Origin of the sequence: Rhizobium sp. CECT 9324, assembly GCF_918741265.1 — a bacterium.
GTDB lineage: Bacteria > Pseudomonadota > Alphaproteobacteria > Rhizobiales > Rhizobiaceae > Allorhizobium.
The window spans coordinates 2,175,017-2,232,234 of sequence record NZ_CAKKMZ010000001.1 but is presented as its reverse complement, the minus strand read 5'-3'; the positions used below and the strand labels follow the sequence as shown (position 1 = coordinate 2,232,234).

Sequence of the window (57,218 nt, the reverse complement as noted above, 5' to 3'; positions counted from 1 at the left end):
ACCGACGGGCCGACCACTTCGACGCGGCGGAACTCATATTCACTCTCCAGTTCGCCACGCACCTTGCTCAGCGCGGACTGCTCCGCGTTCTCGCCGCCCTCTTGCGCCTGCAAGCGGATGAGCACACTCGACTCGTCGCCGAAGCCCTGGGCCTGGACCTCGCCAAGATTGAGCTGGCTGAGCCGGTCGCGGATATCGGATATGTCTGCCGGACCACTGCGGGCCTTCGCCTCGATGATCGAACCACCCTTGAAGTCGATGCCGAGGTTCATGCCAAGCGTGGCAAAGCCCGCCAGCGATATGAAGGCCAAGGCACCGGCAAGCGCAAACGTGTAGTTGCGAACCGCCATGAAGCGAATGTTCTGCGCATCGAACATGCCTGTGCGCACGCCCTTCGGGATATGCTTCGGACGCTTCCAGCGGAACCACATGGCCATCAGCCACTGGGTCATGGTGAAGGCGGTGAAGACGGTCGTCACGATACCGACAGCAAGTGTCACGGCAAAGCCGCGCACCGGACCGGATCCGAGGAAGAACAGAACCACGGCTGCGATCAGCGTCGTCAGGTTGGCGTCGACGATCGTGGCGAAGGCCTTGGTGAAGCCCGTATCGATCGCCTGATGCAAGGGCCGGCCGGCCTTGGCCTCTTCGCGAATACGCTCATAGACCAGAACGTTGGAATCGACCGCCATGCCCATGGTGAGCACGATACCGGCAATACCGGGCAGGGTCAGCGTCGAGCCGATCAGGCTGAGCACGGCCAGGATCATGGCAACGTTGGCAGCCAGGGCGATATTCGCCATGACGCCCCACGAGCCGTAGAAGGCGAGCATGAAGAAGACGACGAAGATCGCGCCGATGCCGCTGGCGACGACGCCGGCATTGATCGAGTCGGCGCCGAGGCCCGGACCGACGGTGCGTTCTTCGACGACCGTCAACGTGGCCGGCAATGCACCAGCGCGCAGCAAGACAGCGAGATCGTTTGCGCCTTCGACTGTGAAATTGCCGGAGATCTGGCCGGACCCGCCGAGGATCGGTTCGCGAATGACCGGGGCAGAAATCACCTGCTGGTCGAGCACGATGGCGAAGGGGCGGCCGACATTCTGCTGGGTTGCCTGGGCAAAACGCTGGGCACCGCGGCTGTCGAAGCGGAAGCTGACGACGGGTTCATTGCTGCGCTGATCGAAGGACGCCTGGGAATCGACGAGATTTTCGCCGGAGACCAGCGCTCGCTTCTCAATCAGATAGGGAACGGCCGGATCGTCGGTGGAGTAGAGAATTTCAGACGACGGTGGCGGGCGATTGTTCATCGCCTCGGTCACCGGCATGGAGGTATCGACCATATGGAAGGAAAGCTTGGCGGTCTGGTTGAGCAGCGACTTCAGGCGCTGCGGATCGGTCAGTCCCGGGACCTGGACGATGATGCGATCGGCACCCTGGCGCTGGATCAGCGGCTCGGTCGTGCCGAGTTCGTCGACGCGGCGGCGAACCACTTCCATCGACTGGGTCAGTGCCGACGATACACGGTAGTCGATGCCGGCATCCGTCAGGTTCAGCCGCAGAAGGCCGCCATCCTGTTGCTCAAGCGTGACTTCGGTAATCGATCCGCCCGTCAGGCCGCCGGCGCTCACCGGATCGGTCAGTGTCCGAAGCGCCTCGACGGCCGCCTCGACCTTGTCGGCATCCGTGATCCGCACCTGAACCTGCTGGCCGACGCCGGACAGACCGGTGTAGCGAATGCTCGCGTCGCGCAATTGCGCGCGGATATCGCCCACCACGGTTTCCAGACGTTCCTTGACGATGTCCGCACGCTCAAGCTTGAGCATGATGTGCGATCCGCCCTGAAGGTCGAGACCAAGCGTGACCTTGTTGGTCGGGAACCAGGACGGGAAGGCTGACAATTCTTCATCGCTGAAGGCGTTGGGCAAAGCCAACAAGACGCTGACCAGGACGGTCAGCCAGATAAACACTGTCTTCCAGCGAGAAACGTATAACATGGCACTCTCAGAAATGAGGCGTCGAACAAAACGCAAAGGCCGGCGCGAGGCCGGCCTGGCGACGATTAGGAGGCAGCGTCCGTCTTGACGGGTTCGCCCTTGACGCGGACTTCGGCAATGTAGGTGCGCATGGCACGAACCTTGACGCCGTCGGCGATTTCAACTTCGAGCTCGCTGTCGTCGATCACCTTGGTCACCTTGCCGACGAGGCCGCCGCCGAGAACAACCTGATCGCCACGACGAATGGCCGACAGGGATTCCTGGCGCTTCTTCAGCTGGGCGCGCTGCGGGCGGATGAGGAAGAAATACCAGACCACCATCAGCGGTGCGAACAGCAGCAGCATTTCGAACCCGGAACCCATCGCGCTCGGAGCTGCGGTCGTTCCCTGGGCAAAGGCCTGCGTGATAAACATGAAAAACTCCTATGAAGACAAGCGGCAGGCTTCACGGCCCCCGCGTTCAGGTCGCCGGAATATAGTGACCAAGCCTGCGAATGCAACAAAAACAGCGCGGCCGCGTACCATTTTCCCGGCTCTTACCCTTTCGGTGGAAAAATCCCCGTGATACCCGGCGGACAAGAGGCCTTCGAGGCAGGACGAATGCGGATTGCGAGGAGATTGCCATGAGCGATGACACGACGCTTGCTTTGCTGGGTGAAGTCAAACGGCTGGCCGACGCCATCGAGCGGCTGGCCGGACCACCGCCCGTGGTCAACGACTGGACTGCGGCCGACTGCTTTGTCTGGAACGCCGCGCGTCATCATCTCCAGCCTGTCGCGCGGCCGAACCGGGTCGAACTGCAACTGATCCGCGGCGTCGATCACGTGCGCGACATCCTGCAGGACAACACGTTGCGCTTTGCCGAAGGCTTTCCCGCCAACAATGTCCTGCTCTGGGGTGCCCGCGGCATGGGCAAATCATCGCTGGTCAAGGCGGTGCATGCCGATATCCGCAAGACGACCGGCGTTTCGCTGAAGCTGGTCGAGGTGCATCGCGAGGATATTTCCAGCCTGCCGGGCCTGCTCGACATCCTGAAAGTGGCCGATCACCGGATCATCGTTTTCTGTGACGACCTGTCCTTCGACCATGATGATACCGCGTACAAGTCGCTGAAGGCGGCGCTCGACGGCGGTATCGAGGGACGGCCGGACAATGTGCTGTTTTACGCAACCTCAAACCGTCGCCATCTCTTGCCGCGCCACATGATGGAAAACGAGCAGTCGACGGCGATCAACCCTTCGGAAGCGGTCGAGGAAAAGGTGTCGCTGTCGGACCGGTTCGGCCTTTGGCTCGGCTTCCATAAATGCAGCCAGGACGATTATCTGACGATGATCGATGGCTATGCCGAGCATTTCCAGCTACCGCTCGAACAGGTACAATTGCATCACGAAGCGCTGGAATGGGCGACCACGCGTGGCGGGCGCTCGGGTCGCGTTGCCTGGCAATATATCCAGGATCTCGCCGGCCGGCTGCGAATCTCGATCGATCGCCCACAAGCATGAACGCAAAAAGGCCCGGATTTCTCCGGGCCTTTCTCGCTACCTGGTACGCAATACCTATTCCAGGAAAGTCATTGGATTGACCGGCGACGCGTTCTTGCGCACTTCGAAATGCAGCATCGGCCGCTTGACGTTGCCGCTCATGCCGGACGTGGCGATCGTCTGGCCGCGCTGAACCTTCTGGCCACGCTGAACGCTCAGGGCATCGGCATGGCCGTAGACTGTGACCGTACCGTCATCGTGACGGACCAGGACCGTATTGCCGAGTTCCTTCAGACCATTGCCGGCATAGATGACAACGCCGTTCTCCGCAGCCTTGACCGGCGTGCCCGTCGGGACCGAGATCGAGATGCCATCGCTGCGTTTGCCATCGACATTGGCGCCGAAGCCGGCAACCACGGCACCGCGGGCGGGCCAGCGATACTTGCCGATGCCAGTTGCTTCCGGTGCTGCCGATTCGGTGTCCACGGAGGCGACTTCGCTGACCGATTTGGTGGCGGTCGGCGCCTTGTAGCCGGCCGGCTGATTGTTGGTGGCCGATGCCGCCGGAACGGAAGCCGTCTGCACCAGGTCGGCTGCGGGCGCCGCCTTTGCGACAGCACCATTCGCCGGGATCTTCAGGCTCTGGCCGATACGAATATTGGCCGTTGTCAGGCCATTGGCCTTTTTCAACTGGTCGACCGGCGTGCCGGTAGCCTTGGCAATGCGGGCAAGCGAATCGCCCGGCTTCACCACGTAGCTGCCGGGTGCATCACCTTCGCCGGCACCAGCGAGAGCCTTGGCATTGGCGCTGGCCGAGGCCTGCTGCTGCTTGTCCCGCGAATTCAGCGAGGTCGGCAGAACGGCGACGTTCTGCTGCTGATCGGGCAGGATCGGCTTCTTGCCATCGAGCGGCACTGCGGACGAATCCGAGGCTGCGCGGGCTGCATTCGTACCACCACCGAAGGTCGGGATGATAACCATCTGACCGCTCGCCGCGTCGCTGGACTTGGTCAGGCCGTTGACCCTGAGAATTTCCTTCTGCGGCACGCCATAACGATCCGAAAGCGTGGCGATGGTTTCGCCCGGCTTCAAGGTGACGCGTGCGCCGTTTGTCGCACTCCAGCCGCTTGCCTTTGGCGTGGTGCCTGTCGTCTGCGGCTCGGCGAGATTCCGTGCCGGAGCAGCCAGCGCGACGGTCTCGTTGCTGCTTTGTGTCGGCGTGCCCGGGAACGGCTGCGCCAGGGCTTCGGCTCGGGCGGTATTGCGATTGTTGCCGGCGGCCGATGCGGCGCCGGTTGGCGCGGCAAGTTCGGTACGCTGAACCGCAACCGGCGTGCTGGCGGCACGGGCGGAGGCCGGCTGATAGGTACCACCGGTCGGCATGGGCTGCGCCATCGCCTGCTGCTGATTGCTGTAATCATAGGTCGGCTGCGACGAGGCGACGGAACCAGAGCCGATATTCTCAGCGGGCATCGGCGCCTGTCCGTTCATCCCGGCCTGCTGGCGCGGGACGGAGGCCGTGGTGATGTTATCCGTCGGAAACAGCGAGCTGAAACGGGTCGCATCCGAACTGCACCCGGCCGCGGTACTGGCCAGAAGAATGGCGCCGCAGAGACGGGCAAAGGGCAATCCGGCTTTTGGCGATACACTTTTACGCATGACTCGACCCACATATGACGCAACGAACTATGGGTTTTATTAAAGCGCGTTAGTGTTACCGGCCGGTTAACCGCTCGGAATCGTTGTGAACTATTTCGACATAACGCATGGAACAGGGCAGCGTAACACACGCCCGGATTCACACTGCAATAGGTCGAAACACGCTGCCTGTCAGGCAATTTTGGAGGATTGTCCGGGTATCCAGGCGGCTAGATATGCAATGCGATTTTCGGCTGCATCGGCAGGAACGGCACTTCAAACAGGTCCTCGCGCTCGAAACGGCTGCCGGTCTTGGTCAGACGCACCATGGTGCAGCGTTCCTCATCGATCATGATCGGCGCCAGCAGCATGCCGCCGGACACCAGCTGTTCGGCAAAAAACCGGGGCATCGAGGGATAGGCGGCGGTTGCGAAGATGCGATCGAACGTGCCCTCGCCCGGCAGACCATTGCTGCCGTCGGCCTGCCGCAGGATCACGTTGCGCAAACCAAGAGTGTCCAGGCGACGCTGGGCGTTGCCGACCAATGTGCGATAGCGCTCGATCGAGATGACCCGTTCTGCCAGACGCGCCAGGACGGCTGTGACGAAGCCACTTCCCGTGCCGATTTCCAGCACCCGCTGGCCCGGCTTGACCTGCAGCAGAGCCAAGAGCCGCACGGAAAGATCGGCTCCTTCCATGAACTGTCCACATTCGATCGGGATCGAACGGCTGGAATACGCGTTGTCGGCGTAGTCGGGAGAGACGAACTGGGAGCGTGGGGTCTGTTCGACGGCGGTCAGCAGATCGATATTGCTCAAGCCCTCGGCCCGTAGACGCAGGACCAGCGCGGCAAATCCTTCCTTTTCGAGCAGGGCAGATTTCACGCGCCGCTCCCGAAGCCAAGGGCGGCGGCGACGCGGTCTTGAACCGCATAGTCGGTCATATCGAGCTTCAGCGGGGTCACGGAGATCTTCTTTTCCCGCATCGCCTGGAGATCCGTGCCGGCGCGGAAATCACCCTTGCGATCGCCGAACTGCAGCCAGAAATAGGGAACGCCACGATTGTCATGCCGTTCTTCGACGCTCAGGCCGAAATCGAGCTTGCCCTGCCCCGTCACCTCGACACCCTGAACCTCGCCCGGCTTGGCGCAGGGAAAATTCAGGTTGAGAAAGGTGCCCGGCGGCAGGTCGACGGTGGACAGCTTGCGGATCAGGTCCGGCGCATAGGTTTCTGCCACGTCCCACGGAACGGGTGTGCGGGCGACATAGTCATAGACCTGGGACAGCGCGAAGGAACGCACGCCGTGCACCGTGCCCTCGATCGCGCCGGCCACGGTGCCGGAATAGGTGACGTCATCGGCGATGTTGCCGCCGGCATTGACGCCCGACAACACGAGATCCGGCTTGCGGTCGAGCACCTTGCGGATCGCCATGATGACGCAATCGGTCGGCGTGCCGCGCAGGGCAAATCGCTTTTCGCCGACTTCGCGCAATCGGAGAGGCTCCGACAACGTCAAAGAATGGGCAAGGCCGCTCTGGTCGGTTTCGGGGGCGACAACCCAGACGTCATCGGAGAGCTTGCGGGCGATCCGCTCGAGAACGGCCAGACCCTCGGCATGGATCCCGTCGTCATTGGTCAGCAGAATGCGCATCGCCCGTTTCCTCTTGCGGCTCAATTGGCCTTTTCGATTTTCGTCAGACCGCCCATGTAGGGCAGCAGGACGTCAGGAATGGTGATCGAGCCATCTTCATTGAGATAGTTTTCCATGACTGCGATCAGGCAGCGACCGACCGCCGTGCCCGAGCCGTTCAGCGTGTGCACGAAGGTCGTGCCCTTGCCGTCCTTGCCGCGGTAGCGCGCATTCATGCGCCGCGCCTGGAAATCGCCGCAGACCGAGCAGGACGAAATTTCGCGGTAAGTGTTCTGGCCAGGCAGCCAGACTTCAAGGTCGTAGGTCTTGCGCGAACCAAAACCCATGTCGCCGGTGCACAGCGTCAGCGTGCGGAAATGCAGGCCGAGACGCTTCAGCACCTCTTCGGCGCAGGCCGTCATGCGCTCATGCTCGGCGATCGAACTTTCCGCGTCGGTGATCGAGACGAGTTCACATTTCCAGAACTGGTGCTGGCGCAGCATGCCACGGGTATCGCGACCGGCAGACCCTGCTTCCGACCGGAAAGACGGGGTCAGCGCGGTGAAACGCAGCGGCAGCTTTTCCTGATCGAGAATGTCACCGGCGACAAGGTTGGTCAGCGTCACTTCGGCGGTCGGGATCAGGTAGCGACCGTCGGTGGTCTTGAACAGATCTTCCTCGAACTTCGGCAGATTGCCTGTTCCATAGAGCGTTTCGGCGCGTACCATCAGCGGCGACGAGACTTCCGTGTAGCCATGCTCGCTGGTGTGCAGGTCGATCATGAACTGGCCAAGGGCCCGTTCCAGTCTTGCCAGCGGCCCGGTCAACACGGTGAAACGCGAGCCCGACAGCTTTGTCGCGCGTTCGAAATCCATGTAGCCGAGCGCTTCACCGATTTCGTAATGCTCCTTGGCCGGATGGTTCCAGCCGGGCTTCTGACCGGTGACGCGGGTCACGACATTGTCGTTTTCGTCCCGGCCGACCGGCACGTCATCATGGGGAATGTTGGGAATGCGCGACAGGGCGTCGGACAACTCGGCATTCAACCGGCGCTCGTCTTCTTCGGCGGCCGGCATCGTGTCCTTCAGATGCGCCACTTCGGCCTTCAGCTTGTCGGCCAGCGCCATGTCCTTCTGACCCATGGCCGCACCGATTTCCTTGGAGGCGGCATTGCGGCGCGACTGCATGTCCTGCAGCGCCTGGACCACCGAGCGGCGCTTTTCATCCAGGGCGATCAGGCTGGCGGACAGCGGTTCTGCGCCGCGCTTGGCCAGCGCAGCATCGAGAGCCTCGGGATTGTCGCGGATCCACTTGATATCGAGCATCGTCGTTCCAGGTCTTGATTTGGACCGGGATCGGATCTGGCCGGCGGCCTCGTCCGGCCCCATGTCGGCATGGGTTAAACCGGCGGCGGGAATGGCGAGTGAACCGCCTATTCCGTCTCGTTCAAGGCAGCCTCGACGGCTTTTGTCTTGGCCCGATTGCGCTCGACGATTCGCGCCGCATAGATGGAAATCTCGTAGAGAAGGATCGTCGGGAGTGCAAGACCGATCTGGGAGAGCGGATCCGGCGGCGTGAGCACTGCTGCCACGACAAAAGCGATGACGATGAAGTACTTGCGCTTCTCGGCCAGCCACTGGCTTTCGATGATGCCGACACGCGCCAGAAGCGTGGTCACCACCGGCAACTGGAACACCAGGCCGAAGGAAAAGACCAGCGTCATGATCAGGCTCAGATATTCCGAGACCTTGGGCATCAGCGAGATCGCCACCTCGCCCTCACCCGGCGCCTGCTGCATGGCAAGGAAGAACCACATCACCATCGGCGTGAAGAAGAAGTAGACCAACGAGGCGCCCAGCAGAAACAGCACAGGTGAAGCAACAAGGAAGGGCAGGAAAGCCTGACGCTCGTTCTTGTAGAGACCGGGCGCGACAAACTTGTAGACCTGGGAGGCGATCACCGGAAAGGCAATGACCATGGCGCCGAAGGCTGCGACCTTGACCTGGGTGAAGAAGAATTCCTGCGGTGCCGTATAGATCAGTTCCGCCTTGGACAGATCGAGGCCCGCCCAGAGCACAGCCCATTTGTACGGAATGACCAGCAGGTTGAAAAGCTGCTTGGCGAAGAAGAAGCAGACGATGAAGGCGAGAAAAAACGCGCCGATCGCCCAGATCAGCCGCGACCGCAACTCGATCAGGTGTTCGATCAGCGGCTGCGGCTTGTCATCGGTTTCGCCGCTCATGCCTTGTCCTCATTCGTGGTCTTGCGTGGCTTGCGCGGTGCGGCGGCGACTGCGGCCGCCTCGACTGTGGCAGCGACCGTTGCAGGTTTGGCCTTGCCCGGCGCAGCCACCTTGGAGGGCGCTTTCGGCTCAGCATCAGGCTTCTTTGACGCCGCCTTTGGCGTTGAAACGGCCTTGGCTGCCGGCTTCACCTTAGGGGACTTTGCTTCCGTTGCGCCAGCTTCGAGATCGGCCACCTTGGCCTTGCTGCGGCTCGCCGTCTTTGTGACCGGCTGATCGATGCCAGCGGGCGACGATGTGGCCGGAGCGGCTGCGGCCACAGCCGGCGCAGCCGACACGAGATCGGACGGCGGCGCGGTCGGTGCGACCAGATCGGGCAGAATGGAATTTTCGGCAACCGGCGCCGACACCACAGGGCTGCTGGCGACGACAGGCGACGACGTCGCAGGCGCATCCACCCGGCTTGCCTTCTGCAGGTCGGACTTGATGTCCTGGCCCATCTGGCGGAGCGGATTGATGGCTTCGCGCAACGAATTGGCCGGATTGAGCGAGCGGATATCGTCGACCGACTTCTTCAGGTCATCGAGTTCCGCTTCGCGCAGGGCTTCGTCGAACTGCGAGCGGAATTCACCCGCCGTCTGGCGGAGACGCTTGGTCATCTTGCCAAATGCGCGGATCATCGGCGGCAAATCCTTGGGACCGACCACCACGATCAGGACTACCGCGATCACAAGCAGCTCGGTCCAGCCAATATCCAGCATTCAACGGCTCCTGATGCCATAGTCCGGCGGCGCGACGATATAGCGCCATTCGATCCCGCATCCATGCACAAAGCTGTCCCGGCGGCATGGGCCGCCGGATACGGAAACGGGATCAGGGTTGTTACTTGGTCTCGTCGGCCTTGTGGTCGACAGTCTTCGCGGTGGTTGCACCCGGCGTGGTCGAGGTCGAGGATGCCGTATCCTGCTCGTCCTCGTCGCTGATGCCCTTCTTGAAGCTCTTGATGCCCTTGGCAACGTCGCCCATGAGTTCCGGAATCTTGCCACGACCGAACAGCAGAAGGACAATCGCCAGAACGATGATCCAGTGCCACAAGCTGAAAGAACCCATTACCTGCCACTCCTTAGATTTGCGTTTCCCCGATGTAGGGGTTTTCTATCGGTTTTTCAAACACCAAAATGTCACGCGGATCGACCGTGATGGTCACATCCCGGATAGCTGGGGATAACAGATCAGCGCGGATGCGGGCACGCACGGGACGTTCGGTACCCGGTATGGCAAGGTCAAGGAGTTCGACCACGCCGAGGAACCTCCGGGCAAGGATGCGCGCCGGGATGGCGCCGCCGCTTTCGCGGACGGAGAGCCCCGACAGCCGCACAGCGATTGAGATTTCGCACCCCTCGGCAAAGCCATTGGCCGGCGCTGTTCCAAGTGGCGTCTCGACCCTGCCACCCGTGACGGACCCTGAAAATTCGTTGATTTCCGAGAAAAAGGCGGCGGCAAACAGGTCGCGTGGTCGCCGATAGAGATCATCCGCCGTGCCGACCTGCACCAACTGGCCGTCGCGCAACAGCGCAATCCGGTCCGCCATGCGCATGGCCTCCTCGGCATCATGGGTCACAACCACGGCGGTAGCGCGGCTTTCCCGCAGAATATCCAGCGTGTCGGCGCGAATTGTGTCCTTCAGCCGCGAGTCGAGACCGGAAAAAGGTTCATCCATGAGGAGCACGCTCGGACGCGGAGCAAGCGCCCGGGCCAATGCCACACGCTGCTGCTCGCCGCCCGACAACGAATGCGGATATTTGTCGGCATAATGCGACAGCCCTACCCGCTCCAGTGCCAGCATCGCCTCCGCCACGGCGTTCTTCGACGGCATGGCGGTCAGGCCGAAGCGGACATTGTCCAGCACGCTCATATGGGGAAACAGGGCAAAGTCCTGAAACATCAGGCCAATGCCGCGCTTTTCCGGTGGCACGAAACCGGCAGGGCCAGCCACTTCGCTGTCGTTGATCAGTAGCCGTCCACTGGTCTGCACCTCAATCCCGGCCGCAATGCGCAGCAGCGTCGTCTTGCCCGAGCCCGAAGGCCCAAGCAGGCAGAGGACCTCACCCGGTTCGGCGGTCAGGCTGACGCCGCGGATCGTGTCCTTACCGTGATAGCGGTGGCGGATATCGTCGAAGGTCAGGCGCGCGGCAAAGGTCACGCCGGCGGTGCGCTGTCCGTCTCCATGCTGGCTTCTCGCTGGGTTCATTCCGTCGTCCGCGCGGCCTCTTGCCCGCAGGATGGCACCGCCGGGACTGAGTTCCCACCGGGCATCCGGGGGAACTGCCGGTTACCATTCAAAAGCTGACCCTATTCCTCTGCTTCACCGCCCGGAGTCAAGAGGCCGAGTTCCTCGAGATCAAGCTGGGTGATCGGATCTTCGTCTTCTGTCAGGTCATCGCTGCCGAAGGGAAGCGGAATATTGAAATTCGACGGGATACGCCCGGACAAAAGCCCGGCGCCCTTGAGTTCCTCCAGCCCCGGCAGGTCGCGCAACTCCTCCAGGCCGAAATGATCGAGAAAATCACGCGTCGTGCCGAGCGTCACCGGGCGCCCCGGCGAGCGGCGACGGCCGCGAAACCGCACCCAGCCGGCCTCCATCAGCACGTCGAGCGTGCCCCTGGATGTCTGGACGCCGCGGATATCCTCGATTTCTGCCCGTGTTACCGGCTGGTGATAGGCGATGATCGACAGCACTTCCAATGCCGCGCGCGACAGTTTCTTGACCTCTGTCTCTTCATTGCGAATGGCAAAGGAAAGGTCGGCCGCCGTGCGGAAGGCCCAATAGTCATCCACCTGAACCAGATTGACGCCGCGGCTGGCATATTCGTCCTTCAGGCGATGGAGGATCGTTGATGCGTCGATATCGCGCGGCAGGCGTTCTGCAATGAAATGCGTGGACACCGGCTCGGCAGAGGCAAACACCAGCGCTTCGGCAATCCGCAGCGCCTCGCGCTCGTCGAAAGCCAGCTGCGGATCGGTCATCGCCTTGCCGGTCTTCAAATCCTGGTCGTCGATGACGTCGTTTTGATCACTGCCGCTCATGCGCGCCTCACTCCACCGACTTCAGGGCTTGCGCCTTCGGACCGCTGCGCATGAAGATCGGCTGGAACGCCCCCTCCTGGCGGATCTCCAGCCGTCCCTCGCGCACCAGTTCCAGCGAGGCGGCAAACGAACTGGCGATCGCGGTCACCCGCTCTTCCTCGCTCGGCAGGTAACGCAACAGATAGTGTTCCAGGGCCGTCCAGTCGTCGATCTCGCCAATCATGCGGGTCAACATGCCGCGCGCATCGACCAGAGACCAGACCTTGCGGCGCTCGATGGTCACCTGGGTGACGGCCTGGCGCTGGCGCAGCGACGCATAGGCGGTCAGGAGGTCATAAAGCGTCGCCTCATAGGCGCTTTCGCTGCGACGCGGCACATGCTCCGGCGCGCCGCGCGCAAAGACGTCGCGACCAAGCCTGTTGCGGTTGATCAGGCGCGTGGCTGCATCGCGCATCGCCTCCAGTCGCTTCAGCCGGAAGGCGAGCGTCGCGGCCATCTCTTCGCCGGAGGGGCCGTCGTCCTTGGCCTGCTGCGGGATCAGCAGCCGCGACTTCAGATAGGCAAGCCAGGCGGCCATCACCAGATAGTCGGCCGCCAGTTCAAGACGGATGCGCCGCGCGCTTTCGACAAACTGCAGATATTGCTCGGCCAGCGCGAGCACGGAAATCCGCGACAGGTCGACCTTCTGATTGCGGGCGAGGAACAGCAGAAGATCGAGCGGCCCTTCGAAACCGGCGACATCGATCAAAAGCGCCGGATCGGTGACTGCGCGGTCCTCGGCATTGTCCTGCCACAGACTGTCCATCGGCATCGGCGCCGGGGTCTCGGCGTTCGACGGACGATTGACGATCGTCGGCTGGACCGGGCCGCGCACCATCAGGCAACGGCCAGAAGCGCAGCGAACTCGTCGCGCAAGGCCTGCTCGTCGCTGTCATCCGGCAGCCCGAAGGCCGCCTCGACGGCATCAGCCCTTGTCCGCGCGGCACCCGACAGTTCGGAGGCGGCGGCAGCAACCGCCTGCATTTCGTCCATATGACCATGGCAGTGCAGGATGATGTCGAGGACGCCGGCAATGCGCTCGGCCCGCTCGCCGATCGTACCCTTCAGGGCATTCATCGAAATATCGTCCGACATCAGCAGCCCTTCAAAACCGATAGACCCGCGAATGATCTCGTCGGTGACGATCCGCGACGTCGATGCCGGGTGGTCCGGATCGATATCGGAATATACCACATGGCAGCTCATAGCCATCAACTCGTTGCGCAGCGCCCTGAACGGCAGGAAATCATGCGCCTCGAGATCGGCGCGCGGCACTGTCACGACCGGCAGGTCGTGATGGCTGTCGGCCATGCCGCGGCCATGGCCCGGAATATGTTTCATCACCGGCAGCACGCCGCCGGCTTTCAAGCCATCGGCCGCCGCCTGACCGATGGCGGCAACGATCTGCGGGTCCGTCGCATAGGCGCGATCACCGATCACATTGCTGGCCCCCTCCACCGGCACGTCGAGAACCGGCAGGCAATCGACATTGATACCGAGCCGATAGAGATCGAAAGCATGGAGACGTGACAGCAGCCAGGCGGCCCGGAGCCCCTTCTCAGCATCAGCGCGATATAATTCGCCGATCATGGCGCCGGATGGATAACGCGGCGCGATCGGGTCTCGGATCCTCTGCACGCGTCCACCTTCCTGGTCGATCAGCACCGGGGCATTGCGCCCGCCAACCGTCTCGCGCATTTCGGCAACCAGATCCTGGATCTGCGCCGCTTCGCCGATATTGCGGCCGAACAGGATGAAGCCCCAGGGCTGCTCATCGCGATAGAAGGCCTTTTCATCCGCTGTCAGGCGCTGACCAAGACAACCGAGAATCATGGATTTTGAAGGGATGCTTTTCTGGTTCATGGCCTGAATCATAGTTCCGGAGGGACAAAAGCCGAAGCGGCGGGGCGTGGGAGGACATGCCTCATACACAGAAAAAAGGCGGAACCCATGGTCCCGCCTCCCAAATTATCCAATCCAAGGTCGCAAGTTCATCGCGAAACCAGGCAACTGCCACCAGCAGCGCGATATTTCTCGCACAGCGCCACGGCTTCAGCCTTGCTGCCGGCACCGACACGGACGCGGTAAAACGTGCCCTTGCCCGGGATGTCGGCCTTGCGGATCTCGTAAGGCTGACCGCCGAGAACGCCGGCAAACTTGCCCGACAGGTTGCGGTAGCTCTTCTGTGCGTCGGCTTCAGACGGCAGCGAGGCAATCTGGATGGCATAGCTACCAGACGCTGCCGGTGTCGAAGGTGCGGCTGGCGCGGTTGCGGCTGGTGAAACCGCTGCCGTTTCAGTCGGGGCAGCCTGTGGCGGCGCTGCGGCCGGAGCCGGACGCACGTTGCCCTGATCCGTCACGGTGCCGACGACATTGACAGGCTGCTGGGCCGGGCGGCTTGTCGGAATCGGCGCAGTCGGCGCCGGGGTACCGGTCATGTCCGTGGACGGCGTTTCGACAGGAGCGACCGCTGCCGTTTCAACCGGGGCAGACGCGGCCGGTGTCGCAGCCGGCGGGACAACGCTGGTTTCGATCGGCTTGACGACATCCGTCGCGTTGACCGGTTGGCTCGGCGCAGCAAGGACAGGGATTGCCGTGTCGGGCGCCGTCTGCGTTGCGGCGGCTGTCTGTGTCGTGGTCGCCACTTCCGGAACGTCCTGGGCGACCAGCGTGCCATCCGGACGAACGATCATCGTGCGGACCTTGCGCGGGGTGATGGTGCCGGGATCTTCGGCGGCTGCAGCGGTTTCCTGTGGCTGGCCATCCGGCAGCAGACGCGGGTCCTCCGTCTCGCCGACTGGGGTGGCAATCACGCCATCCTGGCTCTCGCCTTCCAGTGGCAGGCTTTCGGGAATGAGCGTGCGCTGGACAACATCCATCGGCTCTTCTTCAGACGAAATCAGGCTTGTCTGCTTGGGGTCTTCCACCCCGTTGCCGGCCACGCGATCATAGACCGCCTTGTCCTGGTTCGGCACGGACTTGCCACCCGGATTTTCCGGAACGATCTTCACCGGATCCTTGTCGGCGGCAATGACCTGCGGTTCGCCGCTGGAGATGGAGCCGACCGAACCGGTGCCGAGCCAGGCATAGAGACCGCCAGCGCCCAGCAACAGCACGACAGCAGCAGTTCCCGCCATCAGATAAGGCTTGATACGGCGGAAGCCACGCGCTTCGCCGGCAATGGTGATATGGCCGCGGGTCTCGCGTTCAAACGTCTGGGTCGAATTCAACGACGTGCGGAAGTCTTCCTCAAGCGCGCGTTCGAAGGCTTCGAACTCGTCCATCGGCGGCTTGGCTGCCGAAGGCTTGGGGGGCTCGACGGCAACGCGGCCCGTGGTGGTCAGTGGGGCTGCCGGCGGCGGCGTCGCTGCCGGCTCATTGAACAGCGAGGCCAGTTCGGCATCAATGTCGAGATCATAGTCGGCCTGCGGGGCTGGCTGCGGGCGCGCCTCGGCCACCGGCACTTCCGGCACGTCCATGCCCGAAAAACTCTCGATCTGCTCGTCCTGCTCAGCAATCTCCGATGGATCAAAGCCCAGATTGTCTTCGAAATCGGGCACGACCGGCGAAACGGGCTCCGGCGCACGCGCCTGCGGCTGAAATTGCGGTTGAACTGGCGCCTGAACTGGCGATTGCGCCGTTACAGTCGGCGCATAAGTGGCGATGGGCTGCGCTGCGACCGGAACCGGCTGCGTCGGTGCCGCGACAATCGCAGCCAACGGCTCGGCCTTGACCGAATTGACGCTCACCGCCGAGACGAATGCCTGAGTGGAGGCAATGGGCGCGACCGATGCCTGAACGGCCGGACGTTCGACAACCGGTTCGATGTCGGAGAGATCGAGATCGATCTCGTCCAGTTGAAGCTCGAAATCGTGGTCGACGAAGGGGTCGAAATCCTCATCCGCCGCCAAGGCGGGACGGGCCGATGCCAAAGGAGGCGCAACCTCAACCGGCTCGACAACAGGCGCCGGGCTTGCTGGATGGATATCGACGACTTCGCCGCGCGGCATAGTATTGGCAAAATCGAAGCCGAAATCGGGCTCGCTGCGCCCCACCTGGCGTGACGGCGCTGCCGATACCGGTTCGACATCGTCCGACTGCTCGGAGAAATCAAAGGAGAAGTCGCCAAGCTCCGGTACGGCAATCTCGTCAGGCTCGACCCGTTGCGCTTCAGGCTCGACAGAGACGGAAGGTTCGACAGAGATAGACGACCAGTCAAAAGCCGGCTTGTCAAAGGAGACCTGAACCGACGCCTGGCGCGTCGCGACAGGTGCGAGCTCGACGTCATCCAACGCAGCATCCGGCACGGCGACCGGCGATGGAGCCGCAACAGGCTGCAAGACAGGCTCGATCCGAGGCGTCGGAGCAAAATTGGCCAATGGCAAACGCAAACGTGGCGGCTCCTCGACACGCGTCGGCGCGCGCGGTGCCTCGATTTCGGCCACAGCCATTTCCAGCTCGTCGGCCAGATCCGCCGAAAAAGTCGGCTCGTACTGCACAGGAGCTTCCACTGGCGCGGCGGGCAGTTCGGGCTCGAAGCCAAAGGGCGCATCGTCGAAAGCGTTGAATTGCCGGAACTCTGGCTCGGCACGCGGCGCTTCATAGGCATGATGAGCCGGTTCATGATAGTGAACAACTGGCTCCGGCGCAGGCAGGCGCTGTTCGTCCGGGGACTGCCTCGATACAGGCGCCTCATAATCCGAGAACTCGCGAAGAAGCTCGTCCTCGAGATTGAAGTCCTGCTCAGACGTATCCCGCATCGCCGGCAGCTGGACAACAGGGTCCCGCTTCAACGGCTGATCGAAACCGACGATGCGGGCAAGCTCCGCCAACGGATCATCATCCGCGAAGCTATCGCCCTGCGATCGTATGCTGTTTGCGGCTTGCTTCTGTACCATTACCTAAATCCACTCACTCACGCGACAATACGCCTGCCAGAGCAATGCGGGGAAATGGTGACAGTACTATCGCATTTCTACCGGAGCTTCGGTGCCAGTAATGGCCAGTCCCGACTTCAACACGGAGGCGACAGCATGCACCAGCCCAAGCCTGGCGATGGTTAATTCTCTATGTTTATCGTTAACAAAGCGTAATTCGGGCGAATCCTTGCCCTTATTCCAGTGAGCATGGAAGGAGCTTGCCAGATCATAGAGATAAAAAGCAAGCCGATGCGGCTCCTGCGACTGTGCCGCAGCCTCCACAATTCTTGGGTATTCGGCCAGTTTTCCGATCAGCTGAAGCTCTGTCGGGTCGGAGATCTGCCCAGCCACGGCCTTTGACAGGTCGACACTGGCAATTTCCAGGTCCGGGAATGCTTCCTTCGCCTGACGGAAGACCGACATGCAGCGGGCATGGGCGTATTGCACGTAGAACACCGGATTGTCCTTCGACTGTTCGGTGACCTTGGCAAAGTCGAAGTCAAGCGGCTCGGAGCTCTTTCTGTAGAGCATCATGAAACGCACCGAATCGCGACCGACTTCCTCGACCACTTCGCGCAGTGTGACGAAATCGCCCGACCGCTTGGACATCTTGACCGGCTCGCCATCGCGAAATAGCTTGACGAGCTGGCACAGCAGCACCGTCAGCTTGCTCTTGCCTTCGGATACGGCACGATTGACCGCCTCCAGGCGCTTGACGTAGCCGCCGTGGTCGGCGCCGAGCACATAGATCATCTCGGAAAAACCGCGGTCGAACTTGTCCTTGAAATAGGCCACGTCGGCGGCAAAATAGGTGTAGGAGCCGTCGGACTTGACCAGGGGACGGTCGATGTCGTCGCCGACTTCCGTCGAGCGGAACAGCGTCTGCTCGCGGTCTTCCCAATCTTCCGGTACCTGGCCCTTCGGCGGCGGCAGCGCACCGCGATAGACATGGCCCTTGAAGGTCAGGTCGTTGATGGCGGTGCGGATGCGAGCGGCGCCATTGGCATGCAGCGAACGCTCGGAGAAGAAGACGTCATGATGGACGTTGAGCTGCGCGAGGTCCGCGCGGATCATCGCCATCATCGCCTCGATGGCACGCTCCTTGACGATCGCCATCCAGTCATCTTCCGGCATCTGGTGCAACTTGACGCCATACTCTTCGGCAAGCGCCTTGCCGACAGGCACGAGATAGTCGCCGGGATAAAGACCGGCAGGGATCTCGCCGATGTTTTCACCGAGCGCCTCGCGGTAACGCAGAAACACCGAACGGGCGAGCACATCGATCTGCGCACCGGCGTCGTTGATGTAGTATTCCTTGGTCACGTCATAGCCGGCAAAGCCGAGCAGGTTGGCCAGCGCGTCGCCGACCACGGCGCCGCGGCAATGGCCGACATGCATCGGACCGGTCGGATTGGCCGAAACATATTCAACATTGACCTTGCGGTCCCGGCCGAGCTTCGAGCGTCCGAAATCCGTTCCTTCGGTAATGATGGTCGCCAGCAGGCGCTGCCAATAGGCGGTCGAGAGCCGGATATTGATAAAGCCCGGACCGGCAACGCCAACCTCTGCGATATCCGGGTCCTGCTTCAGTTTTTCGCCGATAATGTCGGCCAGCGCGCGCGGATTGGTACCCAGCGCCTTCGCCAGCACCATGGCTGCATTGGTCGCGGCATCACCGTGGCTCGGATCACGCGGCGGCTCGACGACAATGCGGCTAAAATCCAGGCTTTCGCGCTTTTCACGAATGCTGTCAATCTGCTCCAGCGCGGCCTTAATTCTGGTTTCGAAATCGGCAAAAAGGTTCATGACTTGTACCTGCGCACAGGCTCTTGATGCCTGCGTCTCTTATTGAAATTTGAGCGCTGCCTATCGCAATTCGGGAGTCCGGTCAAACAGCTCGCGGTGGACACGCACTGCATAGGTGTCGGTCATGCCGGCCAGATAGTCGCCGACATGGCGGGCCTTTGCGCCATCGTTCAAGCCGGAAATGTGATTGACCCAGTAGTGGCTCTTCATCAGCGTCGGATCGGCCATGTAAGCGTTGAACAGATCGGTGACGATCTCGGCGGCGGCGGCGCGAATGCGCATGATATCCGGATGGCGATATATGCGACTGAACAGCAGCTTCTTGATCTGCTTGTCGGTCTCGGCCATGGCGTCGGAGAAGGTGGCGATGGTCATCGAGGCTGCCCGCACATCCTCGACGCTTTGCGGCTTGACCATATTCAACCGGTCCTGCGCCACGCCGATCACGTCCTCGACCATGCGGGTGATCTGGCGGCGCATGATTTCATGGGTAAAGCGGTCGTCGTCGAGGTGGGGATAACGATCGCGCACCTCCTTCATCAGGCCGGCGAGAAAGGGAACATCCTCCAGCATCTCGAATGTCAGATAGCCGGAGCGCAAGCCGTCGTCGATATCATGGGTATTATAGGCGATATCGTCGGCAATGGCTGCAACCTGGGCTTCGAGACCGGCGTAGCTTGCGAGCTCAAGATCGTGGATCTCGCAGTAGTCGAGGATCGGCTGCGGCACGGAACCGCGGGTGCCCTCGCCTGCCTTGGTCAACAGAGGGCCATTGTGCTTGACCAGGCCTTCCAGCATTTCCCAGGTCAGGTTCAAACCGTCGAAATCGGCATAGCGGCGCTCGAGCTTGGTGACGATGCGCAGCGACTGGGCATTGTGATCGAAGCCGCCGTAGGGCTCCAGGACCTCATGCAGGGCATCCTCGCCGGTATGGCCAAACGGCGTGTGGCCGAAATCGTGGACAAGTGCCACGCCTTCGGCAAGATCTTCGTCGAGCTTCAGTGCACGCGCCAGTGCCCGGCCGATCTGCGCCACCTCGATCGTATGGGTCAGGCGTGTCCGGTAATGGTCGCCGTCGGGGCCGATGAAGACCTGAGTCTTATGCTTCAGCCGGCGGAAAGCGGTGGTATGCACGATGCGGTCGCGGTCGCGCTGGAAATCCGAACGCGTCAGGCTGCCGTCTTCGGGAAAGAGGCGTCCACGGCTTTTCCACGGATTGGTGGCAAAAACCGCCCTGTCGCCAGACCCGAAACCCAGTGCAGATTTGTCAATCGTCATTCGCCTGCTGTCCGCTCCCCATTGACGCGCTACCTCAGCCTTCATACCTATAGCGAACGAAGCCGCAAGGCTGTTGGCCAATCAAGGCCTATCATGCAGGTATAGCAAACGCGAAGCTTGCGAGTTTTGGTACAATTCGTGACAAGGCGATGATCCTTGCCGATAAATCCGGTTTTCCACGGGCCTTGAACCCGTCAGGAGGCAACATGACGACGCAGAACGTGACACTTTCCCAGGCCGCAGCGAAACGAATCGCAGCGATTGTCGCAGCCGACACCGACAAGAACGCCCTGCGCGTCGCCGTCGAAGGCGGCGGCTGTTCCGGCTTTTCCTACAAATTCGACCTGGACAAGGAACAGATGGCCGACGACATCGTGATTACCCGCGATGGCGCGACGGTTCTGATCGATCCGGTCTCGCTGATCTACATGGCCGGCTCCGAGATCGACTTCGTCGACAATCTTCTCGGCCAGTCGTTCCAGATCAAGAATCCGAATGCGGTTGCCAGCTGCGGCTGCGGCACCAGCTTCTCCGTGTGAGTGCATGATGAAAATAGCCACCTGGAACATCAACGGCGTCAAGGCCCGCATCGAAAGCCTGTGCCAGTGGCTTCAAGATTCGCAACCGGACATCGTCTGCCTGCAGGAAATCAAGTCGGTCGACGAGGGCTTTCCGCGGCTTGAGATCGAAGCGCTCGGCTATCATGTCGAAACCCATGGCCAGAAGGGCTTCAATGGGGTGGCACTGCTGTCGAAGATGAAGCCGGATGAGGTCAATCGTGGCCTGCCGGGCGACGACACGGACGAACAGGCCCGTTTCATCGAAGGCGTGTTTTCGGTCGATGGCGGCGTACTGCGTGTCTGCTCGCTCTATCTGCCGAACGGCAACCCGTCCTATGACCCGGTCAAATATCCCTACAAGCTGCGCTGGATGGCGCGCCTCGAGGCGTTTGCCCGTGACCGCATGGCGCTTGAGGAGCCGCTAATTCTGGCCGGCGACTACAATGTCATCCCGGAACCGTTCGATAGCCGCGATCCGAAACAATGGGAGAATGACGCACTCTTCCTGCCGCAGACCCGCGCGGCGTTCCGACGTCTGGAAAATCTCGGTTTCATCGATGCGGTGCGTGCAACAACCGATGATGACAAGCTCTATTCCTTCTGGGACTATCAGGCCGGCGCCTGGCAGAAGAACAACGGGATCCGCATCGATCATCTGATGCTGTCGCCCGAAGCCTCCGACCGGCTGCGCTCGACGTCGATCGAAAAACACGTGCGCGCCTGGGAAAAGCCCTCCGACCACGTCCCGGTGGCCGGTATCTTCGGCTTTTAAGCCGGAGCTGCCGCTCACGCCAGCCGCACCCATCCGCCGCCATTCGCGCCAGCCCCGGACAAGGACGGCACGCTAGACCCATGTGCAGGCTTGTCAGGCAGGCATCGGGGGCCATTTTCGGCCGCGGTCTTTTGCGGAACCCCGCGCCAGCTTTGCAGGGCGATAGAACGGGAGCGCTATATTCAAAATGGTTTCATCGATCAATTCCGCAAGCCAGAGCATCACGCAGATCTTTCTGAAAGTGCAGAAGGAAAACCAGCAGGCCAGCGACAGCGAGGCCAGCAGCAACGACGACTATTACAATTCGTCGCTTGCCAACCTGATGCGGACCTACGGCCAGGAAGACGACGGCACTGACGATACCTACGGCACCGGCCTGTTGCAGGCGCTCAATGCCAGCGACAGCGCGGACGACAGCCTCTCCGCGCTCACGGAAACATCGGACGACATCCAGACCGGCACGTTCATGGACAGCCTGAAAACGAAGCTGACGGAACTGTCGCGTTCGGGAGACGGCGCCCTGAAAGCGAAGGAGATGCTGGCCGCGCTCGACGCCGGAACGCTGACGGTTACGGACGCGGAAAAAGGCAAGCAGATCACGGCCTGGGACAGCAGCACAGTCGACGGCGACAAAACCGCAACATCCGTCACAACACGCGACTGGTCGAGCTTTCTCCGGTCGGAGCTGAAACGGGAGTACGCAGGCGGCTACGCGCTTACCGAAAGCGGCGCCCATATCGACAAGTCGACAGGCAACAGCGCCAGCTTCGTGCTTGTCGAAGACACCTATGTCTATTTGACATGGAGCACGGCCACCAAGACCGCGTGATCATCACAGGCGAGGCACGCCGGCGTGGTTACTGTTCCTGATAGACTTCCGGGGCAAGCGCCACGGCAACGCGGCGGTCGTCTTCGCTCGCCATGGAAAACGCCCGTTCCTGCAGATCCTGCATCCAGGGACAATCCTTGGCATTGCAGCGGTCGAGGGCAGCCGTCAGGAATGCGAGCCCGCGCACGGTCTGACCTTCCTCGAACAGGACATTGCCGAATACAGACATGGCGCCGGCATGGCCGCTCTTGCGGGCAAGATTGAGCCATTTCTTCGCCTGCTGGACATTGGCGCTACCGCCCTCGCCGGCCAGGATCATCTGGGCCAGGCGAAACTGTGCCTCAGGAATGCCGAATGTCGACGCGGCCTGGAAATACAGCTGGCGGGCCTGAGAGAGGTCCGTGTTCACGGGACTGCCGGGAATGCCCTGACGATAATAGCGGGCCAGCGACAGAAGCGCGTTGACGAAGAAGCCGGTATCGTCAGAACCCGGCTCGACGCCCTGGCTGGCGATCTCGGAGTAAATCTTGAAGGCCTCGAAATCGTTGCGCACCACGCCATCGCCGGCCGCGTACATATTGGCTAGCGCCCAGCGCGAGCCGGTATGCCCTTTTTCCGCGGCATAACGATATGCTTCGACGGCTTCCTCCTTCTGGCCCTTCTTGTAGGCGTTGAAGCCAAACTTGAAGAGATCGAAGGGACCGGATTCCTTGCTGACGCTGCCATTGATGTCAAAGGCATAGGCTGCCGGGCTCGAAGAGAACAGCAGCGCCGTCGACAGCAGCAGAATAGCCGAGGATTTCCAATCGCGAACTTGCATGGCTGCGTAATTCTTCCAGGACAAAACAGACATCAGCGCACTCTCCCCGTCACCATGACGAGTCCAACTGCGTCTGATCTTTTGATACTCAATAACCGATGAACATCTGGTTCACGGACGGATACTGCAACGGCGCCATTTTTACGCCGGACGCTTGCACTTGTTCTCATGGGCCAAAGGTTAGGCCAGCTTTCCGGCAAGACTGGGACAGCGATGAACTGCGCTCTGTTTCGACGAAAAGATCGGGCACACACCCGATCACTTACGGTCAAAACGTCTTGAATTCGAAAGTGAACTGCGACCGAAAGGCCCATGTAAAAACTCACGCACCACACACTCGAAACGGCCCCTGCACGTTTCTTGAAAGTATCGGTGCTCTCTGTTTGTGGCGGGATGTGGACAAATTCGGCCGTTCGGAGGCGGCGTTCGAAGGATAAACGCCATGTTGCATAAACGTCACATTTTGGAGCACCGCCAGCACCCTTCCCGCCATAAAAGAAGCCCGGACAAGCCGGGCTTCTTTCTTCCGTTCAGGCGTAAAGCTTAGAACGCGATCTTGTAGGAAGCGGTCACGGCATAGGCCCAGTCGCCATCGGCCGTGGCGTTGAAGTCCGCGCCATCGGCAACAGTTTGCTCCCCGGACGTGAGATAGGACACCGCACCGCCAAGGCGCAGAACGCCGGGGCCAGCCTTAACCAGTGTACCCGCACCGACAGTCCAGGTATCCGACATGATGTCCGCACCTGTGTCCACACCACGATCCCATGTCAGACTGAGAGCGCCTGATACGGTATCTGTGAAGGTGTGACCAACGCCACCGCTGATTGTCCAACCGTCGCGCCAGAAAAAGTCCTTGGTTTGTGGAATAAGAACCCCGCCACGTGCGATGCCGTCAATCGTGTAATTCAAAGACTGAAGGACACTCCAATCCGTCCACTTGACAGACCCGAAGACCAGCCAACCGGGAGCAATTCCGCTTTGAAGGTTCAGTTCCAGTGACTGGGGAAGCGAGCCATATCCGCGAGCGGACCTGTATGCACCGATCGGGATACCCAGTGCGCCCTGGAGCAACGGAGAAGCATTCAAAAATGTGCCGTCAGCATTGTGGTCAATCTGCGAGCGATACATGACTTCTGCCCGCAGCGCATATTCCTTTATCTCATAGGCTGCGCCCAGCCTGTAGCCAAACTCGGATGAGTCGGACATTTCCAGCGTCCCGAAGTCTTTGACTTCCTTGTAGTCAAAAGATTGCGAGAAAACGCCACCGATAAAATAAAGGTCACCCTTGCCGGCAGCAAAATTGACGGCACAGGTTCCGCCATATTCATTGGTGTCGAATTCGGCAGACCGCACCGCATTTGACGTGCCTGCGATGCCTAGAATACCGCCGCCGGCAACATCCGCCGCACGGTCAGCCGCCTGCGCCTGTGTGCCATACGTCGAATCCGCTCCATAGGGCTGCGTATAGGTCAACGCGCAAGAAAAGTTGTCCGAGATTCGAAACTTCGCGGCGAATGACGGAACGCCGTAGTTCTCGGTGTGGGCGCCATCCGTGCCCGCGACACCATTGACAGTGTCGTAGTCACGATCCGGCATCACATAGGTGTAGCCACCCCGGAAAACAGCCGTGCCATCTTCATAGATGATATCCGTATCCGCATCGCCGCGGGCAAAACCGCCGGCCTGTGCTGCGCCGGCAAACGCACAAGCGCTCAGCAATGCAAGGCTCAGTTTCTTGGTCAAATGTATCGCCATATCTCTCCCCAATTTTGGCAAAACTGTGAGTTGGGATCTTAGTCACGTCCGTGTGAATAACAATCGCACGCAAAAGGTGGACAATTTGTTCCGACGGAGAAATTTTTACGTAATTAATTTGACGTGCACGTCATTAATAACCTGATTTGGATGAATATTGCTCACATCCGCACACGTCAGCGATGTTTTGGTATTTTTTTCCAACAATAACACGACCTGTGTCGCCAGCGTCACAGCACCGTCATACGTCAAAGAGAGGGGAAAACTTCGTCCATTTTGCAACTGTTGCTGTGTTGCAGCATAAAATCCCCGCATTAAGGGCGATTCTTCGCGCAATGCAGCAATTGCGTGCATTTTGCAGATCGTTGGCCAGAATCACAAACGCCAGGCATTTCGGCCTGGCGTTTGGAAAACCATTCTTTTCACGTCGAGTATTCAGCCCGCCTCGAGAACCCGCTTCAATGCGGTTTCCAGGCTCGCCTTCTGCCCTTCAAGCTCTTGGAACCGCTCCCGTTCGGCCGCCACGACCTCCGGATTGGCATTGGCGACAAACTTCTCGTTGTTCAGCTTGCCGGCAATGCGGGCCATTTCTTGATCGACCTTGGTGATTGCCTTTTCAAGGCGCGTCTTTTCAGCCGACAGGTCGACCAGCGTGCCGAGCGGCAGGCAGGCCGTGGCCTCGCCGACGATGATCTGGGCTGCCCCCTTCGGTGCGACACTGGCCAGCGAGATTGTCTCGACGCGGGCAAGGCGCTTGATTGCGGCCTCGTGATGCACGAGACGCTCCTGCGTGACGCCATTGGCACCCACGACGACCAGCGGCGCGATCGCACCCGGCGGCACGTTCATCTCGGCACGAACCGAGCGGATGCCGGTGACCAGATCGATCAGCCAGTTGATGTCGGCCGCCGCCGCCTCGTCGGCAAATTCCGGTGCCGGCCAGTCGGCATGGCAGAGCAAAGTGTCGCGCGACTTGCCCTCACCTGCCGTATGGGCCCAAAGCTCTTCCGTCATGAACGGCATGAACGGATGCAGCAGCTTGTAGGTCTGCTCCAGCACATAGGCGGCGCAAGCCTGCGCTTCCGCCTTGGCAAGCGCGTCCTCGCCGGCAAAGACCGGCTTCAGCAGCTCGAGATACCAGTCGCAGAAGTTGTTCCAGACGAAGCGGTAGAGCGAGCCGGCCGCATCGTTGAAACGGAAGCCGGCGATCGCCTCGGTGACTTCGCTTTCGGTGCGCGCCAGTTCCGTCAGGATCCAGCGATTGATTGCAAGCGTCGTCGTTTCCGGCAGGAATTTCGGATCCGCCTTGACGCCGTTCATCTCGGCGAAGCGCGTGGCGTTCCACAGCTTGGTGCCGAAGTTGCGATAGCCGGCGATGCGGGCCGGATCGAGCTTCACATCGCGGCCCTGCGCAGCCATGATCGCCAGCGTGAAACGCAGCGCGTCGGCACCGTATTCGTCGATCAGTTCCAGCGGGTCGATGACATTGCCCTTGGACTTCGACATCTTCTGGCCGTTCTTGTCACGGACCAGCGCATGCACATAGACGGTGTGGAACGGCTCGACCGGATTGCCGTCCTCGTCCTTCATGAAGTGCAGGCCCATCATCATCATGCGGGCGACCCAGAAGAAGATGATGTCGAAACCGGTGACGAGAACGTCGGTCTGATAATACTTCGCCAGTTCCGGCGTCTCATCCGGCCAGCCGAGCGTCGAGAAGGGCCAGAGCGCAGACGAGAACCAGGTGTCGAGCACGTCTTCGTCGCGGGTCAGGATCTCGCCCGGCTGGAAGTTTTCAAGCTTCTCCTCGACCCAGGCCTTCCACGGACCTTCGTGGGCGATGTAGTGCTGGATGGCGGCGTGCAGCGCCTCTTCCTCGGTCTTCTCGACGAAGACCTGGCCGTCCGGACCGTACCAGGCAGGGATCTGATGGCCCCACCAGAGCTGGCGCGAAATGCACCAGGGCTGGATGTTCTCCATCCATTCATAATAGGTCTTGTCCCAGTTCTTCGGAACGAACTGGGTGCGGCCCTCGCGCACGGAAGCAATCGCCGGCTCGGCGAGCGTTTTGGCGTCGACAAACCACTGGTCGGTCAACATCGGCTCGATGACGACGTTGGAGCGGTCGCCGAAGGGCTGCATGATCTTCTTCGACTCGACATAGGGAATGTCGTTGCCTTCGGCATCCTTGACGGTAACGGCAAGGCCCTCGGCATTGATTGCGTCGACGATCAGCTTGCGGGCAACGTAACGATCAAGGCCACGATATTCGTCGGGAACGAGGTTGATGCCGTCGACTTCCTCTTCGCTCGGCACATGGCCGGACTTGGCAATCTCCAGCGCCTGGGCGGCGTAGTCGGCATAGACCTCGCCGTCGTCGCGCATCGATGCGGTCGTGTCCATCAGGCGATAGAGCGGAATGTTGTTGCGGCGCGCGACCTGATAGTCGTTGAAATCATGCGCACCGGTGATCTTGACCGCGCCGGAACCGAAGGTCGGATCCGGATATTCGTCGGTGATGATCGGGATCAGGCGGCGATGCTCTTTCGGCCCGACCGGGATTTCACAGAGCTTGCCGACAATCGAGGCATAACGTGCGTCAGAGGGATGAACGGCAACAGCACCGTCGCCCAGCATTGTCTCGGGACGGGTGGTGGCGATCGCGATGTAGTTGCGTTCTTCCGAGAGGGTGACGTTGCCGTCGGCATCCTTCTCGACATAGGTATAAGTCTCGCCACCGGCGAGCGGATATTTGAAGTGCCACATATGGCCTTCAACTTCGCGGTTTTCGACCTCGATGTCGGAAATGGCGGTCTCGAATTTCGGATCCCAGTTGACCAGCCGCTTGCCGCGGTAGATCAGACCTTCCTTGTAGAGCGAGACGAAGACTTCCAGAACGGCGGCCGACAGGCCCTCGTCCATGGTGAAGCGCTCGCGCGACCAGTCACAGGAGGCACCGAGGCGCTTCAGCTGGTTGAAGATCAACCCGCCGGATTCGTCCTTCCACTCCCAGACCTTCTCGATGAAGGCATCGCGGCCCATGGCGCGGCGGCCCGGCAGCTGCTGTTCCATCAGCTTGCGCTCGACAACCATCTGGGTCGCGATACCGGCATGGTCCATGCCCGGCTGCCACAACACGTCCTTGCCGCGCATGCGCTCGAAGCGGATCATGATGTCCTGCAGCGTGTTGTTCAACGCATGGCCCATATGCAGCGAGCCCGTCACGTTCGGCGGCGGGATGACAATGGTGAAGGTGTCCTCGCCCGGCTTCGCATTGGCACCGGCGCGGAAGGCATCCGCATCTTCCCAGGCTTTCGCGATCTTCGGTTCGACGGCGGCTGAATCGTATGTCTTTTCGAGCATTTTCCGACCAGATTTTGGAGTTCTTGTTGTGGGATTGGTAAACAGGACTGGCAAATCCAAGTCAATAAAAAAGCCGCCCCGGAACCCGGAGCGGCCTAAACCCGGACTTTGTCTTATTTAGCGACGCGGACCGCGGGCGACGCGTTCAATCTCTTCGCGCACCAGGCGCTCCACCAGCGTCGGCAGGTTGTCGTCGAGCCAGTCGCGCAGCATCGGGCGCAGCATGTCTTCGGCCATTTCATCCAGCGAGCGGCGCTGCTGGCCGTCGATGGCGGCTGCCAGTTCGCCAAAAGAGCGCGACACCTGCTCCACGGTTGCAGCCGACACCAGCGCGTTCAGGCTCTGGCCGGCGTTGTCCTGGGGGCGCAAGTCGGCGGGCGGCTCGACGCTGGGCGCCGCAGCCGTTTCCATCTCGACTTCCACCACGTCCTCTTCGATCAAGTCGACCTCTTGCATCGGCACGTCGGCCGGCTGCTCGAAGGACAGGTGAGGTTCGCGCCGCATCTGCACTTCGACCGAATCGATCGTCGCATGGCTGCGTTCTTCAACCGCGTGCAGTTCCGGTTCCGCCTGGCGCGCCTGCGGTGCGCGCAGTTCGGCGAGCCGGCTGCTCATCAGCGGGTTTTCGACGCGCGGCTCCGGCTCGACTGCCGTCTGCTGCACCATGTAGCGATCGGCACGCTCGGAGGCGGAACGCACGCGTGCGGCCAGATCCGCCAGCGACATGCTTTTGGGGGCCTCCGGCTGTTCCTGCCGCGTCTCGGGCTGCACGTCGCCGCGATAGCTGCCGCTCATGCCAATGCCGGCCTGTATCGGGCCGGGATCGTTTGCGGGCGTGAATTCGACAGGCTCATAGCCGCGATCGTCACCGGCGCCATGCATGCCGGCTTCAATTTCGCCATGCTCTTCATCATAGATGGACGGCATGTCATCGGACATATCCTTGGCAGTTCCAGGATCATTGCTTTCGATGATCCGGCGGATCGAGGCCAGGATTTCCTCCATGGACGGTTCACGCGCTACGCTTGGCTGAGCCATACTAATCCCCGTTGTCCTAGAATGCTCGGCCGTCCAGTCGCATCCCGGCCGATTCGCTCCACCCTAGGATACGCTTTCGCAGAAAAAAATCACGGCAGTGCAACGAATTGGCGTGATGCACAGGTTTGTTGCCCTGCGGCAAACAAAAAGGGCCTGCGCGAAGCAGGCCCAGTTGCCAATACCCGAATGCCGGAATTCGATCGCCAGATCAGAACACGAATTCGGCATGCTTGCGGAAACCCGGCAGCGGCTTGACCGAGGCGTTGAAGTATTCCGTGTAGGACGTGACGCCGTCCGCCTTGACGTAAAGACGGGCACGCGCGGCATTGCCGTAACCGACGACAGCCACGAGGCGGCCGCCTTCGCGCAACTGCGACAGCAATGCCTCCGGCAGCAATTCGATCGAACCGTTGACGAAGATCACGTCATAAGGCGCTTCGGCGGCATATCCCTGCTCGAGCGGACCGGTCACGACGGCGACATTGTCATAGCCAAGGTTGGCCAGGGTTTCCGTTGCCCGGCTCGCCAGAGCCTCATCCGATTCGACCGCGACAACCGAGCCGGCCAGCGACGACAGCAGCGCCGAGACATAGCCCGTTGCGCAACCGATCTCCAGAACCAGATCGTCCTTGGTGATCGCGGCAAGCTGCAGCAGCTTGGCGAGAGGCGATGCCTCCATGAGGTAGCGGCCTGGAACACCATTTTCTGCAGCCGCAACCAGAAGATCCTCGTCAATATAGGCCAGCGGCTTCAGTTGCGGCGGAACAAACGCCTCGCGCGGAACGGCCAGACAGGCGCTCAGCACGGAGTGGGACGTCACGTCCGTCGTGCGAATCTGATTGTCGACCATCTTGGTGCGTGCTGCTGTGTAGTCCATCATGTCTGTCGCCCCATATCGGCCGGTGTCATGACCCAGTGTCTTAATTGCAGGCCGTCCGGCTTTCAAGACACACCGGACCGTTAGCCGCAGAATATCACAGCTGGTCGGGAAGGCTGGGTCTAATAACAAAGGAGAGACAACGGGAAACGGTAAAAGCCGCCGGCAAATGGCGAATTCATTGCGCGATGTATGCGCAAGACCATCAAAGCTGAAGGAAGAGTTGGAGGCCTCGCCCGGAATCGAACCGGGGTGCAAGGATTTGCAGTCCTCTGCGTAACCACTCCGCCACGAGGCCGTCCGTTTTGCTTAAAAGCGAGTGGTGGGCGGCGTTTAGAACGGATCGAGATTGAGCGCAAGGGGAATTTTCGAAAACCCCGGCACTCGGAAATCTCAGACCGCTTGCCGCAAAGTCTTGATGAGCCCGATGCCGGTCATCGTGCCTGCCGCATCGGCAAGCTTTTCCGGATCGACAAGACCGGCCGCATAGAGCCTGATGACGACTCTGCCGAGGATCTCAACGTCATCGACGGTGCGCGCACCCTCGCCCGCATCGCGTGCCATGAGCATCGCCGCTTGCATCACGCGAAGATCGACGGGCGACATGATTCCCGACACCGAATGTTCCGCTGGTTCGCTCATCGCACCTCCTGCCCTGACATCGGACAGATCGTCCGTTTATCGTCAGGCTGTTTCGTGATGAAACCTCATCCTAACAGGGTAACCTTGGCGGCGCCTTTGCATTTGACATACGGGTGTGTCGAATTCTGGATGAGAGGAATGTTCGACGGCCGCACCGCCGCATTCTGCCCCATACGCGGTTCCGGCTTCACTTCGTCCCGGCGCGCTTGACGTCCGGATGACGCTTGCGCCACCAGATCGCCATGCGCCGACGCTTGCGGCGGACAAACGGCAGATCATGCGAGAGCACGATCAGGCCTGCCGGGACCATCCAGAAACCGAGGATCGGCAAGAAGCCGAGGAAACCGCCGCCGATCAGAGCCGATCCGGCGGCAATACGACCGCCGCGCGACCGCGGAAAAGGGATTTCGAAGCTGCCGAGACAAAGTCGGCCCCGTTCCGCATCTATCCGGTATCTACGCTCTGCCAATCGTCAAACTCCCTGCAATTCCGGCGTTTTCCAGTGTTTTATCTCTGCCCAAGAAATGGGTAGCCCACAGAATAAAACAAGCCGAATGCATTTTTTTTGAAAAACCGCTTGGCAAATCGAACCAGCATTTGTATTAGCCCACTCACACCGCGGCAAGCGGCTGTTCCCTGGTAGCTCAGCGGTAGAGCATTCGACTGTTAATCGACAGGTCGCCGGTTCGAATCCGGCCCGGGGAGCCATCTCATTCTAAAGGCCTGCGCTGAACAAGCGCGGGCCTTTTCTCTTTCCGGCCATCCCTGTTCTTATCCACAGAGGCCACCTCATTTCCCTTCCCCGCCGCTCGCCTTTTTGCGGTGCGGCAACTCCGTCTTCATCTTTGCTTGTTATCCGTCGGTCATTGCGAAATGACGTATGGGAGATTGCAGATGTGGATCCAGCTTCATGACGGGGACGGCTTTCCCCTCTTCGTGAACATGGACAATGTGGTGGATTTCCGCTGGTACGATCGGGAGAAATACACCTGCCTGCTGACAAATGCGCCGGTCGCGGAAAAGCTCCATCGCCTCTATGTTCGTGAAAATGCGACGGAAATCATGGCATTGATTCATGCCGAGCAACGTCACCGTTCCCCCGCCGTGCTGACGGCCGCCTGAACGCGATTTCGAACCTTTTTCCCTGCTAATTCCCACTCCAGTATGATCCTCCCGCGCTGTTCCTTCGTATCAGGGGGTTAAACAGCAGATGAGTATCCGGAATGCCCTCGACCAAACCCCTGATTTTGTGGTTCCGCAAGGATCTGCGTCTCGACGACCATGCAGCTCTGGCCACGGCAGCGGATGAGGGGCGACGTGTCATTCCCGTCTATATCAGAGAGCCTGCCTCTGCGGAGACAGGTCCGCTTGGGGCGGCGCAGACCTGGTGGCTGCATCATTCCCTCGTCGCGCTTGCCAAGTCGCTCGAGGCGATCGGCAGCCGGCTGATTTTGCGCAGCGGGCCAGCCGGACAGGTGCTCGATCATTTGATCGACGAGACCGGCGCCGGCAGCGTCTACTGGAACCGGCGCTATGATCCGCCCGGCATTGCCATCGACAAGGCGATCAAGGCGCGGCTGACCGAGGACGGTCTAGTCGTTCGCACCTTCGCCGGCCAGATCCTGCACGAGCCGACACGGCTCACAACCGGCGCCGGCACCAATTTCCGTGTCTACACGCCGTTCTGGAAAGCGCTGGAGAGCTCCGGCGAACCACGCGAGCCGGCACCCGCACCGACCTCCCTTGCCTCACCACCGCACTGGCCGGACAGCGAGCCGCTCGACCACTGGTCGCTTCTTCCGAGCAAGCCCAACTGGGCTTCCGAATTTTCCGAGATATGGCAGCCAGGTGAAGCCGGCGCGCTGGAGCGGCTCGACAGTTTCATCGAAAACGGCCTTGCCGGCTATCGCAGCCTGCGCGACTTCCCTGCCCGGCCGAACACGTCGATGCTGTCGCCGCATCTGGCGATGGGTGAAATCTCGCCGGCCCGGATCTGGCACGCGACACGCGGACTTGCCGGGCACTTCGCCTCCGAGGACATTATCCATTTCCGCAAGGAAGTGGTCTGGCGTGACTTCTCCTACCACCTTCTGTTTCACTTCCCCGATCTGAAATCGAAGAACTGGAATTCCAAATTCGACGCCTTCCCGTGGCGGTCGGCACCGGATCTCCTGGAAAAATGGCAGCGCGGACAGACCGGCTATCCGATCGTCGATGCCGGCATGCGCCAGCTCTGGCGCCACGGTTACATGCACAACCGGGTGCGAATGATCGCCGCCTCCTTCCTGATCAAGGACCTGATGATCGACTGGCGCTGCGGCGAGCGCTGGTTTCGCGACACGCTGGTCGATGCCGATCCGGCGTCGAACGCCGCCAGTTGGCAATGGGTCGCCGGCTCCGGCGCCGACGCATCGCCGTTCTTCCGCATCTTCAACCCGATCACCCAGGGCGAAAAATTCGACGTCGAAGGGCGCTATATCCGCACCTTCGTGCCCGAATTGAAGGCTATGCCCGACACCTATATCCACCGGCCGTTCGAGGCACCGCTTACTGTGCTCAAAGAAGCCGGCGTGATGCTTGGGAAGAGCTATCCCAGCCCGATCGTCGATCACAAGCAGGCGAGAGACGAAGCGCTTTCGGCCTTGCAGGGGCTGAAGGGGGAATGAGGGGGCGATCCTGATGCGTCCAGTTCACTGCATCCATCGAGAGCGGAGATGGAAGTCGGCGTTCACCGCGCATGCGTCCGACCGCGACAGCCCTTGTCTGCCGTACTCAATCAGGTACAATTAGCACATGAGAACCACATCCTACAGCGACCTGCGCAAGAACCTGGCCTCCCTGCTCGACAGCGTGACGGAGGACCATACCCCCGTGCTGATCACCCGTGATCGCGGCAAGCCTGCCGCCGTTCTGATGTCGGTGGAGGACTTCGCTTCCTATGAGGAAACGCAGCATCTGCTAAAAAGCCCCCGCAACGCCGAACGCCTGCTCGAAGCGGTGCGGGACCTCGATGAAGGCAAGGGCGACGTGCGCGAGCTTTCGGAGTGAAGCTCATCTTTCATGAGCGTCCCTGGGAGGACTACCTGTATTGGCAGTCCACGGATCCAAAAATGCTGGCGCGCGTCAATCACCTGATCAGGGAAACCAGCCGGTCACCGTTTCAGGGCATCGGCAAACCGGAGCCGCTGCGGGGCGATCTGCGTGGCTGGTGGTCGCGGCGCATCGACCCGGAGCATCGGCTCGTCTATCGCCCGACGGAAGACGGGCTCCTGATCGCGCAATGCCGCCATCATTATTGATCGACTTTGCGACGCATGAAAGCAGCCGGTTCGACAGCCTTGCGAATGTAGCCCACTCCGAACGCATTTTCCCTGCCCCCACCTCGGCGCGAAATGCTATTCCTTGCCTTTGCCTGCCCCCAAGCGGAAAAGAGCGTTTCAGTCCCGCGCAGACCGCTTCGCCCGCATAATCTTGTCCAGAAGGACAAAAATGCATCGGCATGTGGTTTTCTTCCCCGCGCATTTGGTTCTAGTGTTCGCACAAGACGAAAAGGCAGATATTCATGGCATTTCATCCCTCCGTCCTCGAGGCGATCGGCAATACGCCGCTGATCCGGCTGAAGGGCGCCTCCCAGGCGACCGGCTGCACCATTCTCGGCAAGGCCGAATTCTTGAACCCCGGCCAATCGGTCAAGGATCGCGCCGCCCTGTTCATCATCCGCGACGCGGAAAAGCGCGGCCTGCTGCGGCCAGGCGGCGTGATCGTCGAGGGCACGGCCGGCAATACCGGCATCGGCCTGACGCTGGTGGCCAAGGCGCTCGGCTACCGCACCGTCATCGTCATTCCAGAGACCCAGAGCCAGGAAAAGAAGGACGCGCTCAGGCTGCTCGGTGCCGAGCTGGTCGAGGTGCCTGCGGTTCCCTACAAGAACCCGAACAACTACGTGAAGATTTCCGGCCGGCTGGCAGCCCAGCTTGCCAAGAGCGAGCCGAATGGCGCGATCTGGGCCAACCAGTTCGACAACACCGTCAATCGCGATGCCCATATCGCAACGACCGCGCGCGAGATCTTCGACCAGACCGGTGGTGCCGTCGATGGCTTCATTTGCGCCGTCGGCTCGGGTGGCACGCTGGCCGGCACCGGCATTGGCCTGCGCAACCTCAAGCCCGAAGTGAAGATCGGCCTTGCCGATCCGATGGGTGCCGCCCTTTATGAATTCTACAAGAACGGCGAGCTGAAATCCTCCGGCTCCTCGATCACCGAGGGCATCGGCCAGGGCCGTATCACCGCCAATCTCGAAGGTTTCACGCCCGATCATGCCTACCAGATCCCGGATTCCGAGGCGCTCGATATCGTTTTTGATCTGGTTGAAAACGAGGGCCTGTGCCTTGGCGGCTCGTCGGGCATCAACATTGCCGGCGCCATCCGGCTTGCGAAAGATCTCGGCCCCGGCCATACGATCGTGACAATCCTGTGCGACTATGGCAATCGCTATCAGTCGAAGCTGTTCAATCCCGACTTCCTGCGTTCCAAGGAATTGCCGGTGCCGGGCTGGATGGAAAAGCGCGCCGATTTCGACCTGCCTTTTGAAACTGCCTGAGGAATAGCATGCCGACCACCGCTCTTTATCGCGACGATTTCTATCTCTCGACATGCGAAGCGGTGGTCACGGCTATCCATGACGATGGCGGCATCGAACTCGACCAGACCTGTTTTTATGCCACCTCGGGCGGCCAGCCCGGGGATCTCGGCTTTCTGGAACGGCAGGACGGTTCGCGCATCGATATCGCGCTGACGCGCCATGGCGAGACGAAGGACATCATCCTGCACCAGCCGGCCGAGGGCCAGCCGTCGCCGGCGGTCGGTGAAACCCTGGTTCTGCATATCGACTGGCCGCGACGCTACAAGCTGATGCGCATGCACACCGCCTGCCACCTGCTTTCGGTCGTCTGCCCCTTTCCGATTACGGGGGCTGCCGTCGGCGAAGAGGAAAGCCGGGTCGATTTCGACATGTCCGAGACGATCGACAAGGATCAGGTCACAGCCGACCTGATGAAGCTGATTGCGGAAAACCATCCGGTTTATCTGCAGTGGATCACCGATGCCGAGCTCGTCGCCAATCCCGGCATCGTCAAGTCGAAGAATGTCCGCCCGCCTGTCGGGCTTGGCCGGGTCAGCCTTGTCGCGATCGGCGAGAACTCCGCCGTTGACAGCCAGCCCTGCGGCGGCACACATGTTTCGGAGACCCAAGAGGTCGGCGCGATTCATATCGCCAAAATCGAGAAAAAGGGCAAGGAGAACCGCCGGTTCCGCATCCGCTTTGGTGTTCCGGAGGTCTCCGCCTGAAACAAGGCACGGGAGAACAGCATGTCCGGGGAAAGAAGCCGTTTCGTCGTCTCAGCAGACTGGGTCGAAAAGCATCTCGGGGCTCCCGAATTCAAGCTTGTCGACGCATCCTGGTATCTGCCGGCCCATAACCGCAATGGCGCTGCCGAATATGCGAGCGGTCATATTCCCGGCGCCGTGTTCTTCGATCAGGATGTGATCGCCGACAAGTCGACCGGTCTTCCGCACTCCCTGCCCTCGCCGGCCTTCTTTGCCGATGCGGTCGGCCAGCTCGGGATTTCCGCGACCGATACCATCGTCATCTATGACGGCCCGGGCTTCTTTTCGGCGCCGCGCGTCTGGTGGATGTTCCGTGTCATGGGCGCCAGACGCGTCTATGTGCTCGACGGCGGGCTCGACGGCTGGAAGGCCAGTGGCCGCAAGCTGGAAACCGATCTGCCGGAGCCGGAGCCGGTCAATTTCGAAACCCATTTCGACCGCGCCCGCATCACCTCCTTCGACCAGATGTCGGCGATCGCCGACACTGGCGATAGGCAGGTTGCCGATGCCCGCCCGGCCTGCCGCTTCACCGGTGAGGAACCGGAACCACGCGAGGGCATGCGCTCCGGCCACATGCCGGGTGCACGCAGCGTGCCGGCGTCGCTGCTGTCCGAAAATGGTCGCCTGAAGGATCTCGCCACCCTGCGCTCGATCTTCACCAATGCCGGCATCGACCTGTCCCAGCCGGTCGTCACCAGCTGTGGATCCGGCGTGACCGCAGCGGTCGTGACGCTGGCGCTGGAATCCCTCGGTCATACCGACAATTCGCTCTATGACGGCTCCTGGTCGGAATGGGGGTCAAAGACTGACACACCGGTGACGACGGGTTCGGCCGAACCCTTGACGTCGAAGACCGAAGGACCGCTGACCGCCCATGTCACCCGTCTCGAAATGACGGCACCGCCGAAGTCGAGCCTGCCGGTGCCGGTCAATATCCAGACGGCGATCATGCGCACCCAGGAAATTCCGCTCGCCTTCTACCGCTTCCTGCACCGCCAGGTCGGCGCGCGCTGGCACTGGTACGAGCGCCTGCGCATGACCGACGACGCATTGAAGGCGATCATCCACGATCCGAAGGTCTCGATTTCGGTTCTCTATGTGAACGGTGCTCCGGCCGGCTTTTACGAACTGTCGCAGGAAAGCGATAAACTGGTCGAATTGTCCTATTTCGGCCTGTTCGAATACGGCCTCGGCCTCGGCATCGGCAAGTGGTTCCTGCTGCAGGCGCTTTATGCCGCCTGGACCAGCAATCCGGACAAGGTCACGGTCACGACCAATTCGCTCGACCATCCGCGCGCGCTGCAACTCTACCAGCAGTTCGGCTTCTCCCCGGTGGAGACCTTCAACGCACTGGTCGAGCCGATGACCGAGCAGGAACTGCTGCAACTGATGAAGCGCGACGGCGCGACATTCTGATTGAGGCGGCAACCCCGCTTCGTCGCGACCGGCGAAGCGGGCCGATCTGCCATTACGGATCGGAGGCCGCAGCCTTGAGGGCGGATATCATGCCGCGCTTTTCGTCAGCCTGCGGCTGATCTTCCGGTGATGACGGCGCACGGTTTTCCTCGAAATACTGGCTGACGAGATCGGCGTGATGCGCGGCGAACTCGTAGCAGAAGGTGATCTCGCGGGCCGCAGGATCCCAGAATGCATTGATCACGCCGCAGGTCTTGGCCGTGACCTTGATGCCATCGGGAATGTTGTATCCCTCGCCAAAGGTCGCTGAAATCGCTTCGAGCACCTGGCCCTCTTTCAGCATGTCCTCGACATATTGCAGATCGTCGCCGGCCGGCTCATAGGTGACGGTGAAATTCGAGGTCTTCGTATCGTCGACATAAGGATCGAGCACGCCCCACCAGCTGTCGCGCGTCTGTTCGTATTCCGCAACGCATTGCTCCCGGCGCTCCTCAGGAAACTCGAGCGAATCGATGAACGCCTTGAAATATTCGGGATCCTTGCCGGACATCATGCAGACCAGCGCATAGGCGCGCTGCTTGTTCAGGCCATGGGTGCCCTGGAAATCCGTCTCTTCGACACCCTGCGCATTGTTCGCATCGATCAGGAACCAGCCGTCGGCCGCATCCTGCATTGCCGCCCGCAATTCCTCGTCCTCGCTCTCCAGCAGCATCACGGAGGACAGACCGTCGACGGCATCCTCTTCGCGCCCGAGAACCGGCAGGCCGAGTTCCGAGACCAGCATATGGCCGCCTTCGTGGAAGAGGATGAAGATCGCGTTGTTGACCACATATTTGCGGCCTTCGGTGATCTCTTCCGGGGTCAGATCGGCCTTTGCCGAACCTGCCGGCATAGCGAAAAATGCGGCGCAAGCACCGCCAAGCGCGATCAGCGCAGTGGTAAAATATCTCATGGAATCCCCGACCCCGTTGTGCTGGCTCGTTGTGCTGGCCCCTTGTGCTGACAAGACGCTAGCCGAAACAGCATAGGCGAGAGAACCTCCATTTTTGGTGAATGTCGCACCGGCGCGCAGGAATCGGGTGGAGCGGGCCGGATGAACCTCGCATGATGGCCGCAAATGCCCCTCAGACCCTTTGCGAGAAACGATCATGACCCTGGGCTTCACCGCCATTGCGACCGACGAACTCATCGCCTACCAGGCCGGTGCACCGGATGCCTACGGCCTTGCGCCGGAAACACGGCTGTCGCCTGGCGATGGCTATCCCTGTCGCCACTGCCTCGGCTTCATCGAGGAAGGCCAGCCCTATCTGACGCTCGCCTATCGCCCGTTCCCGAGCCTGCAGCCCTATGCCGAAACCGGACCGATCTTCCTGCATGCAGACCCCTGCACGCGGTATGCCGCAAGCGAGGTGCTGCCGCCGATGCTGGACAGCCCGGACTATATCGTGCGCGGCTATGGTGCAGACGACCGCATTGTCTATGGAACCGGTGCCGTGACGCCGACCCCGGCGATCGTCGACCGGGCACAGGCATTGCTGGCCGATCCGGCGATTGCCTATGTGCATGTGCGCTCGGCGCGCAACAATTGCTACCAGTGCCGGATCGAGCGCGGGTAACTGACCAACTCTGAACGCCAGCATAGAAAAGGCCGGCCAGCGTGCTGGCCGGCCCAATTGGCCGCGTTCAATCAAACGCTGCAGACGTCACGCTGGGTAAGGTGACTGGAGAGATCCTTAGCCCTTACGCAACGTTCAGCAGGGATTCTGCGGCGACTGCCGGATAGCCGAGCGCGTCGGCCACCGGCTTGTTGGTAATGCGACCCTTGTGCACATTCAGGCCATTGCGCAGATGACGGTCCTCGGCAATCGCCCGCATGCCGCGATCGGCCAGCGCCAGACCATGCACCAGCGTCGCGTTGTTCAGCGCATGGGCGGAGGTGACAGGAACCGCACCCGGCATGTTGGCGACGCAGTAGTGCACGATGCCGTCAACCTCAAAGGTCGGGTCGGAATGGGTCGTGGCATGCGACGTCTCGAAGCAGCCACCCTGGTCGATGGCGACGTCGACGATGACCGCGCCCTTCTTCATGCCGGTGAGCATTTCGCGGGTGACCAGCTTGGGTGCCGCAGCGCCCGGGATCAACACGGCGCCGATGACGAGATCGGCGGAAAACACTTCCTGCTCGAGCGCATCGATCGTCGAATAAACGGTGTGAATGCGACCGGCAAAGAGGTCATCGAGCTGGCGCAGCCGCGGCAGCGAACGGTCGAGTATGGTCACATCGGCACCGAGGCCGACAGCCATGCGGGCGGCATGCAGGCCGACGACGCCGCCGCCGATGACTGTGACCTTGGCCGGCAGCACGCCCGGCACACCGCCCAGCAGGATGCCGCGACCGCCATGGGCCTTCTGCAGCGCGGTGGCACCGGCCTGGATCGCCAGACGTCCGGCGACTTCCGACATCGGTGCCAGGAGCGGCAGGCCACCCCGCTCGTCGGTCACGGTCTCATAGGCAATGGCGGTGACGCCCGATGCGAGCAGACCCTTGGTCTGTTCCGGATCCGGCGCCAGATGCAGATAGGTATAGAGGATCTGGCCCTCGCGCAGTTGCACCCATTCGGATGGCTGCGGTTCCTTGACCTTGACGATCATGTCGGACTTTTCGAACACGTCCTTGGCGGAGGCGGCAATCCTTGCGCCGGCTGCGATATAGGCATGGTCGTCTGCGCCAATGCCGGCGCCAGCACCCGTCTCAATCAGAACGTCGTGACCATGCGCCACATATTCGCGCACCGCTCCGGGCGTCAGCCCCACACGATATTCATGGTTTTTGATTTCCTTCGGGCAACCGACACGCATACAGCGTTCCTCTCCATTTCGGCGGCTGAGCCGCGCCTTCAACAAGGGTTGAATTGAACCATTCTTGCCGACGAATGTCCTTGCAAAATGGGTTTGCCAGTCGGCCAAGTTTCGCAGATAATTGCACCATATCGACCCATCTTGAGGAATTCTTCGAATGTCATCCCTCGACAGCATCGATCTTGCCATCCTGAAGGCTCTGCAGGAGAACGGACGGATGACCAATGCTGACCTGGCCGAAAAAGTCGGCCTGTCGGCATCCGCCTGTTCGCGGCGCCACGACATGCTGGAAAAATCCGGGGTGATCAGCGGTTATCATGCCCGCCTGTCGCACAAGGCGATCGAGTACAAGATGATGGTCATCGTGCATATCTCGCTGTCGGGCCAGTTCGCCAAGACGCTGACCGAATTCGAAGCCGCAGTGAAGCGCTGTCCGAATGTCCTCGTCTGTTACCTGATGTCGGGCGAATACGACTATATCCTGCGGGTCGCCGCCAAGGATCTCGAAGACTATGAGCATATCCACAGGGACTGGCTGTCCGCCCTTCCCCATGTCGTGAAGATCAATTCGAGTTTTGCGCTGCGCGAAATCATCGATCGTCCCAATGTGGGACTGTAAAATCAAAGGTTGCGAAAAATCCTAACGATTGGATTCAATCGGTTCTTACGATTCGGCGTTACGGTGGATCCGGTATCAATGGCTGGAACACTCGAATGAGCAACTCTCTCGACATGGATGTGCGCAAATCCCAGAGAAGCAGGTGTCGCGTCGACAGTCGCGTACGCCATCTGAAGCAGGAAGCGGATGGCCGGATGATCAATATTTCCCGGACCGGACTTGCACTCGAACTCTACAGCCAGCTTCATGCCGCAACCGGCAGTTCGGTGGTCATCGAGAGCGATGATATCGGTCTGATCGAAGGCACCGTGCGCTGGAACCGGGGCGGAAGGCTGGGCATCCAGATCAAGCAGAACAGCAATTCCCTGGCCAAGCTGGCAGCCTATTTCCGCAATTTCCACAAGGAAGTCCGGCCGGTCTTGACGCGCTGATCGCGCCAGACGCCACCACATGTCAGCGTCGAAAAGATGGATGCGTCGCTATCCATCTTTTTTGCGATTCAGCGAAAACCCCTGTCAGTTTACGGTAAAATCACCCTCTCGGAGGCCGAATACCTGATTTTTGCTAGGTAAAAATCTCGCATTTTAACGAGATTACCCAGATCCTGTTCATCCGCATCACCAACCTTGGCCGCATTTCTTTCATTCCTTTTCATGGAGCGATTAGACATGCTTGCTGCCACACGTCAGGACAGTTTCAGCGCCAGCCAGGACGGACGTCAGACCCAGCGCATCCGCTGTCGATTCAAGGGCACGCTGGACTATCTCAGCCAGCAGATCGACATCCGCGTCATCGACATTTCCCGCACCGGCATGGCGCTGCAACTGGAAGGCTGGATCGAGGCCAAACGCGGCAGCACGGTCACCGTCAGGACTACGGAACTTGGCCTGATCGAAGGCACGGTGCGCTGGTACCGGGCCGGCAAGATGGGGCTGGAATTCGCACAGACCAGCAATACCCTTGCGCAGATCTCCGCCTATTTCCGGCATTTTCACCGGGACCCGGCGAATACACCCGGGCGGTAGGCTGTTTGGCAAAGGCTTGGGGAGATCACACCCCTGTCATTTTCGGGGTGCAACTGTTCTGAAACCGACCTAAACTCCTCGACTTTCAAGACGGTATTTCTGAAGGAGCCCCCATGTCATCATTCGACCTGCATCCGATCTCGCGCCGTTCATTGCTCGGCGGCCTTGCCGCCACGGCCGCTCTGGTCACCCTGCATCCCTTTGCCGCCCGAGCCAATGGCAGCCAGGCGCATCTGCGGCTGATGGAAACCACGGATATCCATGTCAACGTGATGCCCTACGACTATTATGCCGACAAGCCGAACGACACGATGGGTCTGGCCCGCACCGCCTCGATCATCGACCAGATTCGTGCCGAGGCCGGCAATGCGCTGCTGATCGACAATGGCGATCTGCTGCAGGGCAATCCGATGGGCGATTACATGGCCTACAAGAAGGGCATGAAGGCGGGCGACCTGCATCCGGTGATCAAGGCGATGAACGTGCTCGGCTATGATTGCGGCACGCTCGGCAATCACGAATTCAACTACGGCCTCGACTTCATGTTCAACACGCTGGGCGGGGCCAATTTCCCGATCGTCTGCGCCAACCTGACCAAGGGCGCGCTGGCGGCCGATCCCAAGCTGGATGAGCTGCATTTCAAGCCCTACGTCATTCTGGACAAGATGATCCGCGACGGATCCGGCGCGGAAAGCCCGATCAAGATCGGCTTCATCGGCTTCGTCCCGCCACAGGTCATGGTCTGGGACGCGAAGAACCTGGAAGGCAATGCCCAAACACGCGACATCGTCGAGGCTGCGCGCGCCTGGGTGCCGCGGATGAAGGAGGAAGGCGCCGATCTCGTGATTGCGCTGTCGCATTCCGGCATCGACGGCCATGGCCAGAGCGAGCGCATGGAAAACGCCTCGCTCTATCTCGCCGGCGTCGAAGGCATCGATGCGATCTTCACCGGCCACCAGCATCTGGTCTTCCCCGGCCCGAAGGATTTCGTCGACGTGCCCGGTGCCGATCCGGTCAAGGGCACGCTGCTCGGCAAGCCCGCCGTCATGGCCGGCTTCTGGGGCTCTCACATGGGCCTGATCGATCTGCTCCTGGAGAAAGATGGAAACAGCTGGAAGATCGTCGACTTCACCTGCGAAGCCCGGCCGATCTCGCATCGCGACGAAAACAAGAAGGTGGTCGCTGACGTCAAGGACAAGCCTGAGGTGGTGGCCGCGGTTGCCGGCGAGCATCAGGCAACGCTCGACTATGTCCGTACCCCGGTCGGCAAGACCGCGGCACCGCTCTATTCCTATTTCGCCCTGGTCGCCGACGACCCGTCGGTGCAGATCGTCTCGATCGCCCAGACAGCCTATATCAAGGACATGCTGAAGGATGGCGATCTGAAGGACCTCCCGGTGCTGTCGGCCGCCGCTCCCTTCAAGGTTGGCGGACGCGGCGGTGCCGATTATTTCACCGACGTTCCGGCCGGCGACATCGCCATCCGCAATGTCGCGGATCTCTATCTCTACCCGAACACGATCCAGGCGGTTGCGATCACCGGCGAGCAGGTGAAGAACTGGCTGGAAATGTCGGCTGGCATCTTCAACCAGATCACAGCGGGCTCCAAGGACGCCGCATTGATCAATCCGGACTTCCCGTCCTACAATTACGACGTGATCGACGGCGTCACCTATCAGATCGACCTGAGCAAGCCGCCGCGCTACGACAAGGACGGCAAGGCGATCCATCCGGAATCAAGCCGCATCGTCAATCTGCAGTTTGCCGGCCATCCGATCGATCCCGGCCAGCGCTTCGTCGTGGCGACCAACAACTACCGCGCCGGTGGCGGCGGCAAGTTCCCGGAGATTGCCGGTGACAAGGTCGTCTTCGTCGGTCCGGACACCAATCGCGACATCATCGTGCGCTACATCGTCGAACAGGGCACGATCGACCCGCAGGCTGACGGAAACTGGTCGTTCGCACCGCTGGCCGACACCACCGTCACCTTCGAGACCGGCCCCAAGGCACGCGACTATCTCGCCGCCATCAAGGGGGCAAAGATCGAGGATGCCGGCGACGGCGTGGATGGCTTCGCCAAGTTCCGCCTGACACTCTGACAGCGCCGAACGGCACAATAGCAAGAGCCGCAGCCAGGCCCGCGCCCGATCAGAGCGCGGGCTTTTTATCTGCTTGGATCAAGACCGTTTCATGGAGTCGATTCAAGCCGGTACGGCCAAGACTTCGTGTCGCATGTCCGGAACAATGACGGACAAATCGGACGGGCAGTTGGACAGGCGCTCGCGAAACGCGCCGATCATCCAGCTTGCAGCCGGCCCCGGCGGGTTGGCTGTCTTGCGGATCGCATAAAGATTGTAGGAGCCTTGCTCATAGGCTTCCAGATCGAGCTGCACCAACTGACCGCTGATCAGATCGTCGCGGATCACCGAGGCCGGCAAGCCTCCCCAGCCGAGCCCCCTTCGAAGCAACTGGTGCTTGGTCGCGATGTCACTGACCCGCCAGGTCTTGTAGGACAAGACGTTGAAGTCTCTCCCGACGGTCAGTTCGGAGGCATCGCTGACCACCAGTTGCACCTCCTCGCGCACATCGGCCAAGGTCAGCGGCCGGTTCAACAAGGCCAGCGGATGGTCGGCTGTGGCGACCGGCAACAGATAATTGTGGCCGATGCGTTCGACCAGCAGCGAATCGTCCTGCCTGAGCAGCGCGCCGCCGATGCCGATCGTCGATCGGCCGTTCATCACCTGTTCCATGATCCGGCCGAGCTCGCCGACTTCCAGCCGAAGCGATACGGACGGAAATGTGTCGCGAAATTCCTTCAGCACCGAAACCATGACTTCGGTCGGGACCATGACGCTGATGGCCACGGAAACCTCGGCCTCGAGCCCCTGTTTCATGCTGGTTGCGCGTGCGCGCATGACCCGCAGGTCGCTGACGATGCGACGCGCATCGGCCAGCATCGCCGTGCCCGCTTCCGACAGTTTCGGCTGACGGGCGCCGTTGCGCTCGAACAGGCTGACGCCGAGCTGCGTCTCGAGATTGCCGATCGTGTAGCTGATCACCGACTGCGCCCGGTTGAGCTGCCGGGCAGCGGCGGAAAAGCTGCCGGCATCGGCAACAGCGAGGAAAACCTGCAATTGGTCGAGTGTGGGATTCGCGTCCATGGGCCATCCAATTATTCGATACTATCGATCGACATTATCACAGTTTTATCGATGACCAAACGTAACTATCTGATGGTCACGGCGGCGTGTCCTCCAGACGCCGAACGCAACGATCAAGGAACATTCCCATGTCTTCCATTCTTCTCATCACCTCCAGCCCGCGCGGTGCGGACTCGCTTTCGAACACGGTTGCCACCGACCTTGCGAACAAGCTGAGCGCCCAGACCGGTGCCGCTGTCGTCAAGCGCGATCTGGCAACGAATTCGCTTGATCACGTCGATGGCACCTTCACCGCCGCGATCCGCAAGCCAGCCGCAGACCGCAATGCCGCCGAAGCCAAGGCCGCCGCCGTTTCCGACGCACTGGTCGGCGAACTGCTTGCCGCCGACACGATCGTCATCGGCACCGGCCTGATCAACTTCAACATCTATTCGTCGCTGAAGACCTGGATCGACCATGTCGCCCGTGCCGGCCTCACCTTCACCTACACGGAAAACGGCCCTGTCGGCCTTGCCACCGGCAAGAAGGCCTACCTGGTTCTGGCCTCCGGCGGCGTCTACTCGTCGGGCCCGGGCGCGCCGATGAACCATGCCGAGCCCTACCTGAAGACCGTCCTCGGCTTCATGGGCATCGAGCTGGTCGAGACGATCTATGTCGAAGGCCTGGCCTATGGTCCGGAAGCCGCCGAAAAGGCCGTTGCCGCAGCCCATGCCAAGGCCGCAGAGCTGGCGCTGGCCGCCTGATCGTCCGCAGTTGCGTTCGAAATGAAGATCCGGCGACAGGTTCGCCGGATTTTTTATGCCTCTTGATGGCCGATGACGCGATTGCGGCCGTCGCTCTTTGCGCGATAGAGCCTGACATCGGCCACGGACAGGACGGCATGCAGGCTTGTGCCGTCGGCCGGCGCGGTTGCCACACCCATGCTGATCGTGATCGTCTCGCTATCCGGATTGCGGATCACGTCGGCAACACGCTTGCGCAACCGGTCTGCGATCCGCATCGCTTCCTCGTGCCCAAGGTCCGGCAGGACGAGAACGAATTCCTCACCGCCATAGCGGAAAACGAAGTCCTGCGGCCGAACGGCCTTGGTCATGGCTTCGGCAATTTGTTTCAGCAGATCGTCGCCAACCAGGTGACCGAATCGGTCGTTGATCTGCTTGAAGTGGTCGATGTCGATGATCACGATGCTCGCCGGCTTGTTCTGGCTCAGCGCCAGGGCGAGCAGCCGCGGCGCCTCGATCTCCATGCGGCTGCGATCCAAAAGGCCGGTCAGACCATCGCGTCCGGTGCGCGCCAGCAGATCCTCATAACGCTCGCGAAAGGTCAGGTCGTGGAAAACATCGCGAACCTTGCGCTGGCGGCCCGCCAAGCGGCCCTGGCTGAAATAGACCTGATAGAGTGCGAACAATGCCGAATAGATCAACACGGCGACCATCTTCGCCTTCAGACCGCCCCAGAACACATCGGCCGGCGCGTCATACAAAAGGTTCAGCAAGACAAAAAAGCCAACCTGGTCAAAGGCCAGGATCACCGTGCCGCAGATGGCAAACCGCAACACGGTGCGCCGCGGCAGCCAACGGCCAAGCCGCTCGTACAGCAGGATGATGCCGATCGAATCGAGATAGAGCAGCGTCGTGCCCCAGACCATCAGGGCACCCATGTTCTGCAGGAAACTGAAATCGGCTCTCTGGTTTGCCGTCGGCTCGATGCTGTAATGCAGCAGCAGCAACTGGGCGATTGCCAGGGTCACGAGATTGCCGAGGAAGAGACCATAGATCGGCTGGCGAACCGTCGATGCATCCTCCTTGATGTAAAGCATCAGGATCATCATCAGCTTGCCGGCAAAGAAGATCGAGGAGCCGGGCGAAACGATGCCGAACGGCAGGGAGACGTAGAAGACCGCGGCCAGGTAGGTTTCGACGAAATGCATGACGCCAAGTGCGGTCAGGAAGACACCGAGCCCGATCTGGGTGCGCAGGTGCAGCAGTGCCGTCATCAGGGCGAAATACAACACCGCCTCGGCAACAAAAAGAACCAGATTCCACATTTCCATGGCCATGCCCTGCGTCACGCTTTGAAAGCCAAGTCGGCTTCCCATGTCATTTCCCGCATCGCTGATCCGTCGGATGCCACGATGTCGTCGTCACGCCCCAAGGGACAACGGCCGGATCAGCTTAGAGGTCTGAGATCCGTTCGCGAATCTCCGCTCCGTGCCCGTGCCGGTACGCATAGCGAAGCTTGCAACCTTTTGCAGTTCAGCCGCAATGTCAGGCGACACTATTTTTGGTGCTTCAGCCACCGGGACCGGGCGACCGAGCAGATAGCCCTGCAGTTCCTCGCATCCGGCGGCCGCCAGATAGAGCGCCTGGTCCAGTGTCTCGACACCTTCCGCCACCACACTCATACCCAGACCGCTCCCGAGGTCGATTACCGAGCGAACGATGGCATTGGCCGTCTCTTCCGTGCCAAGTGCGGTGACGAAGCTGCGGTCGATCTTGATCACGTCGAAGGGATAACGGCTCAGGTAGCTGAGGGAGGAATATCCAGTTCCGAAATCATCGAGTGCGATCCGGAAGCCGAGATGTTTCAGGTGGCTGAGGATCGACAGCGCCCGGTCGTCGTCATCGATCAGCACGCTTTCGGTGATTTCGAGCTCGAGCATCTGCGGGCTGACGCCGTGGCGCGCCACGCTGTGGCTCAGTTCGGCGAGGAAATCGGGATGGCGGAACTGGACCGGCGAGACGTTGACGCTGACATGCAGGTCCGCCGGCAGCGCTGCCAGCAGGCGGCAGGCCTCGGCCAGAACCCAGGCTCCGAGTGCGACGATCTTGCCCGAGACCTCCGCCACGGGGATGAAGTCGTTCGGCTGGACCATGCCACGTTCCGGATGGTTCCAGCGCACCAGCGCCTCATAACCCGAAATCTGGGCCGTGGCGGCCTTGACCCGTGGCTGGAGATAAAGCTCGAATTCGCCATTGGCCAGTCCGCGTTCGATATCGGCTTCCAGGGCGCGGCGCTTCTCGATCAGTTCGTCCATGCCGTCCCGGAAAATCCTGAACGTGCTGCGGCCGGATTTCTTCGCATGATACAGTGCCACGTCGGCGCGACCGATCAGTTCCTCCAGCGTGGCCGCATGCTCGGGGCACAAGGCACCACCGACGCTGACGCTGCATTTGATCAACTGGCCCTGTCCTGTGTCGAAGGGCTGGCGGAAAGCTGCGACCAGACGCCGGCCGAAGTCCTCGACCTGCGTCTTGAAATGGGTATTGGCGAGAATGATGGCAAACTCGTCACCGCCCAGGCGTGCCGCCAGATCGCGCGGACCGAGCGCTTGGCTCAAACGGCGCGCCGCCTCGCGGATCACTTCGTCGCCGGCTGGATGACCATGCAGATCGTTGACATCCTTGAAGTGATCGAGGTCGACAAGGACCACGGCGCAACCCCAATGACTGGTGGCGCGCTCGACATGTCGGGCAAGCGTCTCGGTAAACAGCGTGCGGTTGGCAAGTCCCGTCAGCGGATCATGCTGGCCCAGATGCCGGATGCGCTGTTCGACGGCCTTGCGCTCGCGCAGATCGACAAGGCAGCTGATGCGGATCTTGCGTCCGCGATATTCGATATTGCGGCCGCGCGCCTCGATCGGGATCTCCTGGCCGTCCTCACGCACGACGGTGAATTCCCGCAGCACATCATGGTCCGGATCAGGGTCCTCCGTCAGGCGCCTTCGTCCCTCTTCATCGACCAGGTCGCCGATCGAACGGCCAATCATCTGGTCCAGAGGCAGACCGATCAGATGCTCGAGCTGTTCGTTGCCATCGATGATCAGGCCATTCTCATGCATGACAATGGCCTCGAACGTGGCATTGGCGAGCGCCGCCACCCGGTCGGATTCCTCCTGGTCGCGGATCATCGACTGCAACGCGTTGCGGCTGTGTTCTTCCTGCTGGATATTGTCCATCAGGCTGTTGAACAGGCGCGTCAGCTTTTCGGCCTCGTCGCCCGGATCGACCGTCAGCCGATGGCTGAGATCGGAGGTGCCTCTGACGAGTTCGGACAGGGCATCCTCGACATGGCCGACGCCAAGGCGTGTTCCATGTTCGGCAATATTGAGCCCGAGCTCCTCGACGGGAGCCGATACACGGATATGGATCATCCGGTCGAGCGCATAAAAGAACGCATAGCCCAGACCGAAGGACCAGTAGAAATTCAGCGCCGAACCGAAGACCTGCACATAGAGCTGGCCGAACCGGCTGCCGGCTGGCAGATGCTCGACCGGCGCCAGAAGCGCCAGCGCCAAGGTGCCGGCAACGCCGGCAAAAGCATGCACGCCAATCGCCCCGACAGCGTCATCAACCTTCAGATACTCTTCGACGAATTGGTTGCCGTAGACAGCAACGGCTGCGCCCAGCGCGCCCACCAGCAACGCACCGCCCGGCTCCAGAATATGACAGCCCGCCGTCACTGCCACCAGCGCACCCAGCATGCCGCATAGCGATTTTTCCGGCAGGACCACGCCGTCCTGCTTGAAGCCCAGGAGGTAACCGACGCAGGTACCCATGCCGCCGGCGAGAACCGTGTTCATGATGATCGGCGCCACGTCGAGCGACGCCTTCAGCGTCGAGCCGCCATTGAAGCCGATCCAGCCGAAGAACAGAATCAGCGCGCCGCTTGTCGACAGAACAGGATTGTGACCTGCGATGCGGACCGGCCGGCCATTGGCGTCAAACCGACCAAGCCGCGGCCCGAGCACCATGCAGGCGGCGAGCGAGATCCAGCCGCCGGTGGCATGGACCACTGTGGAGCCGGCGAAATCGACGAAACCGAGATTGGCGAGAAAGGCACCGGAATTCGGCCCCAGCGCCGTGCCCCAAGTCCAGTGGACAAAAACCGGATAGATCAGCGCCGACAGGACGATCGAACCGAAGACATAGGCAACGAGTTTCATGCGTTCGGCAACGGCGCCCGAGACGATCGTCGCGGCCGTGCCGCAGAACATCACCTGGAAGACGAAAAAGCCGGCAACCCAGCTATCGGTTTTCTGCAGGAAAAACAGGTCGCCATCGATCCCGATCGGCAGCCAGCCGCTGTCGCCGAAGGCGAGCATGAAGCCGATGGCGGCAAAGGCCACCACGCCGAAAACGAAATCAAGCAGATTCTTCTGAGCGACGTTGATCGAATTTTTCGAGCGGACCATGCCGGCTTCGAGCAGCAGGAAGCCGACCTGCATCATCATGACCATGCCGGACGCCGCCATCAACCAGGACAGATCCGCCGGGTTGTAGACCGTGGCCGGATCGGCTTCGCTGGCAAGCGACGGCGTCGCGGCAACAGCGGCAAGCACTGCTGCGATGCAAAGGGCAAAAAGACCTGACTTATTAATCAAAAAATGGGGAAACACTTAGCGAACCCGGAAAATTGAGCCAGGTCCATTTGATGTCAGAGGATTTAAGAATGCGTGAGGAGGGTAAGCCTTTTTTCACCAAAGGAAGGATTTTTTCCTCAGGCGCTGCGCTTTTCTTCGCCATCGGAAAACAGCGCCGCGCCGTTCTGATCCACGATCTGGTGCGCCTTGCGGAAGGTGCATTCGAGCGCATCATCCAGGGAGCTGAAAACGTCGGCACGAATGAATGTACGCTCCAGCATGCGGCCGGAAACCTCCTTCACGATGCGGCCGGCCAGTCGATACTGGCCACCTTCGCGGATCGGCTCGGCATGGATGAGGCAGTCCTTATAGACCTGCGGCTCGGCAACGGGGGCCTGAGCGGCGCCTTGCGTGGAACCGCCGGTGAAGATCGAAAGGATGCGTGCGATAATCGATGTCATGTCCGCTCGATAGCACAGCTCGCGCCGATGAGAAAGCCGATGTGGCGAATTGCGCAAGGCCTGGGCGATGATACGAAGCGATCACATGCCCATCCGGGTCTAACCCCGCTAGACTTCCGTCCCGGCATGGGAGAGGCTGGTGCGGAGGACACTATCGATGAGACTGTTCATGGGTTTTCTGGCTGGCATACTGGTCATCGTCGCCATGCTTTTCATCGTCTACCGGCTGCCGCCACGGCTCGATCTCGAACGCGAGGCGGCTTTTGCCGCCGGCCAAGGCCTCAATGATCAAGGCATTGATGAGGTCGAAGCCTATCTGACCGCGGCCGAATCGCGTTTTCCCCGTCTGCGCAAGGGTCTCGGCAAACAGGTAATCTGGGCCGATCCGGCGGTCAAAGCGAAGACCGCCCTGTCGGTGATCTATATCCACGGCTTTTCCGCCTCGTCCGGCGAACTTCGCCCCCTGCCCGATCTCGTCGCCAGGGCGCTCGGTGCCAATCTCTTCTACGCGCGCCTTGCCGGCCACGGGCTCGACGACCCTGATGGCCTGGGACAGGCGACACTGAGTGATTGGACCGCCGATATGGCCGAGGCTCTGGCGATCGGTCGCGTGCTGGGCGACAAGGTCGTGGTGATCTCGACCTCGACCGGCAGTTCGCTGGTGACCTGGGCGCTGGCCCGCCCTGCCCTTGGCCGGGATATCGCGGCCACGGTGTTCATCTCGCCCAACTACGGCCTGCGGATCTTCGGCAGCTTTCTGCTCACCGGTCCCTTCGCCAGGCCGCTTGCCCATATGCTGATCGGCGCGCGGCGCGGATTCGAGCCGGTCAACGAACAGAATGCCTTCAACTGGACGACCGACTATCCGGTCGAGGCGCTGATTCCGATGGCGCAGGCCGTGAGATTGGCGCAGCATACCGACGTCAACGCGATCAAGGTGCCGGCGTTGTTCGTCTATTCGCCGCAGGACAAGGTGGTCAGTCCCGATGCCACGGCCGCCGTTGCCGCCCGCTGGGGCGGACCACATGCGACCTACGATCCGGGGCCGACCGGTGATGCAAACAACCACGTGATCGCCGGCGACGTCTATTCGCCGCAGACCAGCCAGCCGGTCGCCGACCATATCCTCGCCTGGCTGACAGCCTTGCCGGGCATCAGATGATCAGGTTCGCCAGGATCTCGTTTTCGGTGATATCCTCGAAACCGAGACCGGCCTGATCGAAACGGGCAAAGAGGTCGGCGAAATTTTCGCGTCTGCCGGTTTCGATGCCGATCAGGATCGAGCCGAAATTGCGGGCCGATTTCTTCAGATATTCGAAGCGGGCGATATCGTCTTCCGGGCCGAGTAGGTTGAGGAAATCGCGCAAGGCGCCCGGACGCTGCGGCAGGCGCAGGATGAAATATTTCTTCAGTCCTGCATGGCGCATCGCCCGTTCCTTGACGTCCGGCAGGCGATCGAAATCGAAATTGCCACCCGAGACGACGGCGACAATGGTCTTGCCGGCAATGCGTTCCGGCGGCAGCAGATCAAGCGCCGCGATCGACAGGGCACCGGCCGGTTCGAGCACCACGCCTTCGACATTGAGCATCTCGGTCATGGTCACGCAGATGGCATTTTCCGGCACGATCACCACCTGTTCGGGGCGAAAATGCCTGAGTGCCGCAAAATTGTGATCACCAATGCGCGCGACGGCTGCACCATCGACAAAATTGTCGACCTTGGGCAGCGTCACCACGGCACCGGCTTCGAGGCTGCGGCGCAGGCTGGGCGCGCCGGCTGGTTCGCAAAAGACCATGTTGTCCACGGCCACGCGATCCGCCAGATAGCCGGTCATGCCGGAGGAAAGACCACCACCGCCGACCGGCATGACAACCAGATCCGGCGTCACGCCTTCGGGCAATTGCTGGACCATCTCGGCCGCCACGGTCGCCTGGCCCTCGATGATGTCGTCATGGTCGAAGGGCGGCACCATATAGCCGCCGATCGCCTCGACATGCTCGCGGGCCGCCGCATAGCACTGGTCGAAAATATCGCCGAACAGGCGGATGGTGATGAATTCGCCGCCGAAGGTGCGGGTCTTGTCGATCTTCTGCTGCGGTGTCGTCACCGGCATGAAGACGACGCCCTGCACGCCGAAATGGCGGCAGACAAAGGCAAAACCCTGGGCGTGATTGCCGGCAGAGGCGCAGACAAAGGTCGTGCTCGCCGGACTTTCGCCGACGATCTTGCGCAGAAAATTGAACGCGCCGCGAATCTTGTAGGAGCGGACCGGGGTCAGGTCTTCGCGCTTGAGATAGATATTGGCCCCGTAACGTGCGCTCAGGTGATCGTTGAGCTGCAGGGGTGTTTCGGGGAAAAGGCCACGCATGGCTTCCAGCGCGGTCTCGACTTCCTGTGGCGTCACGGCGTCCATCCGTTGAATTTTGATCTGCCTCCCGCTATGGCATAGACATCAGGCACTGACAAAGCTTCTTTGCAGCGCAACCAAACGGAAGAAATTCCTTGAATACCAATCTCCTGCGCACGCTGGTCTACATCGCCGCTCTCTGTGGTCTCTATCTCTCGACCGCAATGCTGGTCCCGGCGATGGTCGATCTCTACTATCGCGACGACAACTGGTCGGTATTCACCGTATCGGCGGCCATGGTCGGCGGCATCTCGCTGACGGCGGCCATGGCGACGCGCGGACCGCCGCCTGCGTTTTCCAAGCGCATGGGCTTCCTGCTGGTCAATGTGCTCTGGGCCGTGTTTTCCGTGGTCGGTGCCATCCCGCTCTATTTCGCCGATCTCGACCTGACATTCGCGCAGGCGCTGTTCGAATCGATTTCCGGCATCACCACGACGGGATCGACCGCGATCAGCGGTCTCGACAACATTGCGCCGGGCATCCTGATGTGGCGCTCGCTGCTTGCCTGGCTCGGCGGTATCGGCATCGTCGCCCTCGGTCTCTTCGTCCTGCCGTTCCTGCGCGTCGGCGGCATGTCTTTTTTCAAGATGGAATCGTCGGATACCGGTGACAAGCCTTTCGCCCGGCTCGCCACCTTCACCCGCGCCTTCATGGCGGTCTATGTCGGCATCACGCTCGCCTGCACCATCGCCTATGACTTCGCCGGCATGAGCCATTTCGATGCGATCAATCATGCCTTCACGACCGTGGCGACGGCCGGATTCTCGACCCATGACGTGTCGTTCGCCTATTTCGACAACCATGCCATTCTGTGGATCTCGACCTTCTTCATGACGGTCTGCAGCCTGCCGTTTTCGATCCTGATCGTCTTCGTCATCCGTGGACGGCTCGATGCGTTGCGTGATCCGCAGATCTTTATCTTCCTTGGCTATCTTGTTGCATTCGCGCTGGCCGGCGGGATCTACAACCATCTGCGAAACGGCATTCCGCTGCCCATCTCCCTGACCCATTCCTTCTTCAACTTCTCCTCGATCCTATCGACCACGGGTTATGCCAGCGAGGACTATACGCTGTGGGGGCCTTTTGCCGTCACCGCCGCCTTCTTCGCCACCTTCATGGGCGGCTGCTCCGGCTCGACCGCCGGCGGCATCAAGGCCTACCGGTTCGTCATCCTATTCAACCTGATCGTCACGGGCCTGAAAAAGCTGATCTATCCGAATGCCATCTATTCGGTGCGCTACGGCAACCAGACCGTCGATTCGGAAACCCAGCGCGCGATCTTCCTGTTCTTTTCCGCCTACATATTCATCTGGGTGATCGGCAGCATGGCCATGGCGCTGCTCGGCTATGACTTCGCTACGGCGACATCGTCGGTGATCACGGCGCTGTCGAATGTCGGACCCGGCATCGGGCCGTTGATCGGCCCGGTCGGCAATTTCGCCATGATGAACGACCCGGAACTCTACGTCCTGTCGCTGGCCATGCTGCTGGGCCGCCTCGAGGTCCTGACCATGCTGGTGCTCCTCGTGCCGATCTTCTGGCGGTCCTGATCGCTGCCTTGGTGTCGGCCAACTTGCCGGTACATTGACCGGTCCGGTGGCGGAAAACCGCCATCGATCTTACCGCAAACTTGACGGCTGAGCCTGGATCTTTCCAAACTCGACCGATGCGCCGGATGCAGGAGAATCACATGACCGTCTCGAAACTCGCCCGTCTGTCCCAAGTGACGGCCGCGCAGATGATCGCCCTGATGCTGGCGGCGACAGTCGAGGCCGGCCCGCTGCTCGACGGCGCCAGCGAGGCCGAGCGCAAGGCGGCAGCGGGCGACGCGCGCGGCGCCTTTATCGGCCTGCATCAAAGCATGGCAAAGTTTTCGGCGAGCCTGCCGCTTACCGTACCCCGCGCGCTGTTCGTCAGTGAAAAGCCGACCGGTTACGGCGCCTACACACCGAAAAAGGAACCGATCTTTGACAGCGGCGAAGCGCTGATCACCTATCTCGAGGTGGTCGGGCTGCAATGGCGCACGCTGGAGGATGGCCGCAAGCAATCGAATTTCAGCGTCGATCTGGAACTGAGCGACGACAAGGGCAAGACGCTGGCATTGAAGAAGGATTTCGGCAGCTTCACCTTCACCGGCCATGTCGAGGCGCAGGAGATCTACACCCACCTGACGCTCGATGTCGCGGGGGCGGTGCCCGGCGCCTATATCCTGCGCTACACCGTCAACGACATCATCGCCGAGCGTTCGACGCCGTTCGAGCAGCACTTCACCGTCAGCGACAAGAAATAGCGCCGCAAACCTTCCGCGCGGCCGGGCAGCCGCGCAGATCCCGTGCGCCAGCCCTCAGTTGGCCATGGTCGAGCGATGCGCCCAGCCGGTCATGCGGCGCTCGATCCAGGCCATCAGCGCATACATGGCGATGCCCTCGATCGCGAGCATCATCAGGCCGGAAAAAACCAGCGGCACGTTGAACTGGCTCTGGGCGGAACTCATCATGTTGCCGAGCCCGTAATTCGAGGCGACGGTTTCCGAGACAACCGAACCGACAAAGGCCAGCGTCACGGCAATCTTCAGCGAGCCGAAGAAATAGGGCATCGAACGCGGAATGCCGACCTTCAGCATGATGTCGATCTTCCTGGCGCCCAGCGCGCGCAGCACGTCCTCGGTCTCCGGCTCGATCGTGGCAAGCCCTGTCGCTACGTTGACGACAATCGGGAAGAAGGAAATCAGGAAGGCGGTCAGCACCGCCGGCACCGTGCCGATGCCGAACCAGATCACCAGGATCGGTACCAGCGCCACCTTTGGGATGGCGTTGAAGCCGATCATCAAGGGATAAAGCCCGGCATAGATCGTCTTCGACCAGCCGATGAACAGGCCAAGACCCAGACCCGCCACAACCGCGATCAGGAAGCCGAGCGTCGTGGTGTAGAGCGTCTGCAGCGAGTTCTTCCAGATCGGCGACCAGTATTGCACGATCGCCTCGAACACCCGCGTTGGCGCCGGTAGCAGCGTCTGCGGCAGGGCAAAGACGATGACCGCGAGCTCCCAGATGACGAAAAGCCCAAGCGTGTAGAGGAAGGGTGCCGCCCGCACCCAGTTGATCCGCTGCGAGAGCGGCTTGACCACCGGCCGGCTCGGCACAGTCTCTGATGTCACGCTCATGCCACCACCCTCGCCTTTGCGATCTCGCCATGCAGCACATGCACCATGTCGTTGAACGCGCCGTCATACATCAGGTCGATGTCGCGCGGCCGCGCGAAGGGCACGGTATGTTCCTTGACGACCCGGCCGGGCCTCGCACTCATCACGAAGATCCTGTCGGCGAGAAACACCGCCTCGCGCAGGTCATGTGTGACGAGCACGATCGTCACCCCTTGCGCCGCATGCAGGTCACGGATCACGCACCAGAGCTCCTCGCGGGTAAAGGCATCGAGCGCGCCGAAGGGCTCGTCGAGCATCAGAAGTTCCGGCTCGTGGATCAGCGCCCGGCAGAGATTGGCGCGCTGCTGCATGCCGCCCGAAAGCTGCCAGGGGAATTTCGAGCCGACACCCTTCAACCCGACGATCTCGAGCAGGTTTTCCGCCTTCTCGACATATTCCTTCTTATTTGCCCGCAGCCGGTGGCGATGGCGCTCGACGATCTCCAGCGGCAGGAGGATGTTTTCCAGCGTCGTGCGCCAGGGCAGCATGGTCGGATTCTGAAAGGCCATGCCGACGATCGAGACCGGTTTCGTCACCTGCTGGCCGCC

At 61.0% G+C, this 57,218-nt stretch carries 53 protein-coding genes and 2 tRNA genes (2 of these 55 running past the window's edge); 21 read left to right on the top strand and 34 right to left on the bottom strand.

Annotated elements, in window-relative coordinates; translation table 11 throughout:
* Positions 1-1,997, bottom strand: the 5' portion of a protein-coding gene (gene secDF / locus LQ231_RS11060) for a protein translocase subunit SecDF (protein ID WP_230171354.1). Its footprint begins 565 nt before the window's first position; the window shows 1,997 of its 2,562 coding nt (coding positions 1-1,997); the start codon lies at positions 1,995-1,997; the stop codon falls past the left edge of the window.
* Positions 1,998-2,062: 65 nt separating this feature from the next.
* Entirely contained in the window at positions 2,063-2,410 is a 348-nt protein-coding gene (gene yajC / locus LQ231_RS11055; protein WP_230171353.1) for a preprotein translocase subunit YajC, read from the bottom strand.
* A 209-nt stretch (positions 2,411-2,619) separates the two neighbouring features.
* Here yajC and LQ231_RS11050 point away from each other — a divergent pair, with 209 nt between their 5' ends.
* Positions 2,620-3,498: an ATP-binding protein gene (locus LQ231_RS11050; RefSeq protein WP_230171352.1), complete on the top strand. Its 879-nt coding sequence runs from the start codon at positions 2,620-2,622 to the stop codon at positions 3,496-3,498.
* A gap of 54 nt (positions 3,499-3,552) precedes the next feature.
* On the opposite strand, the gene LQ231_RS11045 is transcribed toward LQ231_RS11050, so the two are convergent.
* From LQ231_RS11045 to LQ231_RS10980, 14 genes are all read right to left on the bottom strand, one after another.
* The gene (locus tag LQ231_RS11045) at positions 3,553-5,136 is read right to left on the bottom strand and encodes a peptidoglycan DD-metalloendopeptidase family protein (RefSeq protein WP_230171351.1); all 1,584 of its coding nucleotides are present in this window, start codon (positions 5,134-5,136) and stop codon (positions 3,553-3,555) included.
* Positions 5,137-5,345: 209 nt separating this feature from the next.
* The gene (locus LQ231_RS11040) at positions 5,346-5,999 is read right to left on the bottom strand and encodes a protein-L-isoaspartate(D-aspartate) O-methyltransferase (RefSeq protein ID WP_230171350.1); all 654 of its coding nucleotides are present in this window, start codon (positions 5,997-5,999) and stop codon (positions 5,346-5,348) included.
* Positions 5,996-6,766 carry a 5'/3'-nucleotidase SurE gene (surE, locus tag LQ231_RS11035; RefSeq protein ID WP_230171349.1) on the bottom strand — a complete coding sequence of 257 codons (771 nt, stop codon included), beginning with the start codon at positions 6,764-6,766 and terminating at the stop codon, positions 5,996-5,998. Before surE ends, LQ231_RS11040 begins: the two co-directional genes overlap by 4 nt.
* Positions 6,767-6,786: 20 nt before the next feature.
* Positions 6,787-8,070, bottom strand: a complete 1,284-nt coding sequence (serS, locus tag LQ231_RS11030) for a serine--tRNA ligase (RefSeq protein ID WP_230171348.1) — start codon at positions 8,068-8,070, stop codon at positions 6,787-6,789.
* A gap of 107 nt (positions 8,071-8,177) precedes the next feature.
* The gene (gene tatC, locus LQ231_RS11025; protein ID WP_113141141.1) at positions 8,178-8,987 is read right to left on the bottom strand and encodes a twin-arginine translocase subunit TatC; all 810 of its coding nucleotides are present in this window, start codon (positions 8,985-8,987) and stop codon (positions 8,178-8,180) included.
* Entirely contained in the window at positions 8,984-9,748 is a 765-nt protein-coding gene (gene tatB, locus LQ231_RS11020) for a Sec-independent protein translocase protein TatB (RefSeq protein ID WP_230171347.1), read from the bottom strand. Before tatB ends, tatC begins: the two co-directional genes overlap by 4 nt.
* 121 nt (positions 9,749-9,869) lie before the next feature.
* Positions 9,870-10,097, bottom strand: coding sequence for a twin-arginine translocase TatA/TatE family subunit (locus LQ231_RS11015; protein ID WP_007608253.1), 228 nt, complete (start codon positions 10,095-10,097; stop codon positions 9,870-9,872).
* Positions 10,098-10,110: 13 nt separating this feature from the next.
* Positions 10,111-11,238 carry an ABC transporter ATP-binding protein gene (locus tag LQ231_RS11010; protein WP_230171346.1) on the bottom strand — a complete coding sequence of 376 codons (1,128 nt, stop codon included), beginning with the start codon at positions 11,236-11,238 and terminating at the stop codon, positions 10,111-10,113.
* Positions 11,239-11,339: 101 nt separating this feature from the next.
* A complete protein-coding gene (scpB, locus tag LQ231_RS11005) occupies positions 11,340-12,014 on the bottom strand; it encodes an SMC-Scp complex subunit ScpB (protein ID WP_230173318.1) in 675 nt (224 codons plus the stop codon).
* 67 nt (positions 12,015-12,081) lie between these two features.
* Positions 12,082-12,879, bottom strand: coding sequence for a ScpA family protein (locus LQ231_RS11000; protein WP_052023505.1), 798 nt, complete (start codon positions 12,877-12,879; stop codon positions 12,082-12,084).
* A 71-nt stretch (positions 12,880-12,950) separates the two neighbouring features.
* Complete coding sequence (nagZ, locus tag LQ231_RS10995) at positions 12,951-13,976, bottom strand: beta-N-acetylhexosaminidase (protein ID WP_230171345.1); 1,026 nt, start codon at positions 13,974-13,976, stop codon at positions 12,951-12,953.
* Between the two features lie 128 nt (positions 13,977-14,104).
* A complete protein-coding gene (locus LQ231_RS10990; protein ID WP_230171344.1) occupies positions 14,105-17,011 on the bottom strand; it encodes an SPOR domain-containing protein in 2,907 nt (968 codons plus the stop codon).
* A 66-nt stretch (positions 17,012-17,077) separates the two neighbouring features.
* Positions 17,078-18,838, bottom strand: coding sequence for an arginine--tRNA ligase (argS, locus tag LQ231_RS10985; RefSeq protein WP_230171343.1), 1,761 nt, complete (start codon positions 18,836-18,838; stop codon positions 17,078-17,080).
* 60 nt (positions 18,839-18,898) lie between these two features.
* Entirely contained in the window at positions 18,899-20,116 is a 1,218-nt protein-coding gene (locus LQ231_RS10980; protein ID WP_113141135.1) for a deoxyguanosinetriphosphate triphosphohydrolase, read from the bottom strand.
* A 206-nt stretch (positions 20,117-20,322) separates the two neighbouring features.
* On the opposite strand from LQ231_RS10980, the gene erpA reads away from it, so the two are divergent.
* The 3 genes from erpA to LQ231_RS10965 all read left to right on the top strand — a co-directional run bounded on the left by erpA (position 20,323) and on the right by LQ231_RS10965 (position 22,277).
* Entirely contained in the window at positions 20,323-20,655 is a 333-nt protein-coding gene (gene erpA / locus LQ231_RS10975; protein WP_230171342.1) for an iron-sulfur cluster insertion protein ErpA, read from the top strand.
* Between the two features lie 7 nt (positions 20,656-20,662).
* Positions 20,663-21,448: an exodeoxyribonuclease III gene (gene xth, locus LQ231_RS10970; protein ID WP_230173317.1), complete on the top strand. Its 786-nt coding sequence runs from the start codon at positions 20,663-20,665 to the stop codon at positions 21,446-21,448.
* 187 nt (positions 21,449-21,635) lie between these two features.
* Complete coding sequence (locus tag LQ231_RS10965) at positions 21,636-22,277, top strand: hypothetical protein (RefSeq protein WP_230171341.1); 642 nt, start codon at positions 21,636-21,638, stop codon at positions 22,275-22,277.
* 28 nt (positions 22,278-22,305) lie between these two features.
* Here LQ231_RS10965 and exoR read toward each other — a convergent pair whose 3' ends face one another.
* The 9 genes from exoR to LQ231_RS10920 form a co-directional block, all read right to left on the bottom strand.
* On the bottom strand, positions 22,306-23,097 hold the full coding sequence (gene exoR, locus LQ231_RS10960) for an exopolysaccharide production regulator ExoR (protein ID WP_113141392.1): 792 nt from the start codon (positions 23,095-23,097) through the stop codon (positions 22,306-22,308).
* 543 nt (positions 23,098-23,640) lie between these two features.
* Positions 23,641-24,840 carry an outer membrane protein transport protein gene (locus tag LQ231_RS10955; protein WP_230171340.1) on the bottom strand — a complete coding sequence of 400 codons (1,200 nt, stop codon included), beginning with the start codon at positions 24,838-24,840 and terminating at the stop codon, positions 23,641-23,643.
* Positions 24,841-24,957: 117 nt separating this feature from the next.
* On the bottom strand, positions 24,958-25,206 hold the full coding sequence (locus LQ231_RS10950; protein WP_162742606.1) for a hypothetical protein: 249 nt from the start codon (positions 25,204-25,206) through the stop codon (positions 24,958-24,960).
* Positions 25,207-25,287: 81 nt separating this feature from the next.
* Positions 25,288-28,215, bottom strand: a complete 2,928-nt coding sequence (locus LQ231_RS10945) for a valine--tRNA ligase (RefSeq protein ID WP_230171339.1) — start codon at positions 28,213-28,215, stop codon at positions 25,288-25,290.
* Positions 28,216-28,332: 117 nt separating this feature from the next.
* On the bottom strand, positions 28,333-29,253 hold the full coding sequence (locus tag LQ231_RS10940; protein ID WP_230171338.1) for a DUF2497 domain-containing protein: 921 nt from the start codon (positions 29,251-29,253) through the stop codon (positions 28,333-28,335).
* Between the two features lie 208 nt (positions 29,254-29,461).
* Entirely contained in the window at positions 29,462-30,130 is a 669-nt protein-coding gene (locus tag LQ231_RS10935; RefSeq protein WP_113141391.1) for a protein-L-isoaspartate O-methyltransferase, read from the bottom strand.
* Positions 30,131-30,354: 224 nt separating this feature from the next.
* A tRNA-Cys gene (locus LQ231_RS10930) sits at positions 30,355-30,428 on the bottom strand.
* A 95-nt stretch (positions 30,429-30,523) separates the two neighbouring features.
* Positions 30,524-30,772 carry a hypothetical protein gene (locus tag LQ231_RS10925; RefSeq protein WP_230171337.1) on the bottom strand — a complete coding sequence of 83 codons (249 nt, stop codon included), beginning with the start codon at positions 30,770-30,772 and terminating at the stop codon, positions 30,524-30,526.
* Positions 30,773-30,959: 187 nt separating this feature from the next.
* Positions 30,960-31,241, bottom strand: coding sequence for a hypothetical protein (locus tag LQ231_RS10920; protein WP_113141128.1), 282 nt, complete (start codon positions 31,239-31,241; stop codon positions 30,960-30,962).
* A gap of 164 nt (positions 31,242-31,405) precedes the next feature.
* Between LQ231_RS10920 and LQ231_RS10915 the strand changes: the two genes are divergently transcribed.
* The 8 genes from LQ231_RS10915 to sseA all read left to right on the top strand — a co-directional run bounded on the left by LQ231_RS10915 (position 31,406) and on the right by sseA (position 37,573).
* Positions 31,406-31,480 (top strand) — tRNA-Asn (locus tag LQ231_RS10915).
* Between the two features lie 186 nt (positions 31,481-31,666).
* Positions 31,667-31,894, top strand: a complete 228-nt coding sequence (locus tag LQ231_RS10910; RefSeq protein WP_113141127.1) for a hypothetical protein — start codon at positions 31,667-31,669, stop codon at positions 31,892-31,894.
* A gap of 101 nt (positions 31,895-31,995) precedes the next feature.
* A complete protein-coding gene (locus LQ231_RS10905) occupies positions 31,996-33,438 on the top strand; it encodes a deoxyribodipyrimidine photo-lyase (RefSeq protein ID WP_230171336.1) in 1,443 nt (480 codons plus the stop codon).
* A gap of 127 nt (positions 33,439-33,565) precedes the next feature.
* Positions 33,566-33,820: a type II toxin-antitoxin system prevent-host-death family antitoxin gene (locus LQ231_RS10900; RefSeq protein WP_230171335.1), complete on the top strand. Its 255-nt coding sequence runs from the start codon at positions 33,566-33,568 to the stop codon at positions 33,818-33,820.
* The gene (locus LQ231_RS10895) at positions 33,817-34,071 is read left to right on the top strand and encodes a Txe/YoeB family addiction module toxin (protein ID WP_230171334.1); all 255 of its coding nucleotides are present in this window, start codon (positions 33,817-33,819) and stop codon (positions 34,069-34,071) included. Before LQ231_RS10900 ends, LQ231_RS10895 begins: the two co-directional genes overlap by 4 nt.
* Positions 34,072-34,334: 263 nt before the next feature.
* The gene (locus LQ231_RS10890; RefSeq protein ID WP_230171333.1) at positions 34,335-35,372 is read left to right on the top strand and encodes a cysteine synthase A; all 1,038 of its coding nucleotides are present in this window, start codon (positions 34,335-34,337) and stop codon (positions 35,370-35,372) included.
* Between the two features lie 8 nt (positions 35,373-35,380).
* Entirely contained in the window at positions 35,381-36,118 is a 738-nt protein-coding gene (locus tag LQ231_RS10885; protein WP_230171332.1) for an alanyl-tRNA editing protein, read from the top strand.
* 21 nt (positions 36,119-36,139) lie between these two features.
* Positions 36,140-37,573: a 3-mercaptopyruvate sulfurtransferase gene (sseA, locus tag LQ231_RS10880; protein WP_230171331.1), complete on the top strand. Its 1,434-nt coding sequence runs from the start codon at positions 36,140-36,142 to the stop codon at positions 37,571-37,573.
* 52 nt (positions 37,574-37,625) lie between these two features.
* On the opposite strand, the gene LQ231_RS10875 is transcribed toward sseA, so the two are convergent.
* Positions 37,626-38,525: a DUF4344 domain-containing metallopeptidase gene (locus tag LQ231_RS10875; RefSeq protein ID WP_230171330.1), complete on the bottom strand. Its 900-nt coding sequence runs from the start codon at positions 38,523-38,525 to the stop codon at positions 37,626-37,628.
* 196 nt (positions 38,526-38,721) lie between these two features.
* Between LQ231_RS10875 and LQ231_RS10870 the strand changes: the two genes are divergently transcribed.
* A complete protein-coding gene (locus tag LQ231_RS10870) occupies positions 38,722-39,189 on the top strand; it encodes a DUF1203 domain-containing protein (RefSeq protein WP_230171329.1) in 468 nt (155 codons plus the stop codon).
* A 124-nt stretch (positions 39,190-39,313) separates the two neighbouring features.
* On the opposite strand, the gene ald is transcribed toward LQ231_RS10870, so the two are convergent.
* Positions 39,314-40,432, bottom strand: coding sequence for an alanine dehydrogenase (ald, locus tag LQ231_RS10865; protein ID WP_230171328.1), 1,119 nt, complete (start codon positions 40,430-40,432; stop codon positions 39,314-39,316).
* 157 nt (positions 40,433-40,589) lie between these two features.
* Between ald and LQ231_RS10860 the strand changes: the two genes are divergently transcribed.
* The 4 genes from LQ231_RS10860 to LQ231_RS10845 all read left to right on the top strand — a co-directional run bounded on the left by LQ231_RS10860 (position 40,590) and on the right by LQ231_RS10845 (position 44,175).
* Positions 40,590-41,051 carry an Lrp/AsnC family transcriptional regulator gene (locus LQ231_RS10860; protein WP_113141117.1) on the top strand — a complete coding sequence of 154 codons (462 nt, stop codon included), beginning with the start codon at positions 40,590-40,592 and terminating at the stop codon, positions 41,049-41,051.
* A gap of 95 nt (positions 41,052-41,146) precedes the next feature.
* A complete protein-coding gene (locus LQ231_RS10855) occupies positions 41,147-41,482 on the top strand; it encodes a PilZ domain-containing protein (RefSeq protein WP_230171327.1) in 336 nt (111 codons plus the stop codon).
* Between the two features lie 237 nt (positions 41,483-41,719).
* Positions 41,720-42,076, top strand: a complete 357-nt coding sequence (locus tag LQ231_RS10850) for a PilZ domain-containing protein (protein ID WP_230171326.1) — start codon at positions 41,720-41,722, stop codon at positions 42,074-42,076.
* A 113-nt stretch (positions 42,077-42,189) separates the two neighbouring features.
* Complete coding sequence (locus tag LQ231_RS10845) at positions 42,190-44,175, top strand: bifunctional 2',3'-cyclic-nucleotide 2'-phosphodiesterase/3'-nucleotidase (protein ID WP_230171325.1); 1,986 nt, start codon at positions 42,190-42,192, stop codon at positions 44,173-44,175.
* Between the two features lie 102 nt (positions 44,176-44,277).
* Here the strand turns inward: LQ231_RS10845 and LQ231_RS10840 are convergent, their stop codons facing one another.
* Positions 44,278-45,237: a LysR family transcriptional regulator gene (locus LQ231_RS10840; RefSeq protein ID WP_230171324.1), complete on the bottom strand. Its 960-nt coding sequence runs from the start codon at positions 45,235-45,237 to the stop codon at positions 44,278-44,280.
* 128 nt (positions 45,238-45,365) lie between these two features.
* Here LQ231_RS10840 and LQ231_RS10835 point away from each other — a divergent pair, with 128 nt between their 5' ends.
* Positions 45,366-45,980: an NAD(P)H-dependent oxidoreductase gene (locus tag LQ231_RS10835; protein WP_230171323.1), complete on the top strand. Its 615-nt coding sequence runs from the start codon at positions 45,366-45,368 to the stop codon at positions 45,978-45,980.
* Positions 45,981-46,033: 53 nt separating this feature from the next.
* Here LQ231_RS10835 and LQ231_RS10830 read toward each other — a convergent pair whose 3' ends face one another.
* From LQ231_RS10830 to LQ231_RS10820, 3 genes are all read right to left on the bottom strand, one after another.
* Positions 46,034-47,290, bottom strand: coding sequence for a GGDEF domain-containing protein (locus tag LQ231_RS10830; RefSeq protein ID WP_230173316.1), 1,257 nt, complete (start codon positions 47,288-47,290; stop codon positions 46,034-46,036).
* Between the two features lie 90 nt (positions 47,291-47,380).
* On the bottom strand, positions 47,381-50,578 hold the full coding sequence (gene amt, locus LQ231_RS10825; RefSeq protein ID WP_230171322.1) for an ammonium transporter: 3,198 nt from the start codon (positions 50,576-50,578) through the stop codon (positions 47,381-47,383).
* 158 nt (positions 50,579-50,736) lie between these two features.
* Positions 50,737-51,060, bottom strand: a complete 324-nt coding sequence (locus LQ231_RS10820) for an HlyU family transcriptional regulator (protein ID WP_113141111.1) — start codon at positions 51,058-51,060, stop codon at positions 50,737-50,739.
* A 157-nt stretch (positions 51,061-51,217) separates the two neighbouring features.
* On the opposite strand from LQ231_RS10820, the gene LQ231_RS10815 reads away from it, so the two are divergent.
* Positions 51,218-52,222, top strand: coding sequence for an alpha/beta hydrolase (locus tag LQ231_RS10815; RefSeq protein ID WP_230171321.1), 1,005 nt, complete (start codon positions 51,218-51,220; stop codon positions 52,220-52,222).
* Here the strand turns inward: LQ231_RS10815 and ilvA are convergent.
* Positions 52,215-53,465, bottom strand: a complete 1,251-nt coding sequence (gene ilvA, locus LQ231_RS10810; protein ID WP_230171320.1) for a threonine ammonia-lyase — start codon at positions 53,463-53,465, stop codon at positions 52,215-52,217. The two genes, LQ231_RS10815 and ilvA, sit on opposite strands and share 8 nt — an antisense overlap.
* A gap of 98 nt (positions 53,466-53,563) precedes the next feature.
* Between ilvA and LQ231_RS10805 the strand changes: the two genes are divergently transcribed.
* The gene (locus LQ231_RS10805) at positions 53,564-55,018 is read left to right on the top strand and encodes a TrkH family potassium uptake protein (protein WP_230171319.1); all 1,455 of its coding nucleotides are present in this window, start codon (positions 53,564-53,566) and stop codon (positions 55,016-55,018) included.
* Positions 55,019-55,158: 140 nt separating this feature from the next.
* The gene (locus tag LQ231_RS10800; RefSeq protein ID WP_230171318.1) at positions 55,159-55,758 is read left to right on the top strand and encodes a hypothetical protein; all 600 of its coding nucleotides are present in this window, start codon (positions 55,159-55,161) and stop codon (positions 55,756-55,758) included.
* 54 nt (positions 55,759-55,812) lie between these two features.
* On the opposite strand, the gene LQ231_RS10795 is transcribed toward LQ231_RS10800, so the two are convergent.
* Positions 55,813-56,631 (bottom strand): ABC transporter permease, encoded by an 819-nt coding sequence (locus LQ231_RS10795; protein ID WP_230171317.1) that lies wholly within the window; start codon positions 56,629-56,631, stop codon positions 55,813-55,815.
* Positions 56,628-57,218: the 3' portion of an ABC transporter ATP-binding protein gene (locus tag LQ231_RS10790; RefSeq protein ID WP_230171316.1), read on the bottom strand. 198 nt of this gene lie beyond the right edge of the window; only the last 591 of its 789 coding nucleotides appear in the window; its start codon lies off the right edge, out of view; the stop codon is at positions 56,628-56,630. Before LQ231_RS10790 ends, LQ231_RS10795 begins: the two co-directional genes overlap by 4 nt.

Bases quoted from the DNA above. Each gene is read 5' to 3' on its own strand.
- yajC (WP_230171353.1), bottom strand. From the start codon at position 2,410: ATGTTTATCACGCAGGCCTTTGCCCAGGGAACGACCGCAGCTCCGAGC.
- LQ231_RS11050 (WP_230171352.1), top strand. From the start codon at position 2,620: ATGAGCGATGACACGACGCTTGCTTTGCTGGGTGAAGTCAAACGGCTG.
- LQ231_RS11045 (WP_230171351.1), bottom strand. From the start codon at position 5,136: ATGCGTAAAAGTGTATCGCCAAAAGCCGGATTGCCCTTTGCCCGTCTC.
- surE (WP_230171349.1), bottom strand. From the start codon at position 6,766: ATGCGCATTCTGCTGACCAATGACGACGGGATCCATGCCGAGGGTCTG.
- serS (WP_230171348.1), bottom strand. From the start codon at position 8,070: ATGCTCGATATCAAGTGGATCCGCGACAATCCCGAGGCTCTCGATGCT.
- tatC (WP_113141141.1), bottom strand. From the start codon at position 8,987: ATGAGCGGCGAAACCGATGACAAGCCGCAGCCGCTGATCGAACACCTG.
- tatB (WP_230171347.1), bottom strand. From the start codon at position 9,748: ATGCTGGATATTGGCTGGACCGAGCTGCTTGTGATCGCGGTAGTCCTG.
- LQ231_RS11015 (WP_007608253.1), bottom strand. From the start codon at position 10,097: ATGGGTTCTTTCAGCTTGTGGCACTGGATCATCGTTCTGGCGATTGTC.
- LQ231_RS11010 (WP_230171346.1), bottom strand. From the start codon at position 11,238: ATGAACCCAGCGAGAAGCCAGCATGGAGACGGACAGCGCACCGCCGGC.
- scpB (WP_230173318.1), bottom strand. From the start codon at position 12,014: ATGACCGATCCGCAGCTGGCTTTCGACGAGCGCGAGGCGCTGCGGATT.
- LQ231_RS11000 (WP_052023505.1), bottom strand. From the start codon at position 12,879: ATGGACAGTCTGTGGCAGGACAATGCCGAGGACCGCGCAGTCACCGAT.
- nagZ (WP_230171345.1), bottom strand. From the start codon at position 13,976: ATGAACCAGAAAAGCATCCCTTCAAAATCCATGATTCTCGGTTGTCTT.
- LQ231_RS10990 (WP_230171344.1), bottom strand. From the start codon at position 17,011: ATGGTACAGAAGCAAGCCGCAAACAGCATACGATCGCAGGGCGATAGC.
- argS (WP_230171343.1), bottom strand. From the start codon at position 18,838: ATGAACCTTTTTGCCGATTTCGAAACCAGAATTAAGGCCGCGCTGGAG.
- LQ231_RS10980 (WP_113141135.1), bottom strand. From the start codon at position 20,116: ATGACGATTGACAAATCTGCACTGGGTTTCGGGTCTGGCGACAGGGCG.
- erpA (WP_230171342.1), top strand. From the start codon at position 20,323: ATGACGACGCAGAACGTGACACTTTCCCAGGCCGCAGCGAAACGAATC.
- xth (WP_230173317.1), top strand. From the start codon at position 20,663: ATGAAAATAGCCACCTGGAACATCAACGGCGTCAAGGCCCGCATCGAA.
- LQ231_RS10965 (WP_230171341.1), top strand. From the start codon at position 21,636: ATGGTTTCATCGATCAATTCCGCAAGCCAGAGCATCACGCAGATCTTT.
- exoR (WP_113141392.1), bottom strand. From the start codon at position 23,097: ATGCAAGTTCGCGATTGGAAATCCTCGGCTATTCTGCTGCTGTCGACG.
- LQ231_RS10950 (WP_162742606.1), bottom strand. From the start codon at position 25,206: ATGCACGCAATTGCTGCATTGCGCGAAGAATCGCCCTTAATGCGGGGA.
- LQ231_RS10945 (WP_230171339.1), bottom strand. From the start codon at position 28,215: ATGCTCGAAAAGACATACGATTCAGCCGCCGTCGAACCGAAGATCGCG.
- LQ231_RS10940 (WP_230171338.1), bottom strand. From the start codon at position 29,253: ATGGCTCAGCCAAGCGTAGCGCGTGAACCGTCCATGGAGGAAATCCTG.
- LQ231_RS10935 (WP_113141391.1), bottom strand. From the start codon at position 30,130: ATGGACTACACAGCAGCACGCACCAAGATGGTCGACAATCAGATTCGC.
- LQ231_RS10925 (WP_230171337.1), bottom strand. From the start codon at position 30,772: ATGAGCGAACCAGCGGAACATTCGGTGTCGGGAATCATGTCGCCCGTC.
- LQ231_RS10910 (WP_113141127.1), top strand. From the start codon at position 31,667: ATGTGGATCCAGCTTCATGACGGGGACGGCTTTCCCCTCTTCGTGAAC.
- LQ231_RS10905 (WP_230171336.1), top strand. From the start codon at position 31,996: ATGCCCTCGACCAAACCCCTGATTTTGTGGTTCCGCAAGGATCTGCGT.
- LQ231_RS10900 (WP_230171335.1), top strand. From the start codon at position 33,566: ATGAGAACCACATCCTACAGCGACCTGCGCAAGAACCTGGCCTCCCTG.
- LQ231_RS10890 (WP_230171333.1), top strand. From the start codon at position 34,335: ATGGCATTTCATCCCTCCGTCCTCGAGGCGATCGGCAATACGCCGCTG.
- LQ231_RS10885 (WP_230171332.1), top strand. From the start codon at position 35,381: ATGCCGACCACCGCTCTTTATCGCGACGATTTCTATCTCTCGACATGC.
- sseA (WP_230171331.1), top strand. From the start codon at position 36,140: ATGTCCGGGGAAAGAAGCCGTTTCGTCGTCTCAGCAGACTGGGTCGAA.
- LQ231_RS10875 (WP_230171330.1), bottom strand. From the start codon at position 38,525: ATGAGATATTTTACCACTGCGCTGATCGCGCTTGGCGGTGCTTGCGCC.
- LQ231_RS10870 (WP_230171329.1), top strand. From the start codon at position 38,722: ATGACCCTGGGCTTCACCGCCATTGCGACCGACGAACTCATCGCCTAC.
- ald (WP_230171328.1), bottom strand. From the start codon at position 40,432: ATGCGTGTCGGTTGCCCGAAGGAAATCAAAAACCATGAATATCGTGTG.
- LQ231_RS10860 (WP_113141117.1), top strand. From the start codon at position 40,590: ATGTCATCCCTCGACAGCATCGATCTTGCCATCCTGAAGGCTCTGCAG.
- LQ231_RS10855 (WP_230171327.1), top strand. From the start codon at position 41,147: ATGAGCAACTCTCTCGACATGGATGTGCGCAAATCCCAGAGAAGCAGG.
- LQ231_RS10850 (WP_230171326.1), top strand. From the start codon at position 41,720: ATGCTTGCTGCCACACGTCAGGACAGTTTCAGCGCCAGCCAGGACGGA.
- LQ231_RS10845 (WP_230171325.1), top strand. From the start codon at position 42,190: ATGTCATCATTCGACCTGCATCCGATCTCGCGCCGTTCATTGCTCGGC.
- LQ231_RS10840 (WP_230171324.1), bottom strand. From the start codon at position 45,237: ATGGACGCGAATCCCACACTCGACCAATTGCAGGTTTTCCTCGCTGTT.
- LQ231_RS10835 (WP_230171323.1), top strand. From the start codon at position 45,366: ATGTCTTCCATTCTTCTCATCACCTCCAGCCCGCGCGGTGCGGACTCG.
- LQ231_RS10830 (WP_230173316.1), bottom strand. From the start codon at position 47,290: ATGGAAATGTGGAATCTGGTTCTTTTTGTTGCCGAGGCGGTGTTGTAT.
- LQ231_RS10820 (WP_113141111.1), bottom strand. From the start codon at position 51,060: ATGACATCGATTATCGCACGCATCCTTTCGATCTTCACCGGCGGTTCC.
- LQ231_RS10815 (WP_230171321.1), top strand. From the start codon at position 51,218: ATGAGACTGTTCATGGGTTTTCTGGCTGGCATACTGGTCATCGTCGCC.
- LQ231_RS10800 (WP_230171318.1), top strand. From the start codon at position 55,159: ATGACCGTCTCGAAACTCGCCCGTCTGTCCCAAGTGACGGCCGCGCAG.
- LQ231_RS10795 (WP_230171317.1), bottom strand. From the start codon at position 56,631: ATGAGCGTGACATCAGAGACTGTGCCGAGCCGGCCGGTGGTCAAGCCG.